Below are 55,969 nucleotides of genomic sequence, written 5' to 3' on the forward strand. Positions count from 1 at the left end.
AGGTCTTTGTCGCTCTCTCGCGACAACTATATTAGTATATCATGTCCTACACTAACTGTCAACACTTTTTTAAAAAAAATTTTGTTTTTTTGAAAGTTTTTTTGAAGTTATGAAAAAAAGCCTGTAATAAAAGGCTTTTCTAACCGTTCAGTTTTTTGTTGATGATGAGAAATTTTTCTTCTCCGTAGCCTCTTTTGATTAAACCTGCTCTAGCTATGTCTATCAGATCTTTTGAAAAGGATTGGATGGTTTCTTCTTCTTTATTGCTTAGAATTTTTTTTGAATATTTCTTTCTAAGTTTTCTATAGTCTTCTTCTTCATTTTTAAAAAATGAACAATCTTCTAAATAGTTTTCCAGTTTTTCTAACTCTACAAATAAGCCTAGCTCAAAAGCTATCGGGGCAAAGGTTGTTTCTAATGGTTGTGTACAAACACTTCTAAATTCCACAGTACCACGAGCAGTTAGATCCTGAAATTGGTAACTTCGATGTTGTTTTAGATCTTCTTTTACAGGATTAATGATTTTCTCATTTCCATCAGCCGTATAGGCTGTAATATCTTTTTGATCTAGATAGTCCTCCACTCGAATTGGTTTAAAATAATACGATTTCCCCTCTCTAGTTGCCGTAAAAATAGCCGTTCTAGCGAGATTATTGAAAAACTCTTCTTCGTTTTGGTAGTCCTTAGGATAAATCCCTACATTTTCCTTATAATAGCCATGTAAGGATTCTTCCCAGAAAATATCTCTGGCAATGTTTGTATCCCAAGCCTCTGCTGAAAATTCTGAGTTAGAAAACAAATATGCTTTTGCCGCTTCAATTTTATTAAATGCATTGATGATCCGAATATAGTTATCACGCCTTACATCCAATTGAACCTGGTTTCCACATATAAATGCTCCGTACGAAGGATAGGGGTGTGTTTTCATTCCTGTACCATTCATGGCAAGGAAAGCCATTAACATCTTGTATCGTTCGATTTTTACTGGACTATTATCATTTTCTTGCCACTGAGGATGGATCCCATGCCCTTGAATTTCGTGGTGACCTTCTTGTAAAATCGGTTGAATGATCTTTAAATAGGCTTCAAAGCGTTCTGCCACCTCATCTATAGAATGAGCCTTTTCAAATGCAAATTCAATTGTATTGTAACTTAACTCGAATAGAATACGATCCTTGGAAGAGCAGTGAACCAATTGAATTGGATTTTGATCGTCATCTATTTTTTCGACTTCAAAATCTGATAAGTTTGCTAAGGTTCGAAATAGATTTTTCGTAACTTCTATATTGGTTTTATTTCCATTTATTTCTACAATCGGAAACTCTAATTCGACTCCGACAAAGAGCTCAGAATCGTCTTTCATATTACTGAGGTACTTCTCTTTTAGTAATTTAATTGCTTGTTGTTTTGTCATTGAACCTTTTTTCTTCTATTAGAGATATGGGTTCCATTATATCATTTTTTGCTATTCTCGACTACTCATGAAAAGCAAGACAAAACGCCTGCTTACGAAATTGTTTTAAGTTAAAGCAATTTCGTAAACAAGCGTCTACCATTCATTCAATATGATGAGTGTTCCCGCTGGGGAAAATCCCCCAGCGGTAGACCAGAGCTAGACTAAGAATAACAGTGTATTCCATCATCATAACACTCAACAAAATTGATGATATTATACCAATTCGATGATAGCCATTGGCGCAGCATCACCACGACGTGGTTCAGTTTTAAGGATACGAGTATATCCACCATTGCGCTCAGCATAACGAGGTGCTAATTCAGAGAACAATTTTTGAAGTGCAGTTGTTTCTGAGTATTTACCTGTTTCTTCATCAAAGTTTTGTGATGCAACTTCGTTACGTACGAATGCAGCAGCTTGACGACGTGCATGCAAATCACCACGTTTACCCAAAGTAATCATTTTTTCAACTGATTTACGGATTTCTTTCGCACGTGCTTCAGTTGTTACAATTGCTTCATTGATGATAAGATCTGTAGTCAAATCGCGAAGCATCGCTTTACGTTGTGAGCTAGTGCGTCCTAGTTTACGGTAAGCCATGTATTCCTCCTCTATTTATCGTTTTTCAACCCAAGGCCTAAGTCGGCAAGTTTGATTTTAACTTCTTCAAGACTCTTACGTCCCAAGTTACGAACTTTCATCATTTCTGCTTCTGATTTTTCAGTTAAATCATAAACAGTATTAATGCCAGCGCGTTTCAAACAGTTATACGAACGAACTGAAAGATCTAATTCTTCGATCGTACGTTCTAAAATGCGATCATCAGAAGTTGTATCCACTTCTTTCATAACATCTGTTGCAATAGCAATTTCAGTTAAGTTTGTGAATAGATTTAGGTGTTCTGTCAAAATACGAGCAGACAAACCTAAGGCATCTTCTGGAATGATTGTCCCATTTGTCAAAATTTCAAGGGTTAGCTTGTCAAAGCCATCGTTGCTACCAACGCGTGCTGGTTCAACTTGGTAATTGACTTTAGTCACTGGCGTATAGATTGAATCTACAGCAAGTGTTCCCACTGGTGCATCATCTTTTTTGTTTTGATCAGCTGGAACATAGCCACGTCCACTGTTTACAGTAAGCGTTGCTTTCAAAGATGCTCCTTCTCCGATTGTAAATAGATAATGATCAGGGTTTACAATTTCGATGTCACTATCAGTAAGAATATCCCCAGCAGTTACTTCTGCAGGTCCTTCTACATCAAGTTCAATAATCTTTTCGTCTTGGACGTAAGATTTAACGGCAATTCCTTTAACGTTAAGAATAATTTGCATAACGTCTTCACGGACTCCTGGAACGGTATCAAATTCGTGGAGTACACCTTCAATGTTGATTGAAGTAACAGCTGCACCTGGAAGTGAAGCCAGAAGTACACGACGAAGTGAGTTTCCAAGTGTTGTACCATAGCCACGTTCAAGTGGTTCTACGACAAACACGCCATAATCTTTATTTTCATCAATTTTTGTTATATTTGGTTTTTCAAACTCAATCATTTGCTATACTCCCTCTTAAACGAAAAGCTGTGTAATTGTTGATGATTATACACGGCGACGTTTTGGAGGACGAGCACCATTGTGTGGTACAGGAGTTACATCGCGGATTGCGGTTACTTCAAGACCAGCAGCAGCAAGTGCACGAATAGCAGACTCACGACCTGAACCAGGACCTTTAACAGTTACTTCAACAGATTTAAGTCCGTGTTCTTGAGCAGCTTTTGCAGCAGCTTCTGATGCCATTTGAGCAGCAAATGGTGTAGATTTACGAGAACCTTTAAACCCAAGTGCACCTGCAGATGACCAAGCGATTGCGTTACCATGCACATCAGTAATCATAACAATTGTGTTGTTAAATGTAGCGTGAATATGAGCAATACCAGATTCGATATTCTTTTTCACACGACGTTTACGTGTTGGTTTAGCCAAGATTTTTACCTCCTTATTTTATTTTATTTTTTCTTACCTGCAATCGCAACAGCTTTACCTTTACGAGTGCGAGCATTGTTTTTAGTGTTTTGTCCACGAACTGGAAGTCCACGACGGTGACGGATACCACGGTATGAACCGATTTCCATCAAGCGTTTGATGTTCAAGTTTACTTCACGACGAAGGTCACCTTCAACTTTGATTGCGTCAACTTCACGACGGATAGCATCTTCTTGATCTGGTGTAAGATCGCGAACACGAATATCTTCAGAAATGCCTGCAGCAGCAAGGATTTTCTTAGATGTTGGAAGTCCGATACCGTACACATAAGTCAATGAAATTACTACACGTTTGTCATTTGGAATGTCAACTCCAGCAATACGAGCCATGTTTTCTCCTTTCTATCTTATCCTTGACGTTGTTTGTGTTTTGGATTTGCTGGGCAAATTACCATAACACGACCATTACGACGAATTACTTTACAGTATTCGCAAATTGGTTTGACCGATGGTCTTACTTTCATTTTTATCCCTCCAAGTTTTTCGATTATTTAAAGCGGTATGTGATACGTCCACGTGTCAAATCGTACGGACTCATCTCCACTGTAACACGATCTCCCGCTAAAATACGAATATAGTTTTTACGAATTTTACCAGAAACTGTTGCTAAAATCTGATGTCCATTTTCAAGTTCAACCGTAAACATAGCATTCGGCATTGTATCGACTACTTTGCCTTCTACTTCAATCACATCGTCTTTTGCCACGCAAAAGTACCTCCATAAATTTCGATTCATTCCTCTGAGCACAGAGGTAACAATTATAAGTCAGACTAACTAATTGTAACACTTGTTGTCAAATATTGCAAGTGACTAAAACGTTTTTATTTCAAATTCTCTAAGACTTTTTGGATATCTTTGAAGACGTCGTTGATGTCTTGATTTCCTTCAATATCATGTACCAATCCTTTTCCACGATAATGAGCAAGAATCGGCTCACCTTGAGCAATATTCACATCCAAGCGGCGTTTCACGGTTTCTGGTTTGTCATCTTCACGTTGGTAATAGTCTTCTTCCTTGTAGTCAGCTGGTGGGTTGAATACTTTATGGTAAGTTTCACCTGTTTCGCGGTGAATAATACGACCACTCAAGCGTTCAAGAAGGCAAGATGGATCCACTTCGATATTGATTACTCCCTCAAGCTCCAAACCAAGATCAACCAAGATTTGATCCAAAGCATGAGCTTGTTCGATCGTGCGAGGAAAACCATCCAAAAGGAATCCTTTTTCCTTAATATCGTCTTGAGCCAAACGTTCTTTTACAATCCCGTTTGTCACATCATCTGGCACCAATTCACCTTTGTCGATGAATGATTTTGCCAATACACCCATTTCAGTTTGGTTAGCCATTGCTGCGCGGAACATATCGCCGGTAGAGATATGCGCTACGTGAAACTCTTCAACGATTTTAGCCGCTTGAGTTCCTTTACCTGCTCCAGGCAACCCCATAATTAAAAGATTCATGATGAATCCTCCTTATTTTGTTTTTAAATGGAAGCAGGAGCGAATTCCTATTTCCATTTAAAAACAAAATAGAAGGCTGACAAAGTCAACCTTATTCTATTCTGTTGTTGTGTCCATAAATCCGACATACTTACGTTTTAATAAGTAGCCTTCTAGTTGTTTCATTCCCTCAATACCTGTCGAAATAATGATTAACAAACTAGTTCCTCCAAGAGCAACTGCATCTGTCAAACCAAATAAATCTCGGGCTAATATTGGAATGATGGTAATAAAGCCGAGGAATACTGATCCGACGCTTGCCAAACGACGTAGCAAACGAGACATAAACTCTTCTGTCCCCTTACCAGGACGAACGCCTGGGATATAGGCACCACTCTTTTGAAGGTTTTCTGCCGTTTTTTCAGGATTGATCTGAACAAACGTGTAGAAGAAGGTGAAGAGAATGATCAATAAGGCATACATGGCCACACCAGTTGGTGTGTTTGTAGCCAACATGGCTTGAGCTGTTTTCACCCATCCTGCATTATAACCCATAGCGCTAATCACTTGGAAAATTGCAGCAGGTGCTGCTGTAATCGAACTAGCGAAGATGACAGGAATCACTCCTGCCGGGTTCACTTTCAAAGGAAGGTAAGAACTTGATGGAGCTCCTTGCGCAATCTTTGTATATTGGACTGGAATCTTGTATTCTGCTTGCTCTACAAAGGTTGTAAAGTAAACAATAATCAAGACAGCAAGGATTAATACCCCAACAAAAATGAGGGAATTAGTCATTTGACCAGAACGAACGTTCACAAATGCATTTTCATAGATTTCTTTAATCATCTCAGGAATTGATGACACAATCCCCGCAAAGATAATCATTGAAACACCATTTCCGTACCCTTTATCTGTGATTTGTTCTCCAAGCCAAGTCACAATCATGGAACCGGTTGTCAGAATCGCACCGATTAACAAATAGGTCTTAGTATTTGGAGTTGCGACTAATTTCGCCTGAGACAAAGTGTGGAAGGTAGCTGTAATCCCAATGGATTGAACAAATGCTAGAACCAAAGAAATATAGCGTGTTGCTTGGTTGAGCTTTCTACGACCAACTTCCCCTTGTTTGCCCCATTCAACAAACTTAGGTAACAGATCCATTTGCAAAAGTTGCACGACGATCGAAGCTGTGATGTATGGGCTAACCCCTAATGCGAAAACCGAGAAGTTCCTCATGGCATTCCCAGAAACCAAACTGAGCATGTTCAAGAAGGACACATCTTGAAGGTTGTTCAGAATCTTCGCATTTACACCAGGCACTGTAATCGTGGTTCCAATGCGGAAAACAAGAATGATGAAGATAGTAAATAAAATCTTCGACCGAACTTGTTTCACCTTAAATGCATCTTTTAATAATTTAAAAAACATAGGTCACCTCACTTAGATGACTTCAACTGAACCACCTTTAGCAGTGATAGCTTCTTCAGCTGATTTAGAGAATTTAGCCGCTTTAACAGTCAACTTCTTAGTCAATTCTCCGTTACCAAGAATTTTGATACCTGATTTTTCAGCTTTTACAATTCCTGATTCTACAAGTACTACTGGAGTTACTTCAGCACCATCTTCAAAGGCGTTCAATTGATCAAGGTTCACAATAGCATATTCTTTAGCGTTGATATTTGTAAATCCACGTTTTGGAAGACGACGGAACAATGGAGTTTGTCCACCTTCAAAACCAAGGCGTACACCGCCACCGCTACGAGCTTTTTGACCTTTTTGACCACGGCCAGAAGTTTTACCGTTACCAGATGAAGTACCACGACCAACACGGTTGCGGACTTTACGTGAACCTGTAGCAGGTTGTAATTCATGAAGTTTCATTATTTATTTTCTCCTCTTTTGTAAATTGCTAACGCATGTAATCAGGAAAAGGTGTCCTAACTACAAACTCGCCTATACTTATATTTAGTTTTAGGGGATGAGAAAATTCTCATACCCCTGAAAACTTTGTTTCTATTTTAAATAGATTATTTTACTTCTTCAACTGTTACCAAGTGAGATACAGCAGTGATCATACCACGTACTGCTGGATTATCTTCTTTAATAACAGAGCTGTTCAATTTGCCAAGTCCAAGTGCTACAACAGTTTTACGTTGTGACGGGATGCGTCCGATTGGAGACTTAGTCAAAGTAATTTTAATTTGAGCCATTTGAATCTCCTTTCTTAAGCCAAGTCAGAAACTGAAATACCACGAAGGGCAGCAACTTCATCAGCGCGTTTCAATTGTGCTAAACCGTTAACAGTTGCACGAACGATGTTGATTGGAGTATTTGATCCAAGTGATTTAGATGTAACATCTGCAATACCTGCCAATTCGACAACGGCACGAACTGCTCCACCTGCAGCAACCCCAGCCCCTTCGATAGCTGGTTTCAACAATACACGAGCTCCACCAAATACTGATGTAACTTCGTGTGGAATTGTTGTTCCAACCATAGGAACTTCGATCAAGTTTTTCTTAGCATCTTCAACAGCCTTACGGATTGCTTCTGGAACTTCTTGAGCTTTACCAGTACCAAATCCAACACGGCCATTACGGTCACCAACAACTACAAGAGCTGCGAAACGAAGACGACGTCCACCTTTAACAACTTTTGTTACACGGTTGATGGCAACTACGCGTTCTTCAAGTTCAACTGCATTATCTTTAAATGCCATTTTCTAGTGTCCTCCTATTAGAATTTCAATCCGTTTTCACGAGCTGCATCAGCCAAAGCTTTAACACGTCCGTGATATAGATATCCACCGCGGTCGAACACCACTTCAGAAATACCTTTAGCAACTGCACGTTCAGCAACAAGTTTGCCGACAACAACGGCTTGTTCAGTTTTAGTTCCTTTTGAAACTTCTTTGTCAAGAGTTGAAGCGCTTGCGAGCGTTACACCCGCTACGTCATCAATTACTTGAGCGTAGATGCCTGTATTAGAACGGAATACGTTCAAACGTGGGCGATCAGCAGTTCCAGAGAGTTTTCCGCGAACGCGACGGTGGCGTTTTTGACGGATTTTGTTTTTATCTGGTTTCGAAATCACAATTTTCACCTCTTAATTTTAAAATCATGTGCTAAGCACTGAGTTGGTAAGATGAAGGTTGGTTGAAAAACAACCAAACTACATTATTTACCTGTTTTACCTTCTTTGCGGCGAACGTATTCACCAACATAACGGATCCCTTTACCTTTGTATGGTTCAGGTGAACGAAGGCTACGTACATAAGCAGCTGTTTGACCAACTACTTCTTTTGAAATTCCGTGAACAACGATTGTTGTTGGGTTTGGAAGTTCAAAAGTAATTCCTTCTGGAGCTTCAACTTCGTCTGGATGAGATTTACCAACAGCCAAGACAAGTTTAGATCCTTGAAGTTGTGCACGGTATCCAACCCCGCGCATTTCAAGTTCTTTCTTGAATCCTTCAGATACTCCAACAACCATGTTGTGCAAAAGAGCACGAGTTGTTCCATGGATTGTTTTCATTTCTTTTGAATCGTTTGGACGGTGAAGTGTTACTTCAGTACCTTCCACACGGATTTCAATATCTTTTGAGAACGTACGAGTAAGTTCTCCTTTAGGTCCTTTTACAGTTACAACGTTGTCATTGTTAGTGAGTTCAACACCAGCAGGCAACACGATAACTTTATTACCAATACGTGACATGTTTTATATTCTCCTGTTAAATTGTCAGGCCTTTGAAGGCCAGTTTTCACGGGGAACTAAGATACAGAGGGCGTTATAAAGTCAAAGTGAAAATAGAAAACTTGACGAAGAAACTGGAGTTTCTAGGAAAGTTTATCTTTTTCACACAGACTTTAGCCCGTGTTCAATTAGTTCATTCATTAAATCAGATACTAAATTCGTTCATCAGCTGAACTGAACACGCTCTAAGAACTGTGCAAAATAGATAAGTTGGTTTGTTTGTAAACAAACTGCTCCAACTTCCTAATTTTGCTTTGTTCTTTACGAGCTTTGTATCTTGATATTACCAAACGTAAGCGATAACTTCCCCACCAACGTTCTTTTGGCGTGCTTCTTTATCAGTAAGCAAACCTTCAGAGGTTGAAAGGATAGCAATTCCAAGTCCGTTAAGAACTTTTGGAAGATCTTCACGTTTTTTGTAAACACGCAAACCTGGTTTAGATACACGTTTCAAGTTTGTGATAACTTTTTCACCGTTTTGTCCGTATTTCAAGAATACACGGATGATGCCTTGTTTGTCATCTTCGATGAATTCAACGTTTTTTACAAAACCTTCGCGTTTAAGGATTTCAGCAATCCCTTTTTTGATGTTTGATGCAGGTACTTCAAGTACTTCGTGTTTTGCTTGGTTAGCGTTACGAATACGTGTAAGGAAGTCTGCGATTGGGTCAGTCATAACCATTATAATTTCTCCTCTTACTAGTAGTTTGCAAGTTGCACTTGCTAGTTAATGATTGAGCTGGGCTCAGAATATGTTTCTAGGTTTCAATTCCTAAGTGAGTCTAGGCATCTGCTTGCAGGCATAACTTGAGTTAGGCAAAAGCAGATAACGACGAATCACGACGGAATTGAATGCTAGAATTACCAAGATGCTTTTGTTACACCAGGGATTTGACCTTTGTATGCCAATTCACGGAAGCAAACACGGCAAAGTTTAAACTTGCGGTAAACTGAGTGTGGACGTCCACAACGTTCACAGCGAGTGTATGCTTGAGTAGAGAACTTCGCTGGGCGTTTGTTCTTAGCAATCATAGATTTTTTAGCCATTAGATTTACCTCCTATATTATTTTGCAAAAGGCATTCCAAGGCCTGTAAGCAATGCACGTGACTCTTCGTCAGTGTTAGCAGTTGTTACGATAACGATGTCCAAACCACGAGTTTTGTCAACGTCATCAAAGTTGATTTCTGGGAAGATCAATTGTTCTTTCACACCAAGTGTGTAGTTTCCACGTCCATCAAATGATTTTGTTGGAACACCATGGAAGTCACGCACACGTGGAAGTGAAACTGTTACCAATTTATCCAAGAATTCGTACATACGTTCACCACGAAGGGTAACTTTTGCACCGATCGCAACACCTTCACGAAGACGGAAGCCGGCGATTGATTTTTTAGCCTTAGTGATCAATGGTTTTTGACCTGAGATCAAAGCAAGCTCTTCAGCAGCTTTTTCAAGGTTTTTAGCATTTGATACTGCATCACCAACACCCATGTTCAAAACGATTTTATCAACTTTTGGCACAGCCATAACTGATGAATAGTTGAACTGTTCAGTCAATGATGGTACTACTTCATTAAGGTATTTTTCTTTTAAACGATTAGCCATTATACTTCTCCTTTCCTTCGTGATTAGTCAAGCACTTCGCCTGATTTTTTGTTGTAGCGAACTTTTTTGCCGTCTACAAACTTGTAGCCAACACGTCCAGCAACACCGTTTTTGTCCAAAACTTGAACGTTAGAAGCATGAATTGGAGCTTCTTTTTCAACGATTGCACCTTGAGGGTTTTCGTTATTTGGACGTTGGTGTTTCTTGATGATGTTTACACCTTCTACAACAACTTTATTTACTTTTGGAAGAGCAGTAAGAACAACAGCTTCTACGCCTTTGTCTTTACCAGCGATAACGCGAACTTTGTCGCCTTTTTTTACAAACATTTCTTTCTCCTTTTATTCTTACGCCCAATGGGCACCCTGGCTTAGCCAGGGGACTGTGTTTGTTTTCTTATTGATTAAAGTACTTCTGGAGCAAGTGATACGATCTTCATGAAACCACCGTCACGCAATTCACGTGCAACTGGGCCAAAGATACGTGTTCCGCGAGGAGTTTTATCGTCACGGATGATCACTGCTGCATTTTCGTCGAATTTGATGTATGAACCATCTTTACGACGAGCACCTGATTTAGTACGAACGATAACAGCTTTTACAACGTCACCTTTCTTAACCGCACCACCAGGAGTAGCTTGTTTTACAGATGCAACGATTACATCTCCGATGCTCGCGAATTTACGTTTTGAACCACCAAGAACTTTGATGGTCAAGATTTCGCGTGCGCCACTGTTGTCAGCGACTTTCAAACGAGTTTCTGTTTGAATCATTTACGTTTTCTCCTTTCAGGTATGATTAGATGATGACCGCTTCTTCAACGACTTCTACAAGACGGAAGCGTTTTGTAGCTGAAAGCGGACGAGTTTCCATGATACGAACGATATCGCCTTCTTTAGCAACATTGTTTTCATCATGAGCTTTGTATTTTTTAGAATAGTTGATACGTTTACCATAGACTGGGTGGTTCCGTTTCGTTTCAACTACAACTGTGATTGTTTTGTCCATTTTGTCAGACACAACGCGCCCAACAAGAACTTTACGATTATTGCGTTCCATTGAAATTCTCCTTCCCTAGTCTATTATTTAGCTTCTGATTGAACAGTTTTGATACGAGCGATTTGTTTTTTCACTTCTTTCAAACGTGCAGTTTGTTCCAATTGACCAGCAGCCGCTTGGAAACGAAGTTCAAACAATTCTTTCTTCAATTCATTTTCACGCTTCGCGAGTTCTTCTTGAGAAAGACCACGAAGTTCTTTAACAAATTCTTTTACTTCTGTAAGTTTCATGACCTCTCCTTATTCTGCTTCACGTTTCACAAATTTAGTTTTAACTGGCAATTTGTGGCTAGCAAGACGAAGTGCTTCGCGTGCGATCTCTTCAGATACACCAGCGATTTCGAACATCACTTTACCACGTTTAACTGGTGCTACCCAACCTTCAGGAGCCCCTTTACCAGATCCCATACGTACCCCGATAGCTTTAGCGGTGTATGATTTGTGTGGGAAAATCTTAATCCAAACTTTACCACCACGTTTCATGTAACGAGTCATGGCGATACGAGCAGCTTCGATTTGACGGTTTGTGATCCAGTGGCTAGTTGTAGCTTGAAGACCGTATTCACCGAATGCTACTTCTTTTCCACCTTTTGCTTCACCGCGCATTTTACCACGGAATTCGCGACGGTGTTTTACACGTTTAGGTACTAACATTGGTTATTTACCTCCTTTAGCGTCTTTACGAGCTGGAAGAACTTCACCACGGTAGATCCATACTTTAACACCAAGTTTACCGTAAGTAGTGTCTGCTTCTTCCCAAGCGTAATCGATATCAGCGCGAAGTGTGTGAAGTGGAACAGTTCCTTCAGAGTATCCTTCTGCACGGGCAATATCTGCACCGTTCAAACGACCTGATACTTGAGTTTTGATTCCTTTAGCTCCAGCACGCATCGCACGTTGGATCGCTTGTTTTTGTGCACGACGGAAAGCAACACGTTGTTCCAATTGACGAGCAATTCCTTCACCAACAAGGTGAGCATCCAAGTCAGGACGTTTGATCTCAATGATGTTGATGTGTACTTGTTTACCAGTCAATTTGTTAAGAGCTGCACGAAGTGCATCAACGTTTGCTCCACCTTTACCAATCACCATACCTGGTTTAGCAGTGTGAAGAGAAACGTTAACTTTGTTTACTGCGCGTTCGATTTCAATAGTTGAAACGGCTGCGTCAGCCAATTCTTTTTGAATGAATTTACGGATTGCAAGATCTTCATGAAGGTAATCCGCGTATTCTTTTTCAGCATACCATTTGGCATCCCAATCACGGATGATACCAACACGCATACCAATTGGATGTACTTTTTGACCCACGAGTTTACCTCCTTATTTTTCTGCAACAGCTACTGTGATGTGAGCTGTACGTTTGTTGATTGGTGAAGCTGAACCTTTCGCACGTGGACGGAAACGTTTCATTGTTGGTCCTTCGTTTGCGAATGCTTCAGATACTACCAAGTTAGCTTTTTCCAAACCAAAGTTGTTTTCAGCGTTTGCTACTGCTGAGTTCAACACTTTAAGGATGATCTCTGCAGCTTTGTTTGGTGTGAATGTCAAAATAGCGATGGCATCGGCTACGCTTTTACCACGGATGTTGTCAAGAACAAGACGTGATTTACGAGGTGAAACACGCACTGTACGAGCCATTGCTTTAGCTGAAGTAATTTCTGCCATTTATGTTCTCCTTATTTTCTACGTGTCTTCTTGTCGTCTGCCGCGTGACCTTTGTAAGTACGAGTTGGTGCAAATTCACCAAGCTTGTGACCTACCATGTCTTCTTGGATGTAAACAGGTACATGTTTACGTCCATCATAAACAGCGATAGTGTATCCGATGAAACTTGGGAAGATCGTTGAACGACGTGACCAAGTTTTAATTACTTTTTTCTTTTCGTCGTTTGCTTGAGCTTCAACTTTTTTCATCAAATGCTCATCGACGAAAGGTCCTTTTTTAAGACTACGTCCCATTTTGTAATTTTCTCCTTTAAAATTTAGTACCACAGCGGCTTGCGCTGCTAAGCAGCGCTACCGAGCTGGCGGAAAGTGTAAGCTAGTTGCTTATGATTATTTTTGGTTGCGACGACGAACGATAAGTTTGTCAGATTTCGCTTTCTTGTTACGAGTTTTAAGACCAAGCGCAGGTTTACCCCAAGGAGTAGATGGCGCTTTACGTCCAACTGGTGCTTTACCTTCACCACCACCGTGTGGGTGATCATTCGGGTTCATTACAGAACCGCGAACTGTAGGGCGAACACCTTTCCAGCGGTTACGTCCCGCTTTACCAAGGTTTACAAGTCCATGTTGTTCGTTTCCGACAACACCAACTGTAGCACGACAAGTTCCAAGAATCATACGGACTTCGCCTGATTGAAGACGAACTAGTACATATTTACCTTCAGAACCCAATACTTGAGCAGAAGCTCCAGCAGCACGTACCAATTCTCCACCTTTACCAGGTTTCAATTCGATGTTGTGGATCAAAGTACCAACTGGGATGTTAGCAAGCGGAAGAGCGTTTCCTACTTTGATATCTGCTTCTGGTCCAGATACAATGCGTTGACCTACTTCAAGACCTTTAGGGGCGATGATGTAAGCTTTCACACCGTCAGTGTAGTGTACAAGCGCGATGTTAGCTGAGCGGTTTGGATCGTACTCGATCGTTTTAACAACTGCTTCAACTGCATCTTTGTTACGTTTGAAATCGATCAAACGGTAATGACGTTTGTGTCCACCACCTTGGTGACGAACAGTGATACGACCGTTGTTGTTACGACCTGCTTTGTTGTTAAGAGAAACAAGCAAAGTTTTCTCAGGTGTGTTTGTTGTGATTTCAGCGAAATCCAAAGAAGTCATATTACGGCGACCGTTTGTTGTTGGTTTATAAACACGAATTCCCACGATATTTCCTCCTTAGATTATTCAGCTTCAGTAGCAAACAACTCGATTGCTTTAGAATCAGCTGCAAGCGTGATGATAGCTTTTTTAGTTTTTGAAGTAAAACCAGTGTAACGTCCAACGCGTTTTGCTTTAGGTTTTACGTTTACAGTGTTCACATTCGCAACTTTTACACCTTCAAACGCAGCTTCAACAGCTTGTTTGATCAAAAGTTTGTGAGCGCGAGTGTCAACTTCGAATACATATTTGCCTGCTTCAAGTTGAGCCATTGACTTTTCAGTGATAACAGGTTTTTTGATAACATCATACAAATTCATTATGCAAGAACCTCCTCGATTTTAGAGATAGCTGCTTGAGTAACAAGAAGTTTGTCACTATTTGCGATGTCAAGAACACTTGCAGTTGTAGCAGTCGCAACTTTCACGTTTGGAAGGTTACGAGCTGAAAGAGCTGCGAATTCGTTTCCTTCTTCAAGAATAACAAGGACTTTAGAATCGATGCTCAAAGCTGCAAGAACTTTTGCAAATTCAGCAGTTTTTGGAGCTGTAAATTCAAGAGAATCAACGGCTACAAATTTGTTTTCAGCAACTTTTTCTGAGTAAACAGATTTAAGCGCAAGGCGACGAACTTTTTGAGGAAGTTTGTACGCATAGCTACGTGGAGTTGGTCCGAAGACGATTCCACCACCACGCCATTGTGGAGAGCGGATAGAACCTTGACGAGCACGTCCAGTTCCTTTTTGACGCCATGGTTTGCGTCCGCCACCTGAAACGGCTGAACGGTTTTTAACTGCGTGAGTTCCTTGACGAAGGCTAGCACGTTGGCTGATGATCACATCAAATACAACTGCTTGGTTTGGTTCGATACCAAAGATCGCATCGTTAAGAACAACTTCGCCCGCTTGTTTACCAGTTTGGTCGAATAATGTTACATTTGCCATTTTGACTGTATTCCCCTTTCCTTATTATTTACCAGCTTTAACTGCTGACTTGATCGTGATAAGAGATTTCTTAGCACCTGGTACGTTACCTTTGATAAGGATAACGTTCTTTTCTGGAACAACTTGTACAACTTCAAGGTTTTGAATCGTTACACGATCGCCACCCATACGTCCTGCAAGGTTTTTACCTTTGAATACGCGGTTAGGTGCAACAGGTCCCATAGAACCTGGACGACGGTGGTAACGAGAACCGTGAGCCATAGGTCCACGTGATTGTCCGTGGCGTTTGATAACACCTTGGAAACCTTTACCTTTAGAAGTACCAGTTACATCAACAATGTCCCCAGCTTCGAAAGTGTCAACTGTGATTTCAGCACCAACTTCCAAGCCTTCAACGTTTTTGAATTCACGAATGAAGCGCTTAGGAGCCGTGTTAGCTTTTGCTACATGTCCTTTAGCAGGTTTGTTGCTCAATACTTCGCGTTTGTCATCGAAACCAACTTGGATAGCGTTGTAACCATCTGTTTCAACAGTTTTAACTTGAAGAACAACGTTTGGAGTTGCTTCGATAACTGTTACAGGGATCAATTCGCCAGCTTCAGTGAAGATTTGAGTCATTCCCACTTTTTTCCCTAAGATTCCTTTTGTCATGAGAAAATAGTTCCTTTTCTATAGTTTTTTTATTCAAAAAGTTTTTAACGAGCGTTTTTTATGCTCTGGATCAAGCTTTAGATTAAAGTTTGATTTCTACGTTTACACCACTTGGAAGATCCAATTTCATCAAAGCGTCAACTGTTTTTTGAGTTGGGTTGATGATATCGATCAAACGTTTGTGTGTACGCATTTCGAATTGTTCGCGAGAATCTTTGTATTTGTGAGTCGCACGAATGATTGTGTAGAGGCTACGTTCAGTTGGAAGTGGGATTGGACCCGCAACTTGTGCACCTGTACGAGTAGCTGATTCTACGATTTTTGCAGCCGCTGTGTCGAGTGTACGGTGTTCGTACGCTTTCAAACGGATGCGGATTTTTTTGTTTGCCATCTTTTTCTCCTTTTCGTCTATTTAAGATAATAGGCTAGCTCCACAAGAAAACCGACGCGAGTTGCGTGGCAATGCAACCGAGCGTGTCGCAACCTCTTGCATCAAAGCTAATAGCTGTTTTTCACAGCACCATAGTAGTTTAACACAAACAAAGGCCCAATGCAAGGGATTTGAGAAGATTTTTTTGGTTTTTTTAATGAAAGTGTTTTCGAAAAGGAAGGCCGGCTAAAAAAGTTGCTATTATATAGAAAAAAGTTCTACTTTTCGTAGAACTTTCTATTCTTTTTCAATACGAAACTGATCTTGTGATGTATTGACTAGGATATCCGCTTCACCTTCCATCGGTTGGTAGTACTGATGGTATTGTTCTCGTCTGATCTGGTGGGTTCGATAGATGAAGTCAATTTCTCGATTTCGTTGGGCGACGTCTCTGCTTAATCGTCTTTCCAGCTCCGTATGATCATCTGTGTAAAAACAAATGGTTTGATCAAACAAAGACTTGGGTAAAAAAGCCACTGACATCCCTTCTACGATGAGAATAGACTTGTTCCCAGATAATATGTGGCTTGGAGACCATGGCTGATCAATCGTTCGGATATCCATTCCCGCTTGAAGTGCTTGAATATCTCGTTCTAAACTAGCCAATTCGTGAGCACTTGACAGACAAGCCGTTACTTTTTGATTCGGATGATCTTTAGGAACTACGAGGTCTCTAGAAGAGCCAATGATATAAGGATCTGTCTCCAAAAGGTTTACTATCGCGAGATCCAATCGTTCACAGAGCGCTTTGGTAAAGGTTGTTTTTCCTGATCCACCATGACCGTAGATCCCAAGCGTTCGTAATTCTCCCGATTGAATCTTTTTTACCAAGGAGTCCAGTAGTCTTTCACGATCCATCCTAGAAATTCCGTCCTGACTTGTTATAGCCATATTTTTCAATGAAATGCTCACGGAACTCCAAGAGGTTGTCATCCATAATGGCTTGACGAACCTGTTTCATAAGATTGATCAAGAAATAGAGATTGTGGTAGCTGGTCAAGCGAATCCCGAAGGTCTCATCTGCCTTGAGGAGGTGGCGAAGATAAGCTCGGGTGTAGTTTTTACAAGTGTAGCAATCACATTCGTGATCCAGCGGTGTAAAGTCTTCTGCAAATTGCGCATTTTTCACCACCAAGCGTCCTTGACTGGTCATGCAGGTACCATTTCGCGCAATCCGCGTTGGCAAGACACAGTCAAACATATCCACTCCACGGATGACGCCATCGATCAGACTGTCCGGTGCTCCCACTCCCATGAGGTAGCGAGGCTTGTTCTCTGGCAAGAGCGGAGTTGTGAAATCAAGCACCGCATTCATCTCTTCATGGCTTTCTCCAACAGCTAACCCACCGATGGAGTAGCCAGGGAAATCCATACTGACCAGATCACGCGCAGACTGACGGCGCAAGTCTTCGAATCCAGCTCCTTGGACAATCCCGAAAAGGCCTTGATCATGAGGACGACGGTGAGCCTTAAGACCCCGTTCTGCCCAACGACTGGTCCGTTCGATCGATTTTTTCACATAATCATAGGGTTGATAGAACTGGGGACATTCATCAAAGGACATCATGATGTCGCTTCCTAGATTGTTTTGGATGGAGATGGCCTTTTCTGGAGAGAGGAACATCTTCGAGCCGTTGAGGTGGTTTTTAAAGGTCACCCCTTCTTCGGTGATATTGCGAGTATCCGCTAATGAATAGACCTGGAAGCCTCCACTATCTGTCAAAATCGGCTGATCCCAGTTCATGAACTGGTGCAGACCACCCGCTTTTGCGACTAAGTCATCCCCGGGACGAAGCCAGAGATGGTAGGTGTTGGCCAAGATAATTCCGGAACCCATCTCCTTGAGCTCTTCTGGCGATTGGGTCTTAACGGTTGCCTGAGTCCCTACAGGCATAAACATTGGGGTTGGGAAGGTCCCGTGAGGGGTGATAATTTCTCCCAGACGAGCACCTGTATGCTTTTCTTTTTTGATTAATCGATATTGAATCGGTGAATCTGTCATGGTTACCTCCGTACTGGGAAAAACAGTCCCAGCCTTCTTATTCCTGTCACAGGATCTCCTGTGAGCACCTGTACGATTGTACCAAATTTTACCGGCTCTGTCACGGACTTGTGTTATAATAAAAAGTACTACTATGAAGAGAGTGTGATCTATGAACCTAAAACTAATTCGCCTTCGGGCCCGCACCATGCAAGTCCAGCAACCGGGCTTAGCGATTCTTTTTGCTCTGCCAGTTCTCTTGACCATTCTTGCCAACTTTTTCTTGAACGGGCAAAATCTGATCGATCTGCTACCGGATATGACCTTGCAGCAAGCCATTATCTACATGATACAGCTACAACTCTTTCCTACTGTTGCCTCCTTTATTATTTCTATTCTTGTAGTGGGGGCAACCTTTAGCTATCTGGATACCATCAATCCCAAGATTGAACACCGGACACGGGTCCTTGATATCTTTAAGCAAGATCGCTTCACACCGGTTTTTCTGACTTTGCTTCTTAAGCAAGTGATCCTCTTTGTATGGGGGATTCTTCTCTATGCAGGTGGCCTCGTTAGTACTTATGCGAGCATTCGGTTTTTAGCAATCTATGATAAAGTTAGTGATCCAAGCAGTCTAAGTACGACGAGCCCTCAATTTCAAGCGATGATGCAACAAATCCCCTTAATGACAATCGGTATTGCCCTTGGGCTTCTGGGCCTCCTCTTTTACCTTCCTCAATACTACAGTTTCAGTCTTGTCGAGTTGATTCTTTATGAACAGCTGCGAGACAGTGACTTCAAAGGAGCCTTTGGAGTGCTTCGCCAAAGTCGTGAAACCATGAAAGGCTTCCGCAGCAATCGCTTGGTGCTCGATCTCACTTTGATCGGCTGGCACTTCCTGAATTACTTCACGCGCGATGTCATCGGTTTTTACACCATGCCATACTTTATCAACTGCCAAATTGCATTTTACGATCAAATCAAACAGATCAAACAAGGGCCACGCCATTTTACAGGCCATCCAAGCCATGAAACTGAATGAGAGCAAGAAGAAAACCCCACAAGCTGGGGTTTTCTTCTATGTCAATTGTTTATCATTTATAAACCGTATAGGGAGTCTCCTAAGATCAGTCGGGTGTGTTCCCGTTTGATACAGCGGTTCATGACGATATCTTCGCGACCGGCTCCACGAAGGATTTCTTCTGCTTCTTGATTTTCCAGCTCCAATTGTGCCCAAAAAATCTTCGCGTCTGTCTCGATGAAGTCACGCGCCACATCTGGTAAAAATTCACTGCGACGGTAAACATCTACGATATCTACTGGGAATGGAATTTCCTGCAGGCTGGCATACACCGTCTCCCCAAGGATCTGGCCACCAGCTGCACGGGGGTTGACGGGAATGATCCGATAGCCCCGCTCTTGCATCTCCTTGCTGACACGATGACTGGTCGTGTCTTCACGATCAGATAATCCAACTACAGCGATGATCTTGCTGGTTTCTAGGTAATGTTTGATAATGCCATCACTAGGATTGCGAAATGAATAAGCCATAAGAATCTCCTTTTGTATGCGTTTCCTTTCTTTAAATAGTATAACAATCCGGAGGGCATTGCAAGTGTTTGTCGTTAAAAGCGGTAGGAAACTAAAAAGTCTCCTACCGCTTTCTATTTTGAATAAACTCAATCTTATTTGGCCTCATACCATGTCTTGCCTGCATTCTCATCGGCTTCCAGTGGTACCGCAAGCTCAATAGCGGATTCCATGGTCTCTTTGACGAGTTCCTTGATTGCTGCCAATTCATCACTTGGCACTTGCAGAACGATTTCATCGTGCACCTGAAGAAGCATCTTGGTCTTGTAGGCTCCTGCTTCTAGCGCTTGGTCCAAGTGGATCATAGCAATTTTCAAGATGTCTGCTGCCGATCCTTGGATCGGTGAGTTGATTGCTGTCCGCTCCGCAAAACCTCGAACATTGAAGTTGCGAGAGTTGATATCTGGAATTTCTCGGCGACGCTTGAAGAGGGTTTCTACATAGCCTTTGTCGCGCGCTTCCCGTACCACTCTTTCCATATAGTCCTTGATGCCAGGGTAGCGTTCGAAGTAAGTTTCAATATAGGCTTTGGCTTCTTTTCGACTGATCCCTAGGTTGTTAGACAGTCCAAAGTCGGAAATTCCATAAACCACACCGAAGTTTACTGCTTTAGCATTGCGGCGGTCATTCGGCGTCACATCTTCTGGTTTTTCAATATTGAAGACCCGCATAGCGGTCGATGTATGGATATCTGCCCCATGTTTAAAAGCATCAATCAAATGCTCATCTCCTGAAATATGGGCCAAGACGCGTAATTCGATCTGTGAATAGTCTGAACTCAACAAGACACTGTTTTCCTCTTCTGGAACAAAAGCCTTGCGAATGAGACGACCTTGTTCCAAACGGACAGGGATGTTTTGCAGGTTGGGATCCACACTGGACAAGCGCCCTGTCTGCGTCAAATCCTGCACATAGCGGGTATGGATCTTCCCATCTTCCAAAATCCAGTCTTGAAGACCGATGACATAGGTCGATTGGATTTTAGCAATTTGGCGGTATTCAAGAATCTTAGACACGATTGGTGCGATGGGAGCCAGGCGTTCCAAGACATCAACAGCTGTTGAATAGCCGGTTTTGGTCTTTTTGGTATATTCAAGAGGGAGTTCCAATTTTTCAAAGAGGATGGCCCCCAATTGTTTTGGAGAATTGATGTTAAACTCTTCTCCTGCCAACTCGTAGATTTCTTGGGTCAAGCGTTCCAAGACTGCTTCGTTTTCCACCTGCATGTCTTGGAGGGTCTGGCGTTCCACCTTGATCCCTGCAATTTCCATCTTGGCCAAAACAGCTGCTAGTGGTTGCTCCATATCATAGAGCAGATCTAGTTGGTCATGGGCTTGTAACTGCTCCACCATGGGCTCTTCCGTGTCTAGTAAAACAGCGACTTTTCGTGCCAAATGCTCTAATAGGACCGCCTTTTCTGGAATGGATTTTTTGGCTCCCTTGCCATAAACGACTTCGTCCAGCGGCAACGCAATCTGACTATAGAGATTCGCAATGGTTGAAATTTCATTGTCCTCTACGGTCGACAAGAGATACTTAGCCAATCGACTGTCAAAAGCCGGCTTTTGAAGGGTAATGTCCAAGTGGCTGAGCAGGACCTTGGCCCGCTTGAAGTCATAAACCTTGAGGGGCGTTTTTTCGAGAAATTCTTTGAAAATCGGTGTTTGTAAAAGATCAGTATCTGTACTCGCGTAGAGCTGACCTTTGGTCCCCCATGCGAAACCGATGATGGGTTCTGTATGGTAATTGTCCCCAAACATCTCAAAATGGAAGAAACTATCTTCTGTGAGCATATCGGGAGTAACCTGCTCTACTTCTGTATAGTCAATGGCTACAGGAGCTACTTCTTCCCCACTGAGATCCAAGGCTTGGCGAAGTTGCTTGAAGCCCATCTCCTCATAAAACTTGGCTAGATTTTCTAGATGAGGACCTGTATAGGTGATATCGTCCAGACCAATCTCAATGGGCGCATTGGTATCGATGGTCGCAAGGGTCTTGGACAGGTAGGCCTGCTCCTTGTCGTTGATGAGGTTTTCCTTCATCTTAGAAGCCTTCATCTCGTCAATATGCTGGTAGAGCCCGTCGAGAGAACCGTACTCTATGAGTAGTTTGATCCCTGTTTTTTCTCCAATCTTGGTAACACCCGGGATATTATCCGACTTATCTCCCATCAAAGCCTTAAGGTCGATGAATTGCTCGGGTGTCAGCCCCATCTTTTCTTTGAGATAGGCTGGGGTAAAGGCTTCAAACTCTGCCACCCCTTTTTTGGAAATCTCAACCACCGTATTGTCATCTGTCAGCTGGATCAAGTCCTTATCTCCAGAAACGATGGTGACATCAAATGGGACCGCAGAGGTTTCTGCCAACTTGTCCAGCGTTCCAATAATATCATCCGCTTCATACTGAGCTAGTTCATAATGGCGAATTCCCAGATGGTCTAATTGCTCCCGAATGAAAGGGAACTGCTCGCGGAATTCATCCGGTGTCTTTGCCCGCCCCCCTTTGTAGTCGGCGTACATCTCCGTCCGAAAGGTCGTTTTTCCTGCGTCAAAGGCAACGAGGACATGGGTTGGTTGGATGCGCTCCAAGAGATGGCTCAACATGAGATTGAAGCCGTAGACTGCATTGGTATGCAGACCATTGGCATTTTTGAAGCGATCAATTTGATGATAGAGTGCGAAAAAGGCACGAAATGCGACGGAAGACCCGTCGATGAGTAACAATTTATTCTTTTTTTCCATAGGCCTATTATACCACGAATCACAAGGTCCCTGGTACATAAAAACTCTACCCTTTCGGGTAGAGCCTTCTTTAGGAGTTTCTTATGAAATATGAAAAGACCTGTTTATTCGCCGTAACAAGATCCTTGTTGTGGCAATTTCTTAAAGCGTTTTGGATAATTGACTGAGATTTTCATTTTCTGTACCTCATTTCTTATTTGATGAATAGAGTATACAAGAGAAACCTAAACGATTCCTTATAGAAAACTTCAAGAAAACTAAAAGCTAAGGCGCAAAACACGCGGTTGTTTTTGGCTACAAGTTGGTAACTGAAGGTGGAGCCCTTGGTCATCTTGGCTCCAAGAAAGAGAGTCACTTTCTCCAAGGAGCTCTACCTGCTGAATGCGCGCATGGAGAATGCGAGGTTGTTTCAGATCATAGGCGAGAGAAGGCAAAGTCAGCTCTTCTCTAACCCTACTAGGTTCCAGCTGGATGGCATAAAGCAGGCCTTCACGCGTGGTATAGCGGAAATCTTGGCTGGTATAGCGTGGTGCTTCCCCATCTGAGAAGGAACCTTCCTGGGCCTCGGTCGGTCCGTCCGATGACACCCGCCAAGGCCGACTCTGATAAATGGCTTCTCCATTTACCGCCAGCCAGTCCCCGATCTCTGTAAGGATGTCTTGGTCTTGCTCAGGGATAGTGCCATCTGCCTTGGGTCCAATATTGAGCAGAAGATTGCCATTTTTTGCCACAACATCAACTAAATTTTGCAACAATTCCTTGCTGGTCTTGTAGGCTAAATTCTGGGTATAGCACCAAGAATTACGGGCGATCGCGGTATCCATTTGCCATGGAAAAGCTTGCGTCTCCCCGTAGCCTCCCCGCTCCATCTCGACGATTCCTGAACCAAAAGGTAGGGCATCCTGTTTGTAACAAACAGCCACCGTGCGATCCTCTTGTGCTGCTAGATTGTAATAATAAGCCAAAAAGCGCATTAAGTAGGGACGGAAACTCTCATGCTGGATCCACCAGTCAAAATAAAGAAGCTCTGGCTGGTAGTCCCGCACCAGTTCGCAAGTCCGCAAGAGCCAGTCTTCCAAAAACTCTTCACTTGGATAGGGTTTGGAGGTGAGATCAAAATGATCCTTCGGTTCTGGCTCTGCTGGCCAATAAAGGCTGTCTCTTGGCACTTCTTGCGGAATATCACTGGCAAACTCCTTGCCATGTGAAAAGAAAAACTGGTGCTCCGCCCGGTGAGAGGAGGCACAGAAGTGGAGGCCACGTTTTTCTGCTTCCTCCCGTAGCTCTCCTAGGACATCTCGTCTTGGCCCCATTTCTAAGCTATTATAAGGAGAGAGACTCGAAGCATACATTTGAAAACCATCATGGTGCTCAGCTACTGGGAAAAGATAGTGAGCTCCCGCTTTTTGAAAGAGATCGAGCCAAAATGCCGGATCAAATCGATCTGCTGTAAAAAGAGGGATGAGATCCTTGTAGCCAAAGCTCACCTGATCTCCAAAATGCTCTCGATGATAGTCATAGCAAGGATTCCCTTGGATATACATATTTCGCGAATACCACTCCGAACCGAAGGCAGGAACACTGTAGACGCCCCAGTGGATAAACATTCCAAATTTGGCATCCCGATACCAGTCTGGACAAACTTGATGGCTAAGAGAGTCCCAGCTTGGCTCAAAAGGGCCTGACTGGACGACTTGATCAATCTCTTCAAGGGTTATCATTCTCTTCTCCTCGTTTCTTATTACTATCTCTATTGTATCGAGAAACCCTCGTTTGTAAAGACAAACGAGGGGAATGTTTAAAATAGTAGACAAAGAGCTTGATCTAGGAGAATCGAGCCGATTACAAATAGATTAGACTGGCTAGCCCTTCACTGCTTGAGAAATGAAATGAGCGACGGCGTCTGTCTCCCCTTGGTGGAGAGCCTTAACGATTTTGGATCCCACAATAACCCCATCTGAGACCTTGTTGAAACGGTGAACATCCTCCATGCTGGAAACTCCAAAACCTGTTAATACAGGAATCGAAGCTATTTCGTGTAATTGGGCCAAGTGGTGGTCCAGATCGTCTCGATAGCTACCAGTTTTCCCCGTCACTCCGTTGACAGCAACAGCATAGATAAATCCTTCTGCATCTTGGATCAATTTCTTCTGGCGCTCGATTCCTGTGGTCAGACTCACTAGCGGCACCAAAGCGATGTCTTTATCCGCTAACAGAGGCTCTACCAGATCCGCATGCTCATGAGGAAGATCCGCAATAATCACTCCCTTGACCGCTGTTCCGTCTAAATCTCTAAAGAAGTTTTCAAGGCCATATTGGAACAAGGGATTGAAATAGGTCATGATGACCAAAGGAACAGTTGTCTCTATGTGCTGGATCGTTTGCACCAGTTCCTCTGTCGTCGTCCCATGGGCTAAACTTCGTAATCCTGCCTCTTCAATCACAGGGCCATCTGCCACTGGATCTGAAAAAGGTATGCCAACTTCAATGGCTGAGACACCAAGATCTTCCAAAAATTGGATGGTTTCCTGCAAACCTGCTAAGCCTTTTTCATGATCTCCTGCCATGATATACGGGACAAAGATCCCTCGTTGCTGGTCTTTCAGCTTTTGTAAATGCTCTGTTAAGGTCTTTCCCATCTTACTCCCCTCTCTCTTGTTCTAGGCGGTCTTTGACTTGTACTACATCTTTGTCCCCACGACCTGACAAGCAAACAATCATGGATTTTTCAGGCCCCATCTCCTTGGCCAATTTCACCGCATAGGCGATAGCATGGCTCGATTCCAGAGCCGGAATGATTCCTTCTACTTTTGAAAGTAATTGAAAGGCTTCTAGAGCTTCTTGGTCTGTCACAGGCACATAGGTTGCCCGCTTAATCTCATGGAAATAAGAATGCTCTGGCCCAATTCCTGGATAATCGAGACCTGCTGAAATTGAGAAAGCTTCTAAAATCTGTCCATGGGCATCTTGTAAAACATCCATCAAGGCGCCGTGAAGGACTCCTGGACGTCCCTTGGTCAAGGTTGCTGCATGCTTGTCTGTATCTACCCCAAGTCCAGCTGCTTCCGCCCCATACATGGCAACAGTTGTGTCCTCTACAAAAGGATAAAAGAGGCCAATAGCGTTCGATCCACCTCCTACACAAGCTAGGACGGCATCTGGCAGAGCCCCGTCATTTTGCTCTGCAAATTGGCGTTTGGCTTCTCGACCAATGACACTTTGAAAATCACGGACAATCTCTGGGAATGGATGAGGTCCTAGAGCAGATCCCATGATATAATGGGTATCTTCCACGTTTGCTACCCAGGCTCTAAGGGCAGCGTTGACTGCATCCTTGAGAACACGCGACCCATCTGTTACCGATTGAACCTTTGCCCCCAACAACTCCATCCGAAAGACATTAAGAGCTTGGCGTTTGACATCTTCTTCCCCCATGTAGATGGTACATTCCATATCAAATAAAGCAGCGGCCGTTGCCGTTGCAACACCGTGCTGTCCGGCCCCTGTTTCTGCGATGATCTTCTTTTTACCCATTCGGTGTGCCAGCAAAACCTGTCCTAGAGCATTATTAATTTTATGAGCTCCTGTGTGGTTGAGGTCTTCTCTTTTTAGAAAGATCTTGGCTCCACCGACATACTTGGTTAGATTCTTAGCGTAATAGAGCGGTGTTTCCCGACCGACATATTGTTTCAGAAGCTGATCCAATTCTGCTTGAAAAGAAGGATCTGCTTGACTTTCTCTGTAGGCTTTTTCTAATTCTAAAACTGCTGTCATCAAGGTTTCAGGGACAAAACGTCCTCCGAACCGCCCGTAAAATCCGTTTTGATCTGGTTGTTTATATGCCATGCTTGACCCTTTCTATAAATCGTTTTATCTTTTCTTGATCTTTTTTTCCATTTGTCTCGACCCCACTGGATACATCCACCGCATAAGGATGAAAGAAGCGAATGGCATCTGCTACATTGTCTACCGTCAAGCCTCCTGCAATAAAGAAGGGTTTTGTAACGTTTTGACTTTCGAGCTTTTGCCAGTTAAAAGTCTCTCCACTTCCTGCTACAGGAGCATCAAAGAGCAGATAATCGGCACCGGTCTCAGGAAGTGCTGCATCTTTCCCCACTTGAACAGCGCGAATCGTTTGTTGGGAAAGCTCTTGCAAGATGGTATCATCCATCGGTCCATGTACTTGTATCAGGTCCAAGCACACAACTTGGCAAGCTTGCTCCACTTCTTCTCTTTGTGGGGATACAAAAACTCCGACTTTTTGAACTCTCTCTGGAATCCCTGTAGCCAACTGCCGGGCTTGCTCTAGTGTCACTCGCCGTTTGCTTGGTGCAAAGACAAAACCAATGTAATCTGCACCAGATTCAACAGCTGTCTGGACAGCTTCTGGGGTGGATAATCCGCAAATTTTAACCTTTGTCAATCTGCAACTCCTTTACTTTTTCAGCCACATTATCTGCCTTCATGAGGGCTGTCCCAACGAGAATGCCACTAAAATAAGGAGCGAGCATTCGCGCATCTGCTGCTGTAAAAATAGCAGACTCCGAGATGTAGACCGGTTCTTGTTCAAAATTGGTCGCCAATTCAAGGCTAGTGTGGAGATCTGTCTCAAAGGTCACCAAGTTGCGATTGTTGACCCCTATGATCTGAGCCCCAATCCGGTGAGCTACCTCTAGTTCTGTCAGATTATGGGTCTCCACCAAGACCTCCAGACCAAGATGGGTCGCAAAGTCATAGAGCTCCTTCAGACGAGCCTCTGATAAGGCTGCAACTATCAACAAGATCACGGTCGCCCCTGCGTTTCGCGCCCGAATTATTTGCTTTTCATCCACAATAAAATCTTTATTGAGGGTGGGGATACGTACTTGACTAGATATTTCCCGGAGATACTCGATACTGCCCTTGAAAAACACTTCATCGGTCAAGACAGAAATCATCACAGCTCCATTTTCTTCGTAAGTCTTAGCCTGCGCAACGATATCCACATCGACATGAATATCTCCCAGACTCGGGCTAGCCTTTTTCACCTCTGCGATGACCTGAAGCTTATCTGGATGACTCTTTAGGTAATCATACAAGCGGTAGGTCTCACGCAAAGGTTGGAGCTCCTCTTCTTTCATCACAGCCACTTCACGCGCCTTTTCCTTTAGAATCTTTGGTAAGAATTCTTGACTCATTTTTGATACTCCTGTAATAATCTCAATTTCTCAAGGGCAGCCCCGCTGGCAATCACTTCCCGTGCCAAGGCAATCCCCTCCTTGATAGAAGCTACCTTGCCGTTGGCATAAAATCCAAGGCCAGCATTTAAGACCGTCACCTCTAAAAAGGGACTCGCTTCATTCTTCAAGACACTGAGCAAAATTTCTGCATTGCGTTTAGCGTCTCCACCACGTACTTGATCAATTTCGATGCGCTCCATTCCCATATCTTCTGGTTGAAAGCTGGATAAGGTAACCTGTCCATTTTCCAAAATAGCGAGCTGGGTTTCTCCATCAAGGCCTGCCTCGTCCAAACCTTGTGGGCCACTCACTACCACTGCGCGTTTTCGACCCAAATTCTTTAGAATCTCTGCCGTACTTTCCAGCATATCTGGACGACTGGTTCCCAATAGCTGGCTTTCTAGAGGAATCGGATTGATAAGAGGACCAGTTAAGTTCATCACTGTTGGAACTCCTAGCGCCAAGCGAGCTGGCATAATATAGCGCATGCCAGGATGCAGATTTTTGGCAAATAGAAAGACAATGCCCGCCTTTTCAAACACTCGTCCCAAATCTTCTGGACCCAAATCAAGGTTAATCCCTAGAGCTTCTAGCACATCAGCTGAACCTGATTTAGAAGAGATCGAGCGATTCCCGTGTTTCGCCATCTTGACGCCACCACCAGCGAGAACAAAGGCAGCTGTAGTTGAAATATTGAAACTATAGGAACGATCCCCACCAGTTCCACAATTGTCCATCGCTCCTTGAACTTCTGTAGGAATAGCGACCGCATAGGCCTGCATCACTTTTGCAATAGCCGTCCGTTCTTCAACCGTTTCCCCTTTCATTTTTAGGCCTAGAAGTAGAGCCGTCACCTGCGCTTCTGAAGCACGACCCGCAACAACTTCTTCCATGGCAGCTTCTAATTCTGCGCCGGTTAGATTTACTCCTTCCGCTACCTTTGCAAGCACTTGTTTCATTTTTCTCTCCTTGACCAATTTGACAAAATTTTCGATGGTCTTAAGCCCATCTGGTGTCCCGATACTTTCTGGATGGTATTGAAAGCCATAAATCGGTAAGCTACGGTGTTGGATCCCCATAATCGCTCCATCATCCGTCGTCCGAGAGGTAATGACAAACTCCTCTGGCATGTCTTCAATCGTCAGCGAATGGTAGCGCATGACTGGAACTTCTTTTGCGACACCCGCATATAGCGGAGAGGGAGCTTCTAGCTGGATCTGGCTTTGTTTGCCATGCATGACCTGAGGGGCCAATCCTAAGCGTCCTCCAAAAACTTCTGCAATCGCTTGATGTCCCAAGCAGATCCCCAAGATTGGTTTAACCCCCGCGAAATCTCGGATCATCTCCTCCATCTTGCCCGCATCCTTTGGCCATCCTGGACCTGGAGAAAAGACCAAGGCATCTGCTTCTTGAGCAACCTGGTACAAATCCGGATCATCATTTCGAAGCACCTGAACCTCATCAAATTTTCCGATATACTGTGCTAAATTGTAGGTAAATGAATCGTAATTATCAACTAATAAAATCATCCTTCTTCTCCAATCCTTGTCATCGATTTTGCCTTATTGACGGTTTCTTGGTATTCATTTTCAGCGATCGAATCATAAACGATTCCTGCTCCAGCTTGCACATAAGCCTTCTTATTTTTGAGGATCATGGTTCGAATCGCGATAGCAAAATCGAGATCCCCCGTCACCGAAAGATAGCCAATCGCCCCCGCATAGACCCCTCGTTTCTCTTTTTCAGCCTCATAGATCCGCTTCATAGCCCGAATCTTGGGAGCGCCCGAAACGGTTCCAGCAGGAAGAGTTGCCTTCAGAGCCTCAATGGAGGCTAGCCCAGGAAGTAATTGCCCCTTGACCACACTGGTCAGGTGCATGACATAACGGAAGAATTCCACTTCCATATATTTGGTCACTTCAACTGACCCATTTTGAGCGATACGACCAATATCATTTCGTCCTAGATCCACCAACATCCGGTGTTCTGCGACTTCTTTTGGATCCCCTGCCAAATCAGCTACCAATTGCCGATCAGCCTCCTCATCGATCCCTCTGGGACGTGTGCCAGCAATGGGATTAGTTGTCACCACTCGATCCTTGACCGACACTAGACTTTCTGGACTAGCACCGATAATTTGGTACTCCCCAAAATCATAAAAATAGAGATAATTCGAAGGATTGGTCACACGCAAATTGCGGTAATAATCTAGCGGTTTTCCCGAAAAATCAGCTGAAAAACGTTGACTGAGCACGCATTGGAACATATCTCCTTTTCGAATATAATCCCTAGCCAGGGCCACCATTTCCTCAAACTCTTTTTGCTCCAAATGATTGTGGAAATGAAGAGCATGCAGATCCTTGTCCTGAAACTCTTCCTTTGCAGGTCTTGCCAACTGTGCTAATACTTGCTCCAAGCTCGACGCTTGTTCTGCTTCACTTCGCCCACTATAGAGATTCTCTTCCACCACATAGACCTTTTCCTTTTTGTGGTCAAAAATCACATAGCTTTCATATAAGAAAAAGTGGAGATCTGGAGTGCCGATCGTATCTTCAGGAATAGAACCGATGTTCTCATAGAGGCCAATCAAGTCGTAGCCGACAAATCCAATCGCTCCTCCGTTAAAAGGAAGCTCTTCAGAAGTTTTCGTTTTGACCGTGATACGATTCAAAAAGTCCAAAGGATCCTCTTCGACAGTCTGATCATTGTAATAGAGGACACCATGTTCAAACTTGACTTCACTGACTGGCCGATAGGCCACAATTGAAAAACGCGCATTCTCTTTTTCACGAGGGATCGACTCCAAGATCATTTTATGGGGTGCATCCAAACGCATATAAGCCAAAATTGGACTCAACACATCAGCAGATAAAACTTTTTTCATATCAGAAACCTCTCTTCTAGAACTCTTTTTCTAATGAATCGTAACATCGCTTGCTAAGGCTATCAAGGATATCCCACGCTCTGTTTTCGCTTTGGGATCAATGTGCCTAAGCTCGCTTCGCTTGCTAAGGCTATCAAGGATATCCCATCGCTCAATTTTCGCTTTGGGATCAATGTGCCTAAGCTCGCTTCGCTTGCTAAGGCACATAGAAAAGCCCTCACACAAAAACTGTGTGAGGGCGTAGTGTCCGCGGTGCCACCTCATTTATAGGAAAAATAGCTGGTCTTTCCCTACATCTCTATCTCCTCTATCAAGGAGTTGCACGGTAAGGGGTGCCAACCGAATTCACATGGGTTAGAATTCATTGATCATAACAGTCCAATTTTCATCAGTCGCTATTGCTTGTTCACAATTCCCACAAGCTCCCTGAAAATAGCCGACTCATTACTTTTCTGTTGCTACCATTATAACCCTTTTTCTTCGAAAGTCAATAAAATTTTTAGTCTTTTTTATACTTTTTCTACACTAATTTAATAAGATCAGCGGAACGTCCTTTTTATCCCAAAAATAGGATACTCAACAATGCTAAAATTGCAGGACCGCCTTGGGTCAAGATAATCTTTTTATGGGCTGTCATCGCACCGTAGGCTGCTGCTCCAATAATAAAGAGCACAAAAATCGTAACGACTTCAATATTTTCAGACACAAACAAGCCATACAAGAGGAAGACACCGATCAAGGCATTGTATATTCCTTGATTTTTAAATAGAGAGGTCACAGATGGGCGAGCGAGTTCTTCTTTATCCATGTTGAAAACCCGACTGGTGGTATCAGATGTGGTTCGGATGCTCTCCAAATAAAAAATATATAAATGCTCCAGTGCAGCAAGACTTGCTAAAATAATCGTCAGTAATGACATGGTAGATTCTCCTTTTTATTCAATAGTTATTTGTTCAATACCAGATACTAATTTATCCAGCAAGTATGAAAATTGCTCTTGTTCTTGAACGGTCAAAATGTGACTCATCTGTTCTTTCACAGCCACATGATGGCGAGGGGGATGTTTGACCAAATGATTATAGGCCATATCCGTCAAATGAATTAAGATTTCCCGCTGATTCTTTGGATTTCGACTCCGATGGACAAACCCTTCCTTTTCTAGTATTTTGAAATGCCGCGTTAAAGCAGCTGGATCAATCTGCAAGCGTTCCTGAACCGAGATCTGATTGCACGGTGCTTGTTCGAATAAATCCTGCAAAATTTGATAACGTGTTAAGCTAATCCCTAGGCGCTTTTCAAAGAGTTGTGTAGTCGATTGGTCTGCCAAACGTAGTTGGTAGAGCAAATCATTGATTTCTGCCATATCCTTTCTCCGATCTGCTTTTGATTTATCAATAATTGACTTATCAAGTATAAATCGTTTTTTATCTTCCTGCAAGAAAAAGAGCTTGCACTTTGTTTCACACAAAAAAAGCCGCCTGATTGGGCGACTCTTAGGGAGATTATTATGAAAAAGAAAAGTTTTAGGATTTTTCTAAACAAAGTTAGGAGGTCTTTGTTTATGCTTCTATTATAGCGGACATTTCTTAAAGAAAGCTTACGACTTTATTTCAAAATGAGAACAATCTCTTTACAGATTCTTTTCAGGGCTTAAAACGCTTGGGATATCCCGTAAAGTTTTCATCTGGTGATTGCCTTCATAGTCAGTTGTCAAGAAATTGATACTCTGAATCTGGCTATTTCTTGCAAAATCAATATCCAGACTCCGATCCCCAATATAGTAGGTATTTTCTGACTCCAACCCGTACTTCTTCATCAGATACCTGGCTGCTTCTGGGTTAGGCTTGCGTGCAAAACCACTTTGACTGGTCAAAATCTCTTTAAAAAAAGATTCCAAACCCAAGTCCCGTAGAATGACCAAGGCATTCTCTCCCTTATGGGTATAAACAAACTGCTGGATCCCCGCATCCTTCGCCCAGGACAGGACATCACGCGCCCCCTCCATCAGGACAACCTGGGCATTTTTCTCTGCTAGACTTTCTGCCCGACGCTGATTTAAGTCGGTCACATCCAGTTGATACTCCTCTGCCACAGCTACTAAAAGATCCTGAACCGAATGCTTCAAGATATAGTCTTTAATACTCGCTCGGTCAAACGGAAGCTGGTAATAGGCATAGGTCTCCTCAAGACCAGCTAGGATTGCATCATAGGAATCTAGCAAGGTTCCATCCAAATCCCAAATAAAAGCTCGTTTTGTCATGTTCTCTCTCCTACTTTTCGTCGATAAAGCTGACTCAAAAATAGCCAGCGAAAGGCATTATCTAGTAGCGTTCCCGTCCAAACTCCTGGAAGTCCGAATCCAAGGGTTACTCCAAGCAGATAACCCGCTCCAATTCGAATGACCCACATGCCAATGGTCGTTGCATAAAATGGCAATTTCCCATTTCCTAAGCCTTGCCAAACAGCTGTATAGATGACCGTCCCTGCTGTAAAGGGTGTTCCTAACAAAGAAAAGAGGACAACCGAAAGGCTAGCTTCTACCGCTTTCGTATCTTGCGTGTAGAGATGCGTCAGAAAGGTGCCACCAAAAAAGATTCCCAAGGCAATGGGTAACATCAACACGAAGGACAGCCAGTAAGACTGCTTTCGAAGGCGATCAATCTGCTCAAGATCACCTTCACCCAGGCTCCGTGCTACGAGCATGACCGTCGCTGTGGCCACTCCAAATACAGGCATGTAGTTAAACTGGGTCAAGGTCTCTCCGATGGCATTGCCCGCGACTGCTTCCGTCCCAAAAGCGACGACGATCGCGATAATCACCACATCTCCAGCCCGCATCATCAAGCGCTCTCCGGCAGCTGGAAGCGCTAAGTCTAAGAGCTTGCGATCCAATCCCCACCGAAGGGGAGCAAAGGGTAGCCGGACTTTTTGCCACAAGAGAAAGGCACCGATCAAGCGGGCTAGCACAGTCCCCAAAGCTGCTCCGACAATTCCCCAACCAAAAAGGAAAATAGCCACAGAGGAGAACAGAGCATTTAAAACATTGGTCAAGAGGCTCACATACATGGGAAGGCGTGGATTGTTGGCCACCCGAACCAGCGAGCCCAGAGTCGTCATCAAGCCTAAGAGAACAATGGTCCCGCCGACCAAGGAAAGGTAAATCCCCCCACTTTCGGCGACTTCTGCTTCAGTCCCCAAGAGCGAAATCATCTGGCGACCAAAGAGGAGCGACGCTCCACCTAAGAGAGCACTCACCAACAAGGTCACTTTCAATGACTCTGTTGCATGGTAGGCAATCGCTTCTTGATTTTTTTCGCCCAGACTTTTAGACATGACACTGGCGACTGCCGCACCCAGTGCCAAAAAGATGGCTTGATAGATGGTGATGATATTCCCTGCGACGGACACACCTGAGATAGCAATCAAGCCCAGGTGCGCGACTAAATAAGAGTCCACCATGCCCATCAGCATTTGTAAGAAATTTTCACCCATGGCAGGAAGGGCGATGTTTACGATTTTTTTGTATGAATGCATGCGTATAGAAAAGAGCCAAACGGCTCTTTTGATCTTTCTAATAAGGAGAATTACAGTCCCAAGTAGTCTTCGACAGCTGTTTGCATATCTTGGGCTGCAACGCTGGTGCGATGGCGAACCGGTGCAGTTTCCAGACCGTCTACGGCCGGTGGTACAGGAACACCTGAGAGTGTGTGTAATTTAGCCAAGGCTTCAAAATCGCCTAAACCTGTCTCGCCCGTCACCGCTTCTACTGCTACAACTGGAAATTTATAAGGACTTGCTGTAGAGGCAATAACTGTTTTAGCAGTATCCCCTGTTTGGGTCCGGTATTTTTGATAAACAGCTGATGCTACGGCTGTATGAGGGTCTTCGATGTAATCAGACGCTTCATAAACCCGCTTGATTTCTGCAGCAGTTTCTGCTTCATCTGCGTAGGCCGCCGCAAACAAATCTAAGATGTCTGCATCAAAATCGGACAATTGGTACTGACCTGTTGCAACGAGGCTTTCCATCAATTCTTTGGTCTTTGGAGCATCATTGCCTAGCAAGTGGAAAATCAAACGTTCCAAGTTTGAAGAAACCAAAATATCCATTGATGGACTAGTGGTCACCTTGAACTCACGTTTCTTATCATAGACATGTGTTTTGAAGAAGTCTGTCAAGACATTGTTCTCGTTTGATGCACAGATCAATTTCCCAACTGGAAGACCAATTTGTTTGGCATAGAAAGCTGCTAAGATATTTCCAAAGTTTCCTGTTGGTACGGTGAAGTTAACTTTTTCTCCCGCTGTGATTTGGCCTGTCTTGACCAATTGCGCATAGGCATATACGTAATAAACGATCTGAGGCACCAAACGGCCGATATTCATAGAGTTAGCTGATGAAAATTGCATCTTGTTGGCTGTTAATTTTTCACGAAGGGCCTCATCGTTGAACATATGTTTGACGTTGGTCTGAGCATCGTCAAAGTTTCCATCGATGGCGATCACATAAGTATTGTCCCCCGTTTGAGTGGTCATTTGCAATTCTTGCACCTTGCTGACACCGTCTTTTGGATAAAAGACGATGATCTCTGTTCCAGGAACATCGGCAAAACCGGCCATAGCAGCTTTCCCAGTATCACCAGATGTCGCTGTCAAGATGACAATCTTGTTTTCCAGACCGTGCTTCTTAGCTGCTGTTGTCATGAAGTAAGGCAAGATCGACAAGGCCATATCCTTAAAGGCAATGGTGGAGCCGTGGAAAAGTTCCAAGTTGTATTGCCCATCGAGTTTGACAAGCGGAGCAATAGCCGGGGTATCAAACTTGCTGTCATAGGCATGAGAAATGCAGTAGTCCAACTCTTCTGCCGTAAAGTCGTCCAAGAAGGCTGACAAAATGAGTTTTGCTACTTCCTGATAGGAAGCATCTTTGAGGGTATCAAAATCCAGCTCCACTTGAGGATAAGAGACCGGAGTAAACAAACCGCCATCTGTCGCCAAGCCTTGAAGGATGGCTTGACTAGCTGTTACAGTATTTTTTTCATCTCGTGTTGATTGGTAAACTAATGTCATGAGGGATTCATTCCTTTACTAGTAGTCTTCTCATTATATCATAAATGTCAGAAAATTTAACGGCTTTTCGCCAAATTAGGTGAGAGATAAAAAAGAAAGAGGCTGGGACAAAAGTCCTAGCCTCTCAATTGTTTTTGGATTGTCGAGCAAGACGCAGTGGTTGAGTGCTCAAAGCACTGCTTTGAGATGGCGGATAGAACTTGCGAAGCAAGTATCCTAAGTTTTTGTTCGCTTTTTAAGCTTCAAAGATGCCCTATGTTGACGGAAACTATGTTTCCTTTATCTGCAACCTTCAACAGTCTCCCAGACTGTTGAAGCTGTGCGGAGGTGGGACGACGAAATCGAATTCCAACGAATGACCGATTTCTGTCCCACTCTCTCCCAGATAAATCTTGTCTACCCTTGTCTTTCCCGTTCGATCAAGCCAATTCCAACTCTGCTAAGACAGACGGGAAATCTTTCTTCAAACTGTCAAGAGCTACGGTCACTTCTTGACGAGTTTGGTTGTTTTTCACGGTGACTTGACCGCTTTCAACCTCGCTACTTCCTAAAGTAATCAAGGCTTTGGCCGCAAAGACATCTGCAGACTTAAATTGGGCCTTAAGCTTGCGTCCGAGGTAGTCGCGTTCGGCCTTGAAACCTTGAAGACGAAGAGCTTGTACCAAACTAAGCGCCGCTTCATTGGCCTCGTCCCCTAAGACGGCTATATAGGCATCTAGACCTGTTTCAATTGGTAATGCTACACCTTTCTTTTCAAGAATAAGAAGGATCCGTTCCACACCGATACCAAATCCAAAACCAGCTGTCGCAGGGCCACCGAAGTATTCCACCAAACCATCATAGCGACCACCCGCACAAACTGTCAATTCATTACCTTCAATTTCTGTAATAAACTCAAAAATCGTGTGGTTGTAGTAATCCAAGCCACGCACCATATTAGTATCGATGACATAAGATACTCCCAAGTCTTCCAACATCCGACGAACCGCATCAAAATGCGCTTGGCTTTCTTCATCCAGATAGTCTAGGATGGAAGGAGCCTGTTCAACCGCTGCCTTGTCTTCTTTTTCTTTTGAATCCAAGACACGAAGCGGATTTTCTTCTAAGCGGCGTTGGCTGTCCTTGGACAATTGATCCTTCATTGGCAAGAGGTAATCAATCAAAGCTTGACGATAAGCCTGGCGACTGGCTGGGCTTCCCAAGGTGTTCAAGTGCAAGGTCACATTATCAATTCCCAATTCTTTAAGGAATTGTGCCGCCATGGCAATGGTTTCAACATCCGTTGCAGGATTACTCGATCCAAAACATTCTACCCCAATTTGGTGGAATTGACGCAAGCGCCCTGCTTGAGGACGTTCGTAGCGGAACATTGGGCCTATGTAATAGAACTTACTTGGTTTTTGTACCTCAGGCGCAAAGAGTTTATTTTCTACATACGAGCGGACAACAGGAGCTGTTCCTTCTGGACGAAGCGTGATATGACGGTCTCCCTTGTCATAGAAATCATACATTTCTTTGGTAACGATATCCGTTGTATCCCCTACTGAACGGCTGATGACTTCATAATGCTCGAAGATCGGTGTGCGGATTTCATCATAATTGTATCGCGCAAAGACCTTGCGTGCAAAGCCTTCTACATATTGCCATTTGGCTGAATCGCCAGGAAGGATATCCTGGGTCCCTTTTGGTTTTTGTAATTTCATAGCCTTCATCCTTTGTCTTACTTTTGCCTCTATTTTACCACAAATTCGAAGAGAAATGGAGGCTAGACTGAATTTCCTTCGTTCGACGCGTTCAAATCCTCTTTATCTTCTTGCCTTATCAGCCAAATTATGAGAAAATGGAAACCATACTACACTGAAAGGATCTTGCGATGAGAGAGGATATAAAAATCAATGACCGCGCCCTCGCACTGGAAAAGGCATTCATCGAAAAATTGGAGCTTGTATTTGATACCGATGTGGAGTTAGATGTCTATAACCTAGGACTGATCTACGAGATCCATCTAGATGAAGCTGGCACTTGCAAGGTAGTCATGACCTTTACAGATACGGCTTGTAGCTGTGCCGAGAGCCTTCCGATCGAAATCGTTTCGCGCCTTAAGGAAATCGATGGAATCGAAGAGGTCAAGGTCGAAGTGACCTGGTCGCCCGCCTGGAAAATCACGCGCATCAGTCGATACGGCCGCATCGCACTCGGACTCCCACCACGATAACAATCATGATTATTTTAAAAAAGCAGTCAACTAATGAAGGAATGCTCCTTCGGAAATCCGATCCACAATAAAAACGAGGAACACCAGCTCTGCCATCAGAGTCTGTTCCTCGTTTTTTATGATGGTTGAATCAGTGAAACTTTCTCACTACCAGAATGGTCTAAGCCCGGTCAGCTTTTGGTTCTGGAAGGATTTGGTACAACACAATCCCAAGAATTGTTGACGTTGCCACACCTGTGATTTGAAGACCACCAAGGTCAATCATCAAACCACCGATCCCTGATACCAAAATCACACTTGCAATCAAGAGATTCTTTTTATTATCAAAATCAATCTGATGTTCAACTAAAATTTTCAAACCGCTAGCAGCGATAACCCCAAAGAGGGCAATAGACAATCCTCCCAATACAGGAGTTGGAATAGAGTGCAAGAGTGCTGATAGTTTCCCGATAAAACTCATGACAACCGCAATCACTGCTGCGCCTGAAATAACGTAAACTGAGTAGACCTTACTAAGGGCCATAACCCCAATGTTTTCCCCATAAGAGGTTACTGGAGGAGCTCCAAAGAATCCGGCAATAATCTGTGCCAAACCATCACCAGTAAGCGTATGGTCAAGCCCTGGATCCTTGAAGTAATCACGCTCCGTCAAACTATTTAAAACCATGAGGTGGCCAAAATGTTCCGTCATGGTCACAAAGGCAATCGGAGCCATGGTCAAAATCGCACTTGGATAGAGCTTAAAGCTATAATCCACAAATGGAATGTCAAAGTTTGGAACTTGAATCCAATGCGCCGCACTGACCTCTGAGAAATTGACAAAACTATGTCCTGTCACCAAACCAAGAGCCACTGAGAAAATATAGCCCACAATTAATCCAAGTAAAATTGGGACGACACCGACAATCTTCTTGCCATACATGTTAAATAGGATAACCGCAAAGAGGGTCACCATCGAAATCAATAGAGCATAGCCGCTATAGCTTTTATTTAAGGTTGTCGCATCAGTGACTGCATTCGCCGCAAGATTCAAACCAATTACCATAATAATGGGACCAACCACGATTGGTGGAAGGACCTTATTAATCCAGTCTTTACCCGCATACTTAACAATCAGAGCCACAAACAAGTAGACCAAACCACCCGCCATGGCACCTTGCGCAACTGCTGCGATCCCATCTGACTTCATCAGCATTTGCATCGCTGCAATATAAGCAAAACTAGATCCCATGTAGGCAGGAATCTTATACTTGGTCACTGTCAAGTGAGCCAAAGTCCCCAAACCAGATGAGAACAAAGCAATGGCAGGATCAATCCCAACCAAAATCGGCACCAGCACCGTCGCACCAAACATGGCAAACAAATGCTGGAAAGATAAACCAACCAATAAACCAGGTTTTGGCATATCATTCACATCATATTTAACGTCATTCACGATCGTAAAAACCTCCTAAAATTAAGATGCAACAAGCTATGGCTGAATAAAAATGTCTACCTTCGATGACCAAATCGTAAGGGAGTACTTCATGCTCCATCATCGACGATTTCTTTTTTTATCAAACCACTTTTCAACTATACAAAAAAATCCCCCACAACAAGGAGATACACAAAATATAGGCTGGTCTTCCCAGGCCTTTCTTTTCCATAGCTCCTTGCCTGCCTCTCTGGACAGTATTAAAGGATTGATTTGATTAGTCACAATTATAGCAAATTATAGACAATTTTACAAGAAAAATGACAGATGATACACTCAAATCCCCAAAAAAGTAATATTCATACGTTTCAGCGACAGGGTTGAAAACAGCCCCTTTGATCCAAAAAAAGAGGCTGGGACAAAAGTCCTAGCCTCTTCTTGTCTTTGAATTGTCGAGCAAGACGTAGTGGTTGAGTGCTCAAAGCACTGCTTTGAGGTGGCGGATAGAACTTGCGAAGCAAGTATCCTAAGTCTTTGTTCGCTTTTTAAGCTTCAAAGATGCCCTATGTTTCCTTTATCTGCAACCTTCAACAGTCTCTCAGACTGTTGAAGCTGTGCGGAGGTGGGACGACCAAATCGAATTCTAACGAATGACCGATTTCTGTCCCACTCTCTCTTTGGACAAAGTCGTCCTTGCAATTACTGTTTACCAGACTGTTCCATATTCCAGAAGTCTGTCACGGCACCGCGTGAGGCTGAAGAAACGATATGGGCGTATTTACCCAGAACCCCACGGCTATAGAGTGGTGGCAAGGTTGTTTCCGCCTTGCGTTTCGCTAACTCTTCGTCTGAGACATGCATAGTGATTTCTTTAGTATCTTGGTCAACTGTCACCAGATCCCCTGTGTGGAGGTAGGCAATTGGACCGCCGACCTGAGCTTCAGGCGCGATGTGTCCGACAACGAGACCGTAAGTCCCTCCAGAGAAACGTCCGTCTGTCAAGAGGGCCACCTTGTCCCCTTGGCCTTTCCCAACGATCATGGATGATAAGGACAGCATTTCCGGCATACCAGGACCACCCTTAGGACCAACGAAACGAACAACGACAACGTCGCCATCCACGATTTCGTCTGAAAGAACGGCCTCAATGGCAGCTTCTTCTGAGTCAAAGACCTTAGCAGGACCCGTGATGTTGCGGACCTTCACACCTGATACTTTGGCAACTGCTCCTTCTGGAGCCAAGTTCCCTTTCAAGATGATCAATGGACCATCCGCACGTTTCGGATGTTCAAGTGGCATGATGACTTTTTGACCTGGTGTCAAATCAGCGAAGGCTTCTAAGTTCTCAGCCACCGTTTTACCAGTACAGGTAATGCGATCTCCATGAAGGAACCCATTCTTAAGAAGGTATTTCATGACAGCTGGCACGCCACCGACATTGTAAAGGTCTTGGAAGACATATTTCCCTGAAGGTTTCAAGTCCGCCAAGTGAGGCACGCGCTCTTGGAAATCGTTGAAGTCTTCCAGCGTCAAGTCAACATTGGCCGCATGAGCGATCGCAAGCAAGTGAAGGGTCGCATTGGTGGAACCACCGAGCGCCATGGTCACTGTAATGGCATCTTCAAAGGCCTCACGAGTCAAGATGTCAGATGGTTTCAGTCCCATTTCCAGCATCTTGACAACTGCACGACCTGCTTCTTCGATATCCGCCTTTTTATCAGCTGATTCAGCAGGGTGAGAAGAGGAACCTGGTAAGCTCATCCCAAGGACCTCGATCGCTGTCGCCATGGTGTTGGCCGTATACATACCACCACAGCCACCAGGGCCAGGGCAGGCGTTACACTCTAATTGCTTCACTTCTTCAGCGGTCATATCGCCGTGATTCCATTGCCCAATTCCTTCGAAAACAGACACCAAGTCGATATCCTTGCCGTTCAGATTACCCGGAGCAATGGTCCCACCATAAGCAAAGATCGCAGGGATATCCATATTGGCAATGGCAATCATGGAACCCGGCATGTTCTTATCACAGCCCCCAATGGCTACAAAGGCATCCACGTTGTGACCACCCATAGCCGCTTCGATAGAGTCCGCGATGATATCACGTGACGTTAGGGAGAAACGCATCCCTGGTGTCCCCATAGCGATCCCGTCCGCAACCGTAATGGTTCCGAATTGGACTGGCCAAGCTCCTGCATCTTTCACACCTTCTTTGGCCAATTTTCCAAAATCATGAAGGTGGATGTTACAAGGGGTATTTTCCGCCCATGTCGAAATCACTCCGACAATCGGTTTTTCAAAGCTTTCATCGGTCATTCCCGTCGCGCGAAGCATGGCACGGTTGGGAGATTTTACCATGCTATCGTAGACACTACTACGATGTCGTTTGTCTAATTCTGTCATGTCATTCCTCTCATCGTTTTTTTATTATTATAGCACAATTTACGGCCCAACGATAGAAGAAAATTCTTGAATTTTCAGACAATTTAGCTCAATCGCTTGCTTGCTAAAATAATTTACAGTTATATCTTGACTTTTGCGAACAAAGTGATATCATTTAGATATCATAAAGAAAGAAGGGCTCGTCCCATGGAAGAAAAAATTTTAACCCAAAAGAAAAACGGCTTAGCTGCCCTTGTAGGCTTGCTAGTTGGAGATCTTGTTTTAGTTTTTGCCTTTATTAGTTCGATTGCTAGTTTACCAGAAGGTTTCCCGCTTGCAATTGGAGTTATTACCTGTATTTTTCTCTTTATTGCTAGTCTGGTATGCTATGCGGGGATCAAAATTATTAAACCGCAAGAGGCCTTGGTCTTGACCTTGTTTGGGAACTATATTGGAACCATTCGAGAAGCGGGTATTTACTTTGTCAATCCCTTCTGTGTCGCTGTCAATCCTGCCAATAACACCCGCTTGGGCCAAAGTGGTGATGTCACCACCAAGTCACCCATGTCTGTCAGTAAAACAGCAGAAGGCAACAATATTTCTATCGAGACAGGTAAAAAGAGTATTTCCTTAAAAGTGATGACCTTGAATAACTCTCGTCAGAAGATTAATGACTGTTTGGGAAATCCTGTAGAAATCGGTATTGCAGTTACTTGGCGCGTGGTGGATACGGCTAAAGCAGTCTTCAATGTGGATAACTACAAAGAATATCTCTCATTGCAGTGTGATAGTGCTCTTCGTAATATTGTCCGCATCTATCCTTATGATGTAGCTCCTAATGTCGATACGACAGGAGACGGCCAGGCAGATGAAGGTAGCCTAAGAGGCTCCAGTGAAATCGTGGCCAGTCGTATTCGAGAAGAGATTCAAGCACGTGTAAAAGATGCTGGGCTCGAAATTCTAGAAGCTCGTATTACCTACTTGGCCTATGCTCCAGAAATCGCAGCTGTCATGCTTCAACGCCAACAAGCTTCTGCCATTATCGATGCGCGGAAGATGATTGTCGACGGAGCAGTTGGGATGGTTGAAATGGCCCTTGAACGCTTGAGCGAAGGAGAGATTGTAGAGCTAGACGAAGAACGGAAGGCTGCCATGGTATCGAACCTTCTAGTCGTTCTCTGTGGCAATCATGATGCACAACCAATTGTCAACACAGGAAGTCTCTATTAAGAATGGCTGATCAAAAGAAAAAGCAAATTCCACTTAGACTGTCAGCCAAGTTATATGCTGCTATCGCATCATGGGCAGAAGATGACTTTCGATCGGTCAATGGTCAGATCGAGTACCTGCTGACAGAATGTGTCAAACAACGAAAAAAGGATGGCAAATACGTTTCGGAAACGATTGATGAGCCATTTGAAATTGACCTTTAAGGAGAACTCCTGTCCCATTTGATGAGGCAGGAGATTTTTTTTATAATTTTTTGTCAAGTAACTTTACTTTACAAAAAAGTTTTGTTATACTGTTACAGTTGATGAAAATCAAACCTAATTGAATTTATATCTTAAAAGGAGAAAAACGAAATGGCAGTACCTGCACGTCGCACATCAAAAGCGAAGAAAAACAAACGTCGTACGCACTACAAAGTAACAGCTCCATCTGTAAACTTTGACGAAGCAACTGGAGATTACTCACGTTCACACCGTGTATCCCTTAAAGGATACTACAAAGGACGTAAGATCGCTAAAGCTGCATCAGCTGAATAATAGAAGGGAGATACCATGCGCGTAAATATTACACTTGAACACAAAGAATCTGGTGAACGCTTGTACCTTACTTCTAAAAACAAACGTAACACTCCAGACCGTCTTCAATTGAAGAAATACTCACCAAAACTTCGCAAACACGTTGTGTTTACTGAAGTGAAATAGGGGTTCAATACGAATCAATACAGAAGAAAAACGCTGATTTCAAGCGTTTTTTCTTTTTGCCAAATGCGAACTATTGCACTGTATTTCAATTCAAACTCTACCTTTTTCTCTACCTTTTTTAGATAAATATATCATCTGGATATTGAAGTTAAGCCCTGCTATCATTTCGATGGCAGGGCTTTTTAATATTTGGTACACTACCTTCTTATCTATATTTTGATGGAGCTGAAGTTGACATCTACAAAGTTTAATGTTAAAATACATTCAAAAATATATTTGAATGAGGTGTTTTATGGTTCAAAATGTTGTTACTTCAATAATCCTGTATTCTGGGACAGCCGTAGACTTACTTATTATCCTAATGTTATTTTTTGCCAAAAGAAAAAGCAGAAAAGACATCATTAACATCTATTTAGGACAATTTCTAGGCTCTATTAGTCTAATATTGCTAAGTTTGCTTTTTGCATTTGTCTTAAATTATATTCCTAGTAAAGAGATTTTAGGTTTACTCGGTTTGATTCCAATTTTCCTAGGCCTCAAAGTTTTGCTTTTAGGAGATTCTGATGGAGAAGCTATTGTAAAAGATGGTTTGCGAAAAGACAATAAAAACCTGATTTTTCTAGTCGCTATGATTACTTTTGCAAGTTGTGGCGCTGACAATATTGGTGTCTTTGTCCCATATTTTACCACCTTAAATTTAGCGAATTTGATAGTGACTTTACTTACTTTTCTAGTCATGATTTATCTCTTGGTTTTTTCTGCCCAAAAATTGGCACAAGTCCCTTCTGTTGGAGAAACTTTGGAAAAATATAGCAGATGGTTTATTGCCGTTGTCTATTTAGGATTGGGGATGTATATCCTGATTGAAAACAACAGCTTTGACATGCTATGGGCTGTGTTAGGCTAGGAGAAAAAAATATGAAAAAAGATAGTATCTGTCAAGTGGATGTTATTAATCAACAAAATGTTACAACCGCAACGAACTACCTTGAAAAGGAAAAAGTTCAAAAATCACTTCGTATTTTATCAAAATTTACCGATAATAAACAGATAAATATCATCTTTTATCTCCTTGCTGTTGAAGAACTCTGTGTCTGTGATATAGCCTGTTTACTAAATCTCAGTATGGCATCTGCCTCCCACCATCTTCGTAAACTAGCCAATCAAAACATCTTGGATACTAGAAGAGAGGGGAAAATTATATATTATTTTATAAAAGATGAGGAAATCAGAGATTTTTTTAATCAACTAGGATAACAACTATTTTTACTACTTTTCCATGATTATATATAGGACTTACCTATGAAATTTTTTGATGAAAATTACTCACAAGAAAGACCTACTCGTAGCAAATGTTTAAGAAAAAAGTATAATTTAAAGCAAACCGACTTGGACTATAAAGAAATTATTTTCTAAGATATTACCAAGTTTGTTGATGATTTGTTTTACCACTGCTTCAGCTCTATTATATTTAGAGATTTAGAAACTGTAGATAGAAGTGAAGTAAGCATTCAATACGAATCAATACAGAAGAAAAACGCTGATTTCAAGCGTTTTTTCTTTTTGCCAAATGCGATATATTGCACTGTATTTCAATTCAAACTCTACCTTTTTCTCTACCTTTTTTCTTAAGACCTGGTTTGGAAAGTATGGGTTTCAGTTGGACTAAAAACAGGGGAATATTTTTAGTTCTGTAAGTATTAATCTATACGCTTACATATATCTTTTGGTCTCTATCCTTTAGGTGAAAATACCGATTTTATGGTATAATAAGGATAACTCTATATAAGGAGGTGTGCCATGACTCTTGATGTAAATAAAGAAGAATTAACAATTTTAGGGATTCCCTTTGATAACTTTTCGGATTTTGATACTGTCTGGTATGCTATTGGGTCATCAATGATTGAAAATTATGAACCTACTGTTCAAGATGTGATTGATTTAAAAACTTATGTTATCAACAGACGAAAGGAATTGAATATTGGTTAAAAATCAATATGAAGGATATGAGTACATTGACCCCAATCATCAATATACCTATCCAAATTCTACAGTCTTAATCAACAAACAAAATGTTACAAATATTGAAGAAGCCTATCGGAATGAGCATTTATTCGTTACTAGAAGGCTTGCAGACTTACGCTTGAAAGTCATTGAAGTCTACTCCATTAGTGATATTTTAGCCATTCATAAATATTTATTTCAAGATGTCTATGCTTGGGCGGGACAATTTCGCAAAGTGAATATCTCAAAAAATGGGAATCCTTTTATGTCAATACAATCTTTCAGTACTGCCCAAGCTTATATAAACCGCCTTATTCATACCTATTATCAAACTGCTAATTCAAAAGATGAGATTATTAAACAATTAGCAAAAATTCTTGATAATCTTAATTATTTCCATCCCTTTCGAGAAGGGAATGGACGAACTCAACGAGAAGTTATTCGTTCCTTAGCACTATCAAAAGGTTATTCTGCACAAATACGTGTGGAGCAAGATGACAAGGTTTACAATCTTTATATGGACGGAACAGTCTATGGAGATTTAGGAAAGTTAGAAGAACTACTTGGTAAAATACTGGAAAAATTGTAAATTAATCTACAAAAACACTTGTATATTTTTTAAATATCCTAAATATCACAGAAAATTATAACTTACTCAAAACTTAAAGACAAAAAGCTTCTGAAATCTAACGTTTCAGAAGCTTTCTTCTTATCATAAAACGACTGCAACTATTAATCGATACCACATTATCTTATCATGAAAATAATTCAATTTTTTCTTAGTTCAATGACTTGATCGTATCGACTTTCATAATCAATATGGTGAGCGATTTCTAACACCATCATCGGTAGTGAGAAAATCAAGTCTCGAACCATCTGGCTATTTTCTACGTCAAGAGCTGCAGTTACCTCATCTGCTAATAAAATATCCTTTTTACGAAGAAGGAAGCGGGCTAGTTCAATCCGGACTCGTTGTCCGCCTGAAATATTTTCTCCGTTATTAGTGATTGCAAAATCAAGTCCATCAGTTAGTTCATGGTCGAGTTTGACCTGTCTCAAAACAGTCTCCAATTCTTGATCTGAAAACTCTTGTCCCAAACTAAGATTGTAGCGAACAGTATCATTAAAGAGGAAAGGATGCTGACTGATGATACCTACCTGACGAATAAAATAACTTGTTTTTGCTCCACCCCTTGTCCGACAAGTAATCGTCCCATCATCCGCCTTTTCTTCCCCTGTGATCATTCGAAAGAGGGTTGATTTCCCACAGCCACTTGGCCCTTTGATGAGGACTTTTTCGCCTTGTTGAATGGCTAGATTAAGATCGCGTATAATCTCTCTACCGTTATAAGATTTACTTAAATGAGAAATTTCTAGTTCTTCTACTTGTGAGATCGAATGATTGTCCGATTCACTATTATCTGCTCGATTTAAAATCCCGAAAATCTTTTCTGCCGTTGTTTTGGCTCCTTGTACTTCAACCACATCATACATGATATTTTGTATAGGACCTACCAGTTGACCAGCGGCAATATACATTGCAACCAGGCTAGCCACTGAAACATGATGACCATGCATGGCAAGGAAGAACCCCAATACCAAGGGGAGTACTTGGCTAAGAAAGACCATGAAACCATTACAAAAGAAAACAATATTATGGGTAAAAGCAAACTTTTGAATGGCTCGTTGATAACGAAGATTGATATTCCAGACGCGCTGAGAATTTTCAGGCAAGGCTTGATTCATCCGCAAGGTTTGAGCCCCTCGAATACTATCAGAGATTTGGTTATGAACAGCTGTTCTTCCCTGAGACATTTCATCCCCTGAATTCTTTAGCTTATTATTCATTAAGAATTGTGGAATGGGACGTAAGATCGTGAAGAAAACAAAGATAGAACCCAATAAAACATTTTGGGCAATGATATAGATCGCCGTAATCAGCGCTCCAAATCCCCAACATGAAATAGACATATAGCGTTCAAAAAAGTTATCTCCTAAAAATTCCATATCCTGTGTCAGCATGGTAATCTTTTCATCTTCACTATATTCTCTGTCTTCCATTAACTTATGAAACAGTGCCGTTCGGATATTCATGTGAATTTCACGTCGAAAGACATTATTTGCATGATTACAAAATAACATTAGACTATACAAAGCGAAATAGACAGAAAAACCAAAGAGGGCAAATTTCCAAATAGAAGAATAGGTAAGGTTATTTTGATCTATCGATAATGCTTTGGCAACAACCAAGGGTTGCCCCAAAGCGAGACCCCCATTTGCCAGTGCCCCAATAATGGTTAGGTATTTTGTTTTTTTATCAAGATATTTAAAGATATGAATCATAAATCTCTCCTAAATAATAGAACCCTATAATTGAGAAATATCAGATGTAATCATTAAATCTTATTACATATTATTCTTTGTGATATATTTTACATGCTCATTATACATCTAAAAATAAGTCTGGTCAATGAATATTTAAAGAACTTAACTTTAGATAAAAAAGAGCTCTGCTTATTAACAGAACTCATCTCTTTTAAACTTTTAAGGGGTCAATTCCTCAATTTCCTTTATCCCTTCAAACTCTCCAACACTTTCGAAAAGTTCTATAGCTCGTTTGAAATGTCTATTGGATAATTCCGTATCTCCCAAGGCTAAATAGATTTCACCTAACCCTCTATAGCTACAAGCTTGAGAAATCACATCATCAGTCTCTAAAGATTGTTCCAATGACAGATTCATGAATGTAAGAGCTTCATCAAGATTGTTTAATTTTAATCTCACATAGCCTTGTTCGTAGTTATTCACAGCTTTCTTTAGATTATCATTTGGAAAATACTCTTCAACTATCTTCTCTTCATCTTCGATGAGTTTTAAAGCCTTATGAAAATCCCCCTGATCTCTGTAGATCATAGCTAATTGATGTAATCCAATGTGTTCATGTTCTTTATCTTCATTTTGTTGAGCTAATATAATGTATTTCTCAAAGATACGAATACACGAGGCATAGTCTTTTTCTGCCAATAATAAATACCCCATCAGATTTAAAAGGCTAAAATCTGTACAGGTATCAATGGAAAAATCTTGTTCAACCAACTGTTTAGCTTCTGATGTTTTTCCCTCCAGAAACAAGTCCCAAGCTGTATCAATTTTAGAAACCATCTATTTCCCCTTTCAACTATAAATAACCTTCATTAAATAAAAGTATTCAACAAGAATATACTAATCTCTACCTATTGAGACTTAATCTTATAAACCATCAATCTGCATTAAAATAATCATAAACCTCTTTAAAGAGAGTTTGCAATATTTCTTGCTATCTCTTTACTATGAGAGATCACTTCTTCCAATGCTTTTGTTATAAAAAAAGAATGATTATTTTTAGTATTAAAATAGACCATACCTGAATCAAGTTTATGACTTAATACATATCGTGATAATTGCATATTATCACCTCTATTTCTTTGTGAATTATTTTACATATTCATTATACATCTAAGAACAAGTCTTTGTCAACGAATATTCAAAAGATTGAAAAGTTTAAACTTTTAATGATATTCTCTGTCTTTGTCCACCAGAAATAGTAAGTCCCTTTTCCCCTATTATTGTGTCGTAACCTCTTTCTAGGTGAAATAGGGGTTCACTACACGTCAATAGACGTTAAAAACCTTGATTTTAAGCGATTTTTGAAATTTCAAATTTCACTACATTCCAATATAAATCAACCGAATCACTACCTTTTTGAAATAAAAATAATGATTCGGATATTTAAAAGAAGAGGAACTTTAGTGTGAAGCTCCTCTTTTTGTTATTTGTTCTTTTGCTTATAAATTGTAATACCTGTTTTGAACACCTCGTATTTGAATGAATTTCAATATATGCTTAATATCAATGTTTCCCCATGTTTTTAAGAAAGAAATATTTCATCTAATTTGAATAACTTTCAAGGAACGATATCTACTGAGTAATTTCATAAAATATGAATCAATAGATTCTAAATAGGGTAATAGTTTGGTTCTGTAAAAATTAAATAGTACCTTAATAAACTTTATTATATCAGTTTTCTTTAACATTAAGCAAGATTACGATAACACGTTGATCATATTTTTAAAAAGTTTTATGACTGATTTCGTTAGGAATATTAGTCTTTGAAATAGCGCTTCACATCTGACCTACATGCTTCCAAGAGTGTTTGTTCATCCGTTAATTCGAGTAGTTGCAATCCTTCATCAACCAACTTTTTATCAGTTAAACAAATTCCTAGTGTCACTTTAGCATTTCCTAGAAAATCATATCGCTTACTTTTTTTGGCCGTATCTAACAATAGATAACTGATACTGGTACACTTCTCCATCAAACCATTCCACAGAAAAATACTAGCTAAATTAGAGAGTAATTTATACTTGGTGGGAAGAATCTCTGTATAATCAGAGTAATCATTCAGCCTATCTATCACTTCATCACAGATAGAAATCACTGTTTCTAGTGGAAGTGTAAATAAAATAACGACAATTAATTTAAGGTCACTATGGTACCAGACATCCTGTTTTTTAATTTCGTTCCAAGCTTCCGTGGCCATCATTCTTACCTTTTCATTTGGACCAGTTTCTCGTAAACAAAGAATGACCTCTACTCTCTTTAGTATATTTGACACAGGAATATCATTAGGATGGTTTTTTAAATAAGCTACACTCTTATTCTTCAGTTCCAATAATTTATCATTTGATTGGTAGGCATTGTTATCTTCTGCCAATAAGATAATTTCTTCTCTATCGGAATGGTGGTAAGAATGACATATATATCGAAATTCTTCGAAATCTAGGCCAACTTGCTTTAGAAGATACTCCATCAACTCAAAACTCGGCACCACTTGGTTCGATTCAATACGCGATAAGTGCGCTCTTGAAGTGTAATCCTGGCAAACTTCCTCTTGACTAATATGTTTTGATTTCCGTATTTTTTTATAAATCGTACCGTAATCCCAACGCATAACAGCTTCACCTCTAATTATGTGTATATATATGACATTTTTACATTTCGATATATGCTTAGTATATCATATATATAGAAGAAGGAGGCGCAGATATGCAAAAGAAAATCACTATTTATTTTTTGTATTAATGCTTTCACAATCCAAATAACTGGGGTGCATTTTCAAATTATTACCATGATTACAAATATCACTGGTCAAGCGTAACTCGTGCAAGAGATAGTAAATCATCATATGCTTACGCTCCTTCTCATCAGACCTCAAGAGCTTTTATAAATAGAAATTTTGGTGAAACAGTATATTTTAATTACGGATTTAAAAAAAATTCATAGCTCATAGAAAAGATTATATTACTATTCATGAAAATTTTAGAAAGTGAGTAAAGTATGAAGCGCTTCTTTGTCATCCTTTCAAATATCTTTATAACAAGTTTTCTACTTTGGATTTGTTTTTCAACCTCATATCTGATTATTCACAATAGTTTTCCAGCTATTGGTATTCTTTCCCAGAACAAAGAGGTATCAAAAGATCAGGTAAAATACAGTTTAGATCAATTAGCAAATGAAACAGACAGTGTGATTGGTCAACAAATTGAAAAAATAGATGATAAAGGTAAGGTTCATTTTTCCTATGCAATATATGGATCCGGCCATATCCCAAATGGCCTTGTTAAAGCTAGTAAAGAAGATTTTTACAATAGTAGCTTATTTGTCAATTATTATATTTTATCTGGAAATCTCACTCTAGATAGATTAAATCATGAACTTCAATCATTGGGCTTCACACAAACATTTGTTTCATATCCAAATATTTTTCTTAGCTTATTTACGTTTATGGGAAATGGTACTCAATTACTCGTTTTGGTCATTTTTCTACTAACTTTTATAGCCTTAATGATTATTCAAAAAGCCAAGGAAATGCGAACAGTTGGGATTCGATATATTTCTGGATTGCACCTAACTCAGATTTTTGGAAGCTCAATTATTAGTGATTGTAGAGATTTACTTTTAGGGATAATTACAGGGGGTTTTCTTGGAATCTGTGGTGTCAGTCTATTCCATATCACACCATTTTCTGTTCCAGTTATTTTTTCAGCTAACATAACTTATAATTTGTTACTTTTGTTCCTTTCTATACTCTTTAGCTTTCTTTATGTTTTAAGTATTAAAACGGTACATTTGGTTTCTTTGCTCAAAGGAAAGTTACCTTTGAAACAGATTATGGGGATTCTTTACTTGGGGCAATTGGTCGCTTTTCTTTTAATAGTACTTACCATTCATAGAACAAGTATCTATTCAACTATTTGGCAATTGCATCAGTCTGGAGATACAGCATGGTCAAATCAAAAAGATTGGGTATTGCTTTCAACAAATAGGGAGTTTGGAGCAGAGATTAGAAATCAGGATAATAGAAAAATGTTGGAAGAACAATGGAAAAACTTCATAGAAACTGGCATTCAGAATGGAGGAATGCTTGTTCAGCATCCATTTGCATCATTCGATCTAAAAGGTATGTCTTCACATCCCTTAACGGGAGAAAAAATGTCGATAAATGACTACAATCCATATGCTAATAGCTTATATGTGACTCCTAATTATCTAGATATTCAGAATGTAGAATTAAATGAAGAAGATAAGAAGAGCATTAATAGCCTTGGAGAAGGAGAATTTGGACTACTATTACCTGAAAAATTAAAAGATCAAGAAGATAAATTGCGTCAAATTTATGAAGATTTCCTAGCGATTCGAAACGATAAGGGAAATAAAATTCAACAGGCTATGAAAGCTCGTGTTTTCTATATTTCAAACAATAAGAAGCGTTTCGTATATAATTCTACACCAATCTCATATCAACAATTTCTAAGTGATCCCATACTTCTTGTCCTTAAACCAAGCTCTTTTGGAAAAAATCAAAATGCTTTCTTCACTTATCCATCTGATTTTCTGTATTTTAAAGGTTTGGATGCCACTAAAAAACTAGTTGAACAAGGCGGAATAAAGAGATATATCAGTCAGTATGATCTTGCCTATTATGTTTATCGTGGTATGAGTCACAACATTCAAGTTGAAATATTGACAATCATTGCTGGTGGTTTTCTCGGTATTGCTACCTCAATTCTACTCTTTAATACAATGACAATCCTCTACTTTGAAGAATTTCGTAAAACTATTCTTATTAAGAAAATATCAGGATTAAATTTTTTTGAGTTACACCAGAAATTTTTTATCTGGCAAATAGTTATCTTCATTTTGGGAGGGACTATTGGTCTTTTACTAACAAATAAACTTTGGGTAGTCTTTCTAACCTCTTGCGTCTTTGGTTTGAATTCTATTTTAATACTAATGCATCGTTCTCGTAAGGAAGATAGGATGGCTAGTATTATATTGAAAGGAGCATAGAAATGATTAAGATCCATCAACTAACAAAAACCTTTGGGGACCGGACGGTATTTAGTGATTTGAACTTAAATTTTGATGCAGGTAAAGTCTATGCTCTTATCGGAAATAGTGGTTGTGGCAAAACAACCTTACTAAATATGGTAGCCAAGCTAGAACCTTATGATCAGGGAAGTATTCAATATAAAGGGAAAGATTTACGAAAGATTAAACCAACAAACTATTTCAGAAATGAACTAGGTTATCTCTTCCAGAATTTTGGACTAATCGATAATAAAACTGTTTCAGAAAATTTAGATTTGGGATTAATTGGTCATAAATTAGATAAACAAAAAAAGAGAGAGACTAAAGAAGAAGTATTAGATAGAGTAGGACTATCTTATATTCAACTAGATCAAAAAGTATATGAGCTTTCTGGAGGAGAAGCACAACGTGTAGCCTTGGCAAAGATCATTTTAAAAGATCCTCCTCTAATTTTGGCAGATGAATTAACTGCCGCTCTTGATCCTGAGACCTCACAGGAGATCATGGACTTACTCCTAACATTAAAAAACAAGGAACGTCTGATCATTATTGCAACACATAATCCAACCATTTGGAAACAAGCTGATCAAGTGGTAAGCCTAAAAATTAGTCAATGAAGAATAGGGTAATAGCACAGATTTTCATTCTTCTACATATTAATTTTCATAACAAAACACCCCAAAAGATAGATTATAACATCTATCTTTTGGGGTGCTGTTTATTATTAATTTGACCCTAAGTCTTTTTCTACGATTCTTAATCCGATTGGAAAATCATCTTTCCCCAATTTTAATTTCTGTTTCTCGATCAACTTAGCATCCTTGAGACTATATTGTAATAAATGTTGATCAGTAGCTAGATACAACATATTTTCATTTGAAATTGTAAGAGAATTTATTTCTTCTGGTGTTTCACCTGAATTGTCATCCAACACAATCGCTTTAATAGTTTCATTTTGTAAATCAAGAACAGATAAAATATTCTTTCCTTCTACCTCGTGCTTGACGACAAGGTAATGATTATCTGGACTTGGATAAAGCATATTAGGATAAGGATTGGGTAAGGTAAATAATTTCCTTTCTCCAGTGTGCAAATCGATTGACAACAATTGGTTTCCTGCCACCTTCTCAAAAGTATCTGTATCACGAATTCCAGAGATACTTACGAATGCCCTATCTTTGACAATTGCCAAGCCTTCTAACATTTCAACCTTTTTACCATCTGAAGTTAATCGAATTCTATCTTTTTCTTTCCAATGCTCTTTTTCATTTAGTACTATTAAATCTGAATCCAACACGCCTTCTGGACGATTTCGTTTTGGATCTTGATAAGCAATCTCAGCATATACGTTAGAATTATTTTCAACAATCTGACTCGAAATTGCTGTCATTTGGTTAAATTTTTTCTGAAAAACTTGCTTTCCATTAAGAGAAAAGACTGTTAATATTCCTGAGTTTGCATCTGTTTGAGCAGTATAAAAGTAATTAGAAGAGATACCTGATCCCATCATTGCATAATTCTTAGTATGATTTTTCCTTATCTCGCCTTTGGAAAAATCAATTGAAATGATATTTTGATGATCTATTGGTGCAAAATCATCACCTTCAGTTACGATCATCTTATCACCACTGTTTAAACACGAAAACCAGAGATTAACATACGTTGCTACATCAATTTTTTCTACTCGATGTAACTCGAGCTTATTCTCTTTCTTAGTATATGATTGAATACTTTTTGAGGTGACCAAGTAAAGATTCGATTCTGGATCAACTTGAAACATTGGTGTTTGGACCTTAGAACAAGAAAGCAAAAGGAAGAATAGAAATAAAATCCCAAAAGGATAAGAGCGTTTCATATATCATTCCTACTTTCTATTTCTTGCCTCACTTTCTCACCAAGCATAATTTTTCTCACCGCATGTAACCATGGCTGCTAATAACTCTTCTGGTGTCAGTTTCTTCAAGCCTCCATAGGTTGGATCCTGTACATGTGTATCGGGGTCTAGATAATAGATTGCTGAGATGTCCTTGCCATCTGCTGTCAATTCATAGCCTACTCCAATCACATTATGTTCCCCACTTTTTCCAGGATAGATTTGTGCTACATTGAAGGTGTAATAGAGAGGATAGCCATCATCAATATCTTTGTGCACGCGTTCTTTAAAGATTCGGATATCTTCAGAATCTGGATGAGCGCCCGTTACAGTAGCTAGTCGATAACCAGCTTGATTTCCACTTGGTTCTGGATAGCCAAATAGATTCTGATTCAAGACGCGAATCGCATCTCGATTATGAGTCCCATAGGGATTATAAGTCCCCATTTCCTTAGCCAATTGATGTTGAGAGACGCTAACCCCTCGACTAGCCAGCATCATATGGACTGTCGCTGGAGCACAGAAATACCATTCTTCTTGAAGTTTTAAAGAAATAGGTAATAGTTTTCGGCTTCCTTGATTCTCTTTGGACGATGTTTCTTGTTTGACCGATTGAGAAGGTTGCGTATTCTCTTGCGATGAAGCTTGTTCCTGTTTTGAAGATGGCAAAGTTTGCTGAGTACCAGCTTCTGCGCCGCCTTCCTTAATTTTTAATCGCTCTGCTACCTCTGCTGGCATTGGAGGATTAGGTTCTGTACGCTCCTTTGTTTTTACACTAACTGTTTTTGATGAAGAGGATGTGACCTTACGAGAGCTGGAAGGACTTGTTTTACTTTCTTTCGGTGTCTCCGTGCAGCCAGATAAACCAAGCAAAGTAAGAAATACAAGGAATAAATGAACTTTTTTCATGATTTTTCTCCTTTCTACCATTCTTGATAGCGCATTACGGAGTTTTCATTTCGATAGATTTCACCTTTTGGAATCTCACTATCCTTCT

Annotated in this window: 68 protein-coding genes and 2 pseudogenes (1 of these 70 cut by a window edge); 13 read left to right on the forward strand and 57 right to left on the reverse strand. The window is 41.3% G+C overall.

Annotated features, from left to right (window positions below; genetic code table 11):
- Positions 1-139 precede the first annotated feature (139 nt).
- From JX304_RS07835 to tgt, 32 genes are all read right to left on the reverse strand, one after another.
- Positions 140-1,414 (reverse strand): gamma-glutamylcysteine synthetase, encoded by a 1,275-nt coding sequence (locus JX304_RS07835; RefSeq protein ID WP_205011993.1) that lies wholly within the window; start codon positions 1,412-1,414, stop codon positions 140-142.
- A 255-nt stretch (positions 1,415-1,669) separates the two neighbouring features.
- Positions 1,670-2,056: a 50S ribosomal protein L17 gene (rplQ, locus tag JX304_RS07840; protein ID WP_003002399.1), complete on the reverse strand. Its 387-nt coding sequence runs from the start codon at positions 2,054-2,056 to the stop codon at positions 1,670-1,672.
- Between the two features lie 11 nt (positions 2,057-2,067).
- Complete coding sequence (locus JX304_RS07845) at positions 2,068-3,006, reverse strand: DNA-directed RNA polymerase subunit alpha (RefSeq protein WP_003009635.1); 939 nt, start codon at positions 3,004-3,006, stop codon at positions 2,068-2,070.
- Between the two features lie 45 nt (positions 3,007-3,051).
- Complete coding sequence (gene rpsK, locus JX304_RS07850) at positions 3,052-3,435, reverse strand: 30S ribosomal protein S11 (protein WP_003002390.1); 384 nt, start codon at positions 3,433-3,435, stop codon at positions 3,052-3,054.
- A 23-nt stretch (positions 3,436-3,458) separates the two neighbouring features.
- Positions 3,459-3,824, reverse strand: coding sequence for a 30S ribosomal protein S13 (gene rpsM / locus JX304_RS07855; protein WP_205011994.1), 366 nt, complete (start codon positions 3,822-3,824; stop codon positions 3,459-3,461).
- A gap of 17 nt (positions 3,825-3,841) precedes the next feature.
- Entirely contained in the window at positions 3,842-3,958 is a 117-nt protein-coding gene (rpmJ, locus tag JX304_RS07860) for a 50S ribosomal protein L36 (protein ID WP_001808836.1), read from the reverse strand.
- 23 nt (positions 3,959-3,981) lie between these two features.
- Complete coding sequence (infA, locus tag JX304_RS07865) at positions 3,982-4,200, reverse strand: translation initiation factor IF-1 (RefSeq protein WP_001029883.1); 219 nt, start codon at positions 4,198-4,200, stop codon at positions 3,982-3,984.
- 116 nt (positions 4,201-4,316) lie between these two features.
- Positions 4,317-4,955 carry an adenylate kinase gene (locus JX304_RS07870; RefSeq protein ID WP_009732030.1) on the reverse strand — a complete coding sequence of 213 codons (639 nt, stop codon included), beginning with the start codon at positions 4,953-4,955 and terminating at the stop codon, positions 4,317-4,319.
- Positions 4,956-5,051: 96 nt separating this feature from the next.
- Positions 5,052-6,362 carry a preprotein translocase subunit SecY gene (gene secY / locus JX304_RS07875; protein WP_205011995.1) on the reverse strand — a complete coding sequence of 437 codons (1,311 nt, stop codon included), beginning with the start codon at positions 6,360-6,362 and terminating at the stop codon, positions 5,052-5,054.
- A gap of 12 nt (positions 6,363-6,374) precedes the next feature.
- A complete protein-coding gene (gene rplO, locus JX304_RS07880) occupies positions 6,375-6,815 on the reverse strand; it encodes a 50S ribosomal protein L15 (RefSeq protein ID WP_003002405.1) in 441 nt (146 codons plus the stop codon).
- A 146-nt stretch (positions 6,816-6,961) separates the two neighbouring features.
- Positions 6,962-7,144 (reverse strand): 50S ribosomal protein L30, encoded by a 183-nt coding sequence (gene rpmD / locus JX304_RS07885; RefSeq protein WP_002894509.1) that lies wholly within the window; start codon positions 7,142-7,144, stop codon positions 6,962-6,964.
- A 14-nt stretch (positions 7,145-7,158) separates the two neighbouring features.
- Entirely contained in the window at positions 7,159-7,653 is a 495-nt protein-coding gene (rpsE, locus tag JX304_RS07890; RefSeq protein WP_003009617.1) for a 30S ribosomal protein S5, read from the reverse strand.
- A 17-nt stretch (positions 7,654-7,670) separates the two neighbouring features.
- On the reverse strand, positions 7,671-8,027 hold the full coding sequence (gene rplR, locus JX304_RS07895; RefSeq protein WP_003010871.1) for a 50S ribosomal protein L18: 357 nt from the start codon (positions 8,025-8,027) through the stop codon (positions 7,671-7,673).
- 83 nt (positions 8,028-8,110) lie between these two features.
- On the reverse strand, positions 8,111-8,647 hold the full coding sequence (gene rplF / locus JX304_RS07900; protein WP_205011996.1) for a 50S ribosomal protein L6: 537 nt from the start codon (positions 8,645-8,647) through the stop codon (positions 8,111-8,113).
- Between the two features lie 322 nt (positions 8,648-8,969).
- On the reverse strand, positions 8,970-9,368 hold the full coding sequence (gene rpsH / locus JX304_RS07905; RefSeq protein WP_003010897.1) for a 30S ribosomal protein S8: 399 nt from the start codon (positions 9,366-9,368) through the stop codon (positions 8,970-8,972).
- Positions 9,369-9,547: 179 nt separating this feature from the next.
- Complete coding sequence (locus tag JX304_RS07910; RefSeq protein ID WP_001085699.1) at positions 9,548-9,733, reverse strand: type Z 30S ribosomal protein S14; 186 nt, start codon at positions 9,731-9,733, stop codon at positions 9,548-9,550.
- Positions 9,734-9,750: 17 nt separating this feature from the next.
- Complete coding sequence (rplE, locus tag JX304_RS07915) at positions 9,751-10,293, reverse strand: 50S ribosomal protein L5 (protein ID WP_003009606.1); 543 nt, start codon at positions 10,291-10,293, stop codon at positions 9,751-9,753.
- 23 nt (positions 10,294-10,316) lie between these two features.
- Entirely contained in the window at positions 10,317-10,622 is a 306-nt protein-coding gene (rplX, locus tag JX304_RS07920; RefSeq protein ID WP_003002315.1) for a 50S ribosomal protein L24, read from the reverse strand.
- A 74-nt stretch (positions 10,623-10,696) separates the two neighbouring features.
- Complete coding sequence (rplN, locus tag JX304_RS07925; protein ID WP_003002384.1) at positions 10,697-11,065, reverse strand: 50S ribosomal protein L14; 369 nt, start codon at positions 11,063-11,065, stop codon at positions 10,697-10,699.
- 25 nt (positions 11,066-11,090) lie between these two features.
- Complete coding sequence (gene rpsQ, locus JX304_RS07930; protein WP_000440801.1) at positions 11,091-11,351, reverse strand: 30S ribosomal protein S17; 261 nt, start codon at positions 11,349-11,351, stop codon at positions 11,091-11,093.
- A 23-nt stretch (positions 11,352-11,374) separates the two neighbouring features.
- Entirely contained in the window at positions 11,375-11,581 is a 207-nt protein-coding gene (rpmC, locus tag JX304_RS07935; RefSeq protein WP_187539622.1) for a 50S ribosomal protein L29, read from the reverse strand.
- Between the two features lie 9 nt (positions 11,582-11,590).
- A complete protein-coding gene (gene rplP / locus JX304_RS07940) occupies positions 11,591-12,004 on the reverse strand; it encodes a 50S ribosomal protein L16 (protein ID WP_000960947.1) in 414 nt (137 codons plus the stop codon).
- Positions 12,005-12,007: 3 nt separating this feature from the next.
- The gene (gene rpsC / locus JX304_RS07945) at positions 12,008-12,661 is read right to left on the reverse strand and encodes a 30S ribosomal protein S3 (protein ID WP_003002336.1); all 654 of its coding nucleotides are present in this window, start codon (positions 12,659-12,661) and stop codon (positions 12,008-12,010) included.
- Positions 12,662-12,673: 12 nt separating this feature from the next.
- Entirely contained in the window at positions 12,674-13,018 is a 345-nt protein-coding gene (gene rplV, locus JX304_RS07950; protein WP_054378379.1) for a 50S ribosomal protein L22, read from the reverse strand.
- Positions 13,019-13,029: 11 nt separating this feature from the next.
- On the reverse strand, positions 13,030-13,311 hold the full coding sequence (rpsS, locus tag JX304_RS07955; RefSeq protein WP_000533766.1) for a 30S ribosomal protein S19: 282 nt from the start codon (positions 13,309-13,311) through the stop codon (positions 13,030-13,032).
- A gap of 96 nt (positions 13,312-13,407) precedes the next feature.
- The gene (rplB, locus tag JX304_RS07960; RefSeq protein ID WP_205011997.1) at positions 13,408-14,241 is read right to left on the reverse strand and encodes a 50S ribosomal protein L2; all 834 of its coding nucleotides are present in this window, start codon (positions 14,239-14,241) and stop codon (positions 13,408-13,410) included.
- Between the two features lie 17 nt (positions 14,242-14,258).
- Entirely contained in the window at positions 14,259-14,555 is a 297-nt protein-coding gene (locus JX304_RS07965; protein WP_003009593.1) for a 50S ribosomal protein L23, read from the reverse strand.
- Positions 14,555-15,178: a 50S ribosomal protein L4 gene (gene rplD, locus JX304_RS07970; RefSeq protein ID WP_003009591.1), complete on the reverse strand. Its 624-nt coding sequence runs from the start codon at positions 15,176-15,178 to the stop codon at positions 14,555-14,557. Before rplD ends, JX304_RS07965 begins: the two co-directional genes overlap by 1 nt.
- A gap of 24 nt (positions 15,179-15,202) precedes the next feature.
- On the reverse strand, positions 15,203-15,829 hold the full coding sequence (rplC, locus tag JX304_RS07975; RefSeq protein ID WP_003010846.1) for a 50S ribosomal protein L3: 627 nt from the start codon (positions 15,827-15,829) through the stop codon (positions 15,203-15,205).
- 82 nt (positions 15,830-15,911) lie between these two features.
- Positions 15,912-16,220: a 30S ribosomal protein S10 gene (gene rpsJ, locus JX304_RS07980; RefSeq protein WP_003009585.1), complete on the reverse strand. Its 309-nt coding sequence runs from the start codon at positions 16,218-16,220 to the stop codon at positions 15,912-15,914.
- 276 nt (positions 16,221-16,496) lie between these two features.
- Positions 16,497-17,117 (reverse strand): uridine kinase family protein, encoded by a 621-nt coding sequence (locus JX304_RS07985; RefSeq protein WP_205011998.1) that lies wholly within the window; start codon positions 17,115-17,117, stop codon positions 16,497-16,499.
- A gap of 1 nt (position 17,118) precedes the next feature.
- Entirely contained in the window at positions 17,119-18,261 is a 1,143-nt protein-coding gene (gene tgt / locus JX304_RS07990; protein WP_205011999.1) for a tRNA guanosine(34) transglycosylase Tgt, read from the reverse strand.
- Positions 18,262-18,412: 151 nt separating this feature from the next.
- Here tgt and JX304_RS07995 point away from each other — a divergent pair, with 151 nt between their 5' ends.
- Positions 18,413-19,282: a DUF975 family protein gene (locus JX304_RS07995; protein WP_205012000.1), complete on the forward strand. Its 870-nt coding sequence runs from the start codon at positions 18,413-18,415 to the stop codon at positions 19,280-19,282.
- Between the two features lie 56 nt (positions 19,283-19,338).
- Here JX304_RS07995 and JX304_RS08000 read toward each other — a convergent pair whose 3' ends face one another.
- The 16 genes and pseudogenes from JX304_RS08000 to hisS form a co-directional block, all read right to left on the reverse strand.
- Positions 19,339-19,791, reverse strand: a complete 453-nt coding sequence (locus JX304_RS08000) for a CoA-binding protein (protein ID WP_021154247.1) — start codon at positions 19,789-19,791, stop codon at positions 19,339-19,341.
- Between the two features lie 134 nt (positions 19,792-19,925).
- Complete coding sequence (polA, locus tag JX304_RS08005; protein WP_205012001.1) at positions 19,926-22,571, reverse strand: DNA polymerase I; 2,646 nt, start codon at positions 22,569-22,571, stop codon at positions 19,926-19,928.
- 257 nt (positions 22,572-22,828) lie between these two features.
- Positions 22,829-24,292: an alpha-L-fucosidase gene (locus JX304_RS08010; RefSeq protein WP_205012002.1), complete on the reverse strand. Its 1,464-nt coding sequence runs from the start codon at positions 24,290-24,292 to the stop codon at positions 22,829-22,831.
- Positions 24,293-24,433: 141 nt separating this feature from the next.
- The gene (gene trpA, locus JX304_RS08015; RefSeq protein ID WP_205012003.1) at positions 24,434-25,210 is read right to left on the reverse strand and encodes a tryptophan synthase subunit alpha; all 777 of its coding nucleotides are present in this window, start codon (positions 25,208-25,210) and stop codon (positions 24,434-24,436) included.
- A gap of 1 nt (position 25,211) precedes the next feature.
- Positions 25,212-26,417: a tryptophan synthase subunit beta gene (gene trpB / locus JX304_RS08020; RefSeq protein WP_205012004.1), complete on the reverse strand. Its 1,206-nt coding sequence runs from the start codon at positions 26,415-26,417 to the stop codon at positions 25,212-25,214.
- Positions 26,407-26,994, reverse strand: a complete 588-nt coding sequence (locus JX304_RS08025; protein WP_205012005.1) for a phosphoribosylanthranilate isomerase — start codon at positions 26,992-26,994, stop codon at positions 26,407-26,409. Before JX304_RS08025 ends, trpB begins: the two co-directional genes overlap by 11 nt.
- Positions 26,981-27,748, reverse strand: coding sequence for an indole-3-glycerol phosphate synthase TrpC (gene trpC, locus JX304_RS08030; RefSeq protein WP_205012006.1), 768 nt, complete (start codon positions 27,746-27,748; stop codon positions 26,981-26,983). Before trpC ends, JX304_RS08025 begins: the two co-directional genes overlap by 14 nt.
- Positions 27,745-28,749: an anthranilate phosphoribosyltransferase gene (trpD, locus tag JX304_RS10800; RefSeq protein ID WP_239649426.1), complete on the reverse strand. Its 1,005-nt coding sequence runs from the start codon at positions 28,747-28,749 to the stop codon at positions 27,745-27,747. Before trpD ends, trpC begins: the two co-directional genes overlap by 4 nt.
- 9 nt (positions 28,750-28,758) lie before the next feature.
- Positions 28,759-29,319: pseudogene (locus JX304_RS10805) on the reverse strand (aminodeoxychorismate/anthranilate synthase component II); the annotation flags it as partial.
- Positions 29,316-30,674: an anthranilate synthase component I gene (gene trpE / locus JX304_RS08040; RefSeq protein WP_205012008.1), complete on the reverse strand. Its 1,359-nt coding sequence runs from the start codon at positions 30,672-30,674 to the stop codon at positions 29,316-29,318. The pseudogene JX304_RS10805 and the gene trpE, both read right to left, overlap by 4 nt.
- Positions 30,675-31,230: 556 nt before the next feature.
- Positions 31,231-31,593, reverse strand: a complete 363-nt coding sequence (locus JX304_RS08045; protein ID WP_205012009.1) for a DUF1304 domain-containing protein — start codon at positions 31,591-31,593, stop codon at positions 31,231-31,233.
- 15 nt (positions 31,594-31,608) lie between these two features.
- Positions 31,609-32,037 (reverse strand): MarR family winged helix-turn-helix transcriptional regulator, encoded by a 429-nt coding sequence (locus tag JX304_RS08050; RefSeq protein ID WP_205012010.1) that lies wholly within the window; start codon positions 32,035-32,037, stop codon positions 31,609-31,611.
- Positions 32,038-32,304: 267 nt separating this feature from the next.
- Positions 32,305-32,934 (reverse strand): HAD-IA family hydrolase, encoded by a 630-nt coding sequence (locus JX304_RS08055; RefSeq protein WP_205012011.1) that lies wholly within the window; start codon positions 32,932-32,934, stop codon positions 32,305-32,307.
- Complete coding sequence (locus tag JX304_RS08060) at positions 32,931-34,208, reverse strand: MATE family efflux transporter (protein WP_205012012.1); 1,278 nt, start codon at positions 34,206-34,208, stop codon at positions 32,931-32,933. Before JX304_RS08060 ends, JX304_RS08055 begins: the two co-directional genes overlap by 4 nt.
- Before the next feature lie 50 nt (positions 34,209-34,258).
- A complete protein-coding gene (gene thrC, locus JX304_RS08065) occupies positions 34,259-35,743 on the reverse strand; it encodes a threonine synthase (RefSeq protein ID WP_205012013.1) in 1,485 nt (494 codons plus the stop codon).
- 419 nt (positions 35,744-36,162) lie between these two features.
- Complete coding sequence (hisS, locus tag JX304_RS08070) at positions 36,163-37,446, reverse strand: histidine--tRNA ligase (RefSeq protein WP_205012014.1); 1,284 nt, start codon at positions 37,444-37,446, stop codon at positions 36,163-36,165.
- Between the two features lie 170 nt (positions 37,447-37,616).
- Here hisS and JX304_RS08075 point away from each other — a divergent pair, with 170 nt between their 5' ends.
- The gene (locus JX304_RS08075; protein ID WP_205012015.1) at positions 37,617-37,958 is read left to right on the forward strand and encodes a metal-sulfur cluster assembly factor; all 342 of its coding nucleotides are present in this window, start codon (positions 37,617-37,619) and stop codon (positions 37,956-37,958) included.
- 160 nt (positions 37,959-38,118) lie between these two features.
- Here JX304_RS08075 and JX304_RS08080 read toward each other — a convergent pair whose 3' ends face one another.
- Both JX304_RS08080 and ilvD read right to left on the reverse strand, forming a co-directional pair.
- On the reverse strand, positions 38,119-39,393 hold the full coding sequence (locus JX304_RS08080; RefSeq protein WP_205012016.1) for a uracil-xanthine permease family protein: 1,275 nt from the start codon (positions 39,391-39,393) through the stop codon (positions 38,119-38,121).
- 678 nt (positions 39,394-40,071) lie between these two features.
- Positions 40,072-41,775, reverse strand: a complete 1,704-nt coding sequence (gene ilvD / locus JX304_RS08085; RefSeq protein ID WP_200773232.1) for a dihydroxy-acid dehydratase — start codon at positions 41,773-41,775, stop codon at positions 40,072-40,074.
- A gap of 186 nt (positions 41,776-41,961) precedes the next feature.
- Between ilvD and JX304_RS08090 the strand changes: the two genes are divergently transcribed.
- From JX304_RS08090 to rpmG, 4 genes are all read left to right on the forward strand, one after another.
- Positions 41,962-42,984, forward strand: a complete 1,023-nt coding sequence (locus JX304_RS08090) for an SPFH domain-containing protein (RefSeq protein ID WP_205012017.1) — start codon at positions 41,962-41,964, stop codon at positions 42,982-42,984.
- A 2-nt stretch (positions 42,985-42,986) separates the two neighbouring features.
- A complete protein-coding gene (locus JX304_RS08095) occupies positions 42,987-43,187 on the forward strand; it encodes a PTS ascorbate transporter subunit IIC (protein ID WP_003011522.1) in 201 nt (66 codons plus the stop codon).
- Between the two features lie 150 nt (positions 43,188-43,337).
- The gene (gene rpmF, locus JX304_RS08100; protein ID WP_003009516.1) at positions 43,338-43,520 is read left to right on the forward strand and encodes a 50S ribosomal protein L32; all 183 of its coding nucleotides are present in this window, start codon (positions 43,338-43,340) and stop codon (positions 43,518-43,520) included.
- A gap of 15 nt (positions 43,521-43,535) precedes the next feature.
- Positions 43,536-43,685 carry a 50S ribosomal protein L33 gene (gene rpmG / locus JX304_RS08105; protein WP_001265622.1) on the forward strand — a complete coding sequence of 50 codons (150 nt, stop codon included), beginning with the start codon at positions 43,536-43,538 and terminating at the stop codon, positions 43,683-43,685.
- Positions 43,686-43,775: 90 nt separating this feature from the next.
- On the opposite strand, the gene JX304_RS10810 is transcribed toward rpmG, so the two are convergent.
- Entirely contained in the window at positions 43,776-43,949 is a 174-nt protein-coding gene (locus JX304_RS10810) for a FanG protein (protein WP_225915825.1), read from the reverse strand.
- A 28-nt stretch (positions 43,950-43,977) separates the two neighbouring features.
- On the opposite strand from JX304_RS10810, the gene JX304_RS08110 reads away from it, so the two are divergent.
- From JX304_RS08110 to JX304_RS08125, 4 genes are all read left to right on the forward strand, one after another.
- Complete coding sequence (locus JX304_RS08110; protein WP_345770917.1) at positions 43,978-44,592, forward strand: CadD family cadmium resistance transporter; 615 nt, start codon at positions 43,978-43,980, stop codon at positions 44,590-44,592.
- An 11-nt stretch (positions 44,593-44,603) separates the two neighbouring features.
- The gene (gene cadX, locus JX304_RS08115; RefSeq protein WP_000711078.1) at positions 44,604-44,942 is read left to right on the forward strand and encodes a Cd(II)/Zn(II)-sensing metalloregulatory transcriptional regulator CadX; all 339 of its coding nucleotides are present in this window, start codon (positions 44,604-44,606) and stop codon (positions 44,940-44,942) included.
- Between the two features lie 543 nt (positions 44,943-45,485).
- A complete protein-coding gene (locus tag JX304_RS08120; RefSeq protein ID WP_014713950.1) occupies positions 45,486-45,674 on the forward strand; it encodes a hypothetical protein in 189 nt (62 codons plus the stop codon).
- A complete protein-coding gene (locus tag JX304_RS08125; protein WP_205012019.1) occupies positions 45,667-46,278 on the forward strand; it encodes a Fic/DOC family protein in 612 nt (203 codons plus the stop codon). The genes JX304_RS08120 and JX304_RS08125 overlap by 8 nt, the downstream gene beginning before the upstream one ends.
- A gap of 179 nt (positions 46,279-46,457) precedes the next feature.
- Here the strand turns inward: JX304_RS08125 and JX304_RS08130 are convergent, their stop codons facing one another.
- The 3 genes from JX304_RS08130 to JX304_RS08140 form a co-directional block, all read right to left on the reverse strand.
- Positions 46,458-48,032 (reverse strand): ATP-binding cassette domain-containing protein, encoded by a 1,575-nt coding sequence (locus JX304_RS08130; RefSeq protein WP_205012020.1) that lies wholly within the window; start codon positions 48,030-48,032, stop codon positions 46,458-46,460.
- Positions 48,033-48,233: 201 nt separating this feature from the next.
- Positions 48,234-48,851, reverse strand: coding sequence for a tetratricopeptide repeat protein (locus tag JX304_RS08135; RefSeq protein ID WP_205012021.1), 618 nt, complete (start codon positions 48,849-48,851; stop codon positions 48,234-48,236).
- Between the two features lie 979 nt (positions 48,852-49,830).
- Complete coding sequence (locus JX304_RS08140; RefSeq protein WP_205012022.1) at positions 49,831-50,679, reverse strand: helix-turn-helix domain-containing protein; 849 nt, start codon at positions 50,677-50,679, stop codon at positions 49,831-49,833.
- A 170-nt stretch (positions 50,680-50,849) separates the two neighbouring features.
- Between JX304_RS08140 and JX304_RS10815 the strand changes: the two are divergent.
- The 3 genes and pseudogenes from JX304_RS10815 to JX304_RS08155 all read left to right on the forward strand — a co-directional run.
- Positions 50,850-51,011, forward strand: a pseudogene (locus JX304_RS10815) (lactococcin 972 family bacteriocin); the annotation flags it as partial.
- A 54-nt stretch (positions 51,012-51,065) separates the two neighbouring features.
- Entirely contained in the window at positions 51,066-53,078 is a 2,013-nt protein-coding gene (locus tag JX304_RS08150; RefSeq protein ID WP_205012023.1) for a DUF1430 domain-containing protein, read from the forward strand.
- Positions 53,079-53,080: 2 nt separating this feature from the next.
- A complete protein-coding gene (locus tag JX304_RS08155) occupies positions 53,081-53,716 on the forward strand; it encodes an ABC transporter ATP-binding protein (protein ID WP_003003180.1) in 636 nt (211 codons plus the stop codon).
- A gap of 107 nt (positions 53,717-53,823) precedes the next feature.
- Here the strand turns inward: JX304_RS08155 and JX304_RS08160 are convergent, their stop codons facing one another.
- The 3 genes in view from JX304_RS08160 to JX304_RS08170 are tightly spaced (at most 36 nt apart) and all read right to left on the reverse strand, a layout consistent with a single transcriptional unit that may run on beyond the window.
- Positions 53,824-54,954, reverse strand: a complete 1,131-nt coding sequence (locus tag JX304_RS08160) for a hypothetical protein (protein ID WP_205012024.1) — start codon at positions 54,952-54,954, stop codon at positions 53,824-53,826.
- A gap of 36 nt (positions 54,955-54,990) precedes the next feature.
- Positions 54,991-55,881: a C39 family peptidase gene (locus tag JX304_RS08165; protein ID WP_205012025.1), complete on the reverse strand. Its 891-nt coding sequence runs from the start codon at positions 55,879-55,881 to the stop codon at positions 54,991-54,993.
- A gap of 14 nt (positions 55,882-55,895) precedes the next feature.
- Positions 55,896-55,969, reverse strand: the final stretch of a protein-coding gene (locus tag JX304_RS08170; protein ID WP_205012026.1) for a hypothetical protein. Its footprint extends 1,060 nt past the window's final position; 74 of the gene's 1,134 nt are visible here — the last part of the coding sequence; its start codon lies off the right edge, out of view; it ends in the stop codon at positions 55,896-55,898.

Source organism: Streptococcus parasanguinis, from assembly GCF_901875555.1.
In the GTDB taxonomy this organism is placed as follows: domain Bacteria; phylum Bacillota; class Bacilli; order Lactobacillales; family Streptococcaceae; genus Streptococcus; species Streptococcus parasanguinis_H.

Excerpts from the sequence above, each read along its gene's own strand:
- JX304_RS07835 (WP_205011993.1), bottom strand. The coding sequence starts at position 1,414 with ATGACAAAACAACAAGCAATTAAATTACTAAAAGAGAAGTACCTCAGT.
- rplQ (WP_003002399.1), bottom strand. The coding sequence starts at position 2,056 with ATGGCTTACCGTAAACTAGGACGCACTAGCTCACAACGTAAAGCGATG.
- JX304_RS07845 (WP_003009635.1), bottom strand. The coding sequence starts at position 3,006 with ATGATTGAGTTTGAAAAACCAAATATAACAAAAATTGATGAAAATAAA.
- rpsM (WP_205011994.1), bottom strand. The coding sequence starts at position 3,824 with ATGGCTCGTATTGCTGGAGTTGACATTCCAAATGACAAACGTGTAGTA.
- rpmJ (WP_001808836.1), bottom strand. The coding sequence starts at position 3,958 with ATGAAAGTAAGACCATCGGTCAAACCAATTTGCGAATACTGTAAAGTA.
- JX304_RS07870 (WP_009732030.1), bottom strand. The coding sequence starts at position 4,955 with ATGAATCTTTTAATTATGGGGTTGCCTGGAGCAGGTAAAGGAACTCAA.
- secY (WP_205011995.1), bottom strand. The coding sequence starts at position 6,362 with ATGTTTTTTAAATTATTAAAAGATGCATTTAAGGTGAAACAAGTTCGG.
- rplO (WP_003002405.1), bottom strand. The coding sequence starts at position 6,815 with ATGAAACTTCATGAATTACAACCTGCTACAGGTTCACGTAAAGTCCGC.
- rpmD (WP_002894509.1), bottom strand. The coding sequence starts at position 7,144 with ATGGCTCAAATTAAAATTACTTTGACTAAGTCTCCAATCGGACGCATC.
- rpsE (WP_003009617.1), bottom strand. The coding sequence starts at position 7,653 with ATGGCATTTAAAGATAATGCAGTTGAACTTGAAGAACGCGTAGTTGCC.
- rplF (WP_205011996.1), bottom strand. The coding sequence starts at position 8,647 with ATGTCACGTATTGGTAATAAAGTTATCGTGTTGCCTGCTGGTGTTGAA.
- rpsH (WP_003010897.1), bottom strand. The coding sequence starts at position 9,368 with ATGGTTATGACTGACCCAATCGCAGACTTCCTTACACGTATTCGTAAC.
- JX304_RS07910 (WP_001085699.1), bottom strand. The coding sequence starts at position 9,733 with ATGGCTAAAAAATCTATGATTGCTAAGAACAAACGCCCAGCGAAGTTC.
- rplE (WP_003009606.1), bottom strand. The coding sequence starts at position 10,293 with ATGGCTAATCGTTTAAAAGAAAAATACCTTAATGAAGTAGTACCATCA.
- rplX (WP_003002315.1), bottom strand. The coding sequence starts at position 10,622 with ATGTTTGTAAAAAAAGGCGACAAAGTTCGCGTTATCGCTGGTAAAGAC.
- rplN (WP_003002384.1), bottom strand. The coding sequence starts at position 11,065 with ATGATTCAAACAGAAACTCGTTTGAAAGTCGCTGACAACAGTGGCGCA.
- rpsQ (WP_000440801.1), bottom strand. The coding sequence starts at position 11,351 with ATGGAACGCAATAATCGTAAAGTTCTTGTTGGGCGCGTTGTGTCTGAC.
- rpmC (WP_187539622.1), bottom strand. The coding sequence starts at position 11,581 with ATGAAACTTACAGAAGTAAAAGAATTTGTTAAAGAACTTCGTGGTCTT.
- rplP (WP_000960947.1), bottom strand. The coding sequence starts at position 12,004 with ATGTTAGTACCTAAACGTGTAAAACACCGTCGCGAATTCCGTGGTAAA.
- rplV (WP_054378379.1), bottom strand. The coding sequence starts at position 13,018 with ATGGCAGAAATTACTTCAGCTAAAGCAATGGCTCGTACAGTGCGTGTT.
- rpsS (WP_000533766.1), bottom strand. The coding sequence starts at position 13,311 with ATGGGACGTAGTCTTAAAAAAGGACCTTTCGTCGATGAGCATTTGATG.
- JX304_RS07965 (WP_003009593.1), bottom strand. The coding sequence starts at position 14,555 with ATGAATTTGTATGATGTTATCAAAAAACCTGTTATCACTGAAAAGTCA.
- rplD (WP_003009591.1), bottom strand. The coding sequence starts at position 15,178 with ATGGCAAATGTAACATTATTCGACCAAACTGGTAAACAAGCGGGCGAA.
- rplC (WP_003010846.1), bottom strand. The coding sequence starts at position 15,829 with ATGACAAAAGGAATCTTAGGGAAAAAAGTGGGAATGACTCAAATCTTC.
- rpsJ (WP_003009585.1), bottom strand. The coding sequence starts at position 16,220 with ATGGCAAACAAAAAAATCCGCATCCGTTTGAAAGCGTACGAACACCGT.
- JX304_RS07985 (WP_205011998.1), bottom strand. The coding sequence starts at position 17,117 with ATGGATCGTGAAAGACTACTGGACTCCTTGGTAAAAAAGATTCAATCG.
- tgt (WP_205011999.1), bottom strand. The coding sequence starts at position 18,261 with ATGACAGATTCACCGATTCAATATCGATTAATCAAAAAAGAAAAGCAT.
- JX304_RS07995 (WP_205012000.1), top strand. The coding sequence starts at position 18,413 with ATGAACCTAAAACTAATTCGCCTTCGGGCCCGCACCATGCAAGTCCAG.
- JX304_RS08000 (WP_021154247.1), bottom strand. The coding sequence starts at position 19,791 with ATGGCTTATTCATTTCGCAATCCTAGTGATGGCATTATCAAACATTAC.
- polA (WP_205012001.1), bottom strand. The coding sequence starts at position 22,571 with ATGGAAAAAAAGAATAAATTGTTACTCATCGACGGGTCTTCCGTCGCA.
- JX304_RS08010 (WP_205012002.1), bottom strand. The coding sequence starts at position 24,292 with ATGATAACCCTTGAAGAGATTGATCAAGTCGTCCAGTCAGGCCCTTTT.
- trpA (WP_205012003.1), bottom strand. The coding sequence starts at position 25,210 with ATGGGAAAGACCTTAACAGAGCATTTACAAAAGCTGAAAGACCAGCAA.
- trpB (WP_205012004.1), bottom strand. The coding sequence starts at position 26,417 with ATGGCATATAAACAACCAGATCAAAACGGATTTTACGGGCGGTTCGGA.
- trpC (WP_205012006.1), bottom strand. The coding sequence starts at position 27,748 with ATGAGTCAAGAATTCTTACCAAAGATTCTAAAGGAAAAGGCGCGTGAA.
- trpD (WP_239649426.1), bottom strand. The coding sequence starts at position 28,749 with ATGAAACAAGTGCTTGCAAAGGTAGCGGAAGGAGTAAATCTAACCGGC.
- trpE (WP_205012008.1), bottom strand. The coding sequence starts at position 30,674 with ATGAAAAAAGTTTTATCTGCTGATGTGTTGAGTCCAATTTTGGCTTAT.
- JX304_RS08045 (WP_205012009.1), bottom strand. The coding sequence starts at position 31,593 with ATGTCATTACTGACGATTATTTTAGCAAGTCTTGCTGCACTGGAGCAT.
- JX304_RS08050 (WP_205012010.1), bottom strand. The coding sequence starts at position 32,037 with ATGGCAGAAATCAATGATTTGCTCTACCAACTACGTTTGGCAGACCAA.
- JX304_RS08055 (WP_205012011.1), bottom strand. The coding sequence starts at position 32,934 with ATGACAAAACGAGCTTTTATTTGGGATTTGGATGGAACCTTGCTAGAT.
- JX304_RS08060 (WP_205012012.1), bottom strand. The coding sequence starts at position 34,208 with ATGCATTCATACAAAAAAATCGTAAACATCGCCCTTCCTGCCATGGGT.
- thrC (WP_205012013.1), bottom strand. The coding sequence starts at position 35,743 with ATGACATTAGTTTACCAATCAACACGAGATGAAAAAAATACTGTAACA.
- hisS (WP_205012014.1), bottom strand. The coding sequence starts at position 37,446 with ATGAAATTACAAAAACCAAAAGGGACCCAGGATATCCTTCCTGGCGAT.
- JX304_RS08075 (WP_205012015.1), top strand. The coding sequence starts at position 37,617 with ATGAGAGAGGATATAAAAATCAATGACCGCGCCCTCGCACTGGAAAAG.
- ilvD (WP_200773232.1), bottom strand. The coding sequence starts at position 41,775 with ATGACAGAATTAGACAAACGACATCGTAGTAGTGTCTACGATAGCATG.
- JX304_RS08090 (WP_205012017.1), top strand. The coding sequence starts at position 41,962 with ATGGAAGAAAAAATTTTAACCCAAAAGAAAAACGGCTTAGCTGCCCTT.
- JX304_RS08095 (WP_003011522.1), top strand. The coding sequence starts at position 42,987 with ATGGCTGATCAAAAGAAAAAGCAAATTCCACTTAGACTGTCAGCCAAG.
- rpmF (WP_003009516.1), top strand. The coding sequence starts at position 43,338 with ATGGCAGTACCTGCACGTCGCACATCAAAAGCGAAGAAAAACAAACGT.
- rpmG (WP_001265622.1), top strand. The coding sequence starts at position 43,536 with ATGCGCGTAAATATTACACTTGAACACAAAGAATCTGGTGAACGCTTG.
- JX304_RS10810 (WP_225915825.1), bottom strand. The coding sequence starts at position 43,949 with ATGTATTTTAACATTAAACTTTGTAGATGTCAACTTCAGCTCCATCAA.
- JX304_RS08110 (WP_345770917.1), top strand. The coding sequence starts at position 43,978 with ATGGTTCAAAATGTTGTTACTTCAATAATCCTGTATTCTGGGACAGCC.
- cadX (WP_000711078.1), top strand. The coding sequence starts at position 44,604 with ATGAAAAAAGATAGTATCTGTCAAGTGGATGTTATTAATCAACAAAAT.
- JX304_RS08120 (WP_014713950.1), top strand. The coding sequence starts at position 45,486 with ATGACTCTTGATGTAAATAAAGAAGAATTAACAATTTTAGGGATTCCC.
- JX304_RS08130 (WP_205012020.1), bottom strand. The coding sequence starts at position 48,032 with ATGATTCATATCTTTAAATATCTTGATAAAAAAACAAAATACCTAACC.
- JX304_RS08135 (WP_205012021.1), bottom strand. The coding sequence starts at position 48,851 with ATGGTTTCTAAAATTGATACAGCTTGGGACTTGTTTCTGGAGGGAAAA.
- JX304_RS08140 (WP_205012022.1), bottom strand. The coding sequence starts at position 50,679 with ATGCGTTGGGATTACGGTACGATTTATAAAAAAATACGGAAATCAAAA.
- JX304_RS08150 (WP_205012023.1), top strand. The coding sequence starts at position 51,066 with ATGAAGCGCTTCTTTGTCATCCTTTCAAATATCTTTATAACAAGTTTT.
- JX304_RS08155 (WP_003003180.1), top strand. The coding sequence starts at position 53,081 with ATGATTAAGATCCATCAACTAACAAAAACCTTTGGGGACCGGACGGTA.
- JX304_RS08160 (WP_205012024.1), bottom strand. The coding sequence starts at position 54,954 with ATGAAACGCTCTTATCCTTTTGGGATTTTATTTCTATTCTTCCTTTTG.
- JX304_RS08165 (WP_205012025.1), bottom strand. The coding sequence starts at position 55,881 with ATGAAAAAAGTTCATTTATTCCTTGTATTTCTTACTTTGCTTGGTTTA.